Genomic DNA, 55819 nt, shown 5'->3' with positions numbered 1-55819 from the left:
TATGTCCGCGCACCTGCGCCTCTTCGGCCAGACGGAATGAGCTGTCGGCATTGATATCTACGGCCCCGATCGGGTCCATCTGAAAGGCGATTTTCATGGCGTGTCCCTCAGTTTCACGCCAGATACATGGCCCAGCCGGGCTGGGGGTTCAATGGGGATCAGGCTAAACCGAAGGCGTTTTCGATAATTTGAACGGCGCCCGAAGCATCCACCAAAGCTGCGTCAAACCGCACATCCGTCAATTGCCCATTTGGTTCTGTTTCCAGAAATTGGGCCGCAGATGCGCAGATGCGATCCATCTGGCGGCGATTGATCCGGGCGGCGGCCGCATCGAAACTGGTGCTTTTCTTCACCTCGACAAAGACGATCCCGTGAGCGTCGCGCGCAATAAGATCGATCTCGCCACCAGCACCGCGCCAGCGCCGGTTCAGGATGGAATAGCCGCGTTGTTCATAATTTGATGCAACCTGCTGCTCCGCCGCATGCCCGGCATGATAGGACACTGAACTTCGAACGGATCGTGCGGCCATGTCATCCCTTTCCCAATTTCAGAGCCTTTTGATAAATCGGGCGGCGCGGCAGCTTGTACATCTCTGATACCAGATCGGCCGCGTCGCGAACCGAATGGGTTTCCAAGGCTCGTTTCAACGCCTCTTCTACGTCGGATTCGTTAACAGTTTCCGAATGTCCGCGGTCCACGAGCAGAACAATTTCACCTTTGACTGTCTGCCCTTGCAGGTCGGCTGCCAGTTCTTCCAACGTCCCGCGGCGAACTTCTTCGAATTTCTTCGTCAGCTCGCGGCACATTGCGGCCTGACGGTCATTGCCCAGCACAGTTGCAAGATCCGACAAACACGCCACCACGCGTTTCGGAGATTCGTAAAACACCAATGTGCCCGGCACGTCCCGTAATGCCTCGATCCGCGACCGGCGCGCGCCGGATGCGTTCGGCAAGAAGCCCGCAAAAAAGAACGCATCTGTCGGCAGCCCGGCCAGCGTCAGCGCCATCAGCGCTGCGGATGGTCCCGGTGCGCAGGTCACCGTATGACCGGCCTCGGCAGCCTGCTTCCCCAAATCGTATCCCGGATCGGCAATCAGCGGCATTCCGGCCTCAGATGCATAAGCGACAGACTTCCCGTCCTGCAATGCATCAAGGATTTTCCCGCGCGCGCCTGCGCCGCTGTGATCGTGATAGGCTAGGATTCGCCGCCCATCCAGCGGTACGCCGTGAATCTCCATCAACCGGCGCAAGCTGCGCGTGTCTTCGGCGGCAATGACATCAGCCGAGGCCAGCACATCCAGCGCTCTGAGCGTGATGTCGCGCGCCGCACCGATCGGAGTGGCAACAAAATACAGGCCCGCGCTCAATCTTACTTTTTGAAAATTCAAAGCTGGACCCTCACAGCGTGACGTTTATTATCGCGGCATAACAGATTGGTGGTACCCCAAGCCGCCGGGACAGGGAGTTTTCATTTAGATGTTTACCGTTTGCAAGCCCGTTCGCAAGCTGGCGAAATCCGCCGCGATCCTGGCAACCGCCACTTTCCTCGCTGCATGTGAGCCCGGCGGCCTTGGCGGAGGCCCGTCAATCAACACGTCGAAACCCGTTCCGGTCGCACTTTTGGTTCCGGCGGGATCGGGAAATTCCGGCGACGCCCAACTGGCGCGGAGCCTTGAGAACGCGGCGCGTTTGGCCATGGCCGATCTGCAGAATGTTAAGATTGATCTGCGCGTTTATGACACGCGGGGCAGCTCGAACACGGCCGCGACAGTCGCGCAACAGGCCGTCGCAGATGGGGCGAAGATCATCATTGGCCCGGTTTACGCACAGGCGGCAAACTCGGCGGGTCTCGCCGTGCTGAACAACAAGGTCAACGTGCTGTCCTTCTCGAACAATACCAGCATTGCAGGCGGCAACGTCTTTGTTCTGGGCCCGACCTTTCAGAACACGGCCAACCGTTTGGTCAACTTTGCCGGATCGCAAGGCAAAACCAGCATGGTCATCGTCCACAGCAACGATGCAGCCGGGCAGCTTGGTCAATCGGCGATTGCAACTGCGCTTGCCAGCAGCCGTGTAGCGAACGCGGGTACGGTTGGCTATGACCGGTCTCAGCAAGGCGTCATCAACTCTGTTACAACGATCAAGGCAACCGTGGATGCTGCTGGCGCAGATTCGGTGTTTCTGACGGCAACGACGGCAGGTGCACTGCCGCTGTATTCGCAGCTGTTGCCAGAAGCTGGTGTGTCGTCGGCCACCACCCAGTTCGTTGGCCTGACACGCTGGGACATCCCGTCTCAGACGCTGGATCTGCCTGGTGTTCAAGGGGGCTGGTTCGCCCTGCCCGACCCGGCAAAGGCGCAGGCTTACCGCCAGCGGTATAACAGCACCTATGGCGAGGCTCCGCACCCGATCAGCGGTCTGGCCTATGACGGCATTGCAGCAATTGCGGCTTTGGTCAGCCAAGGCAAATCCGACGCGTTGACCACATCAGCCCTGACCCAGAACGCCGGATTCCAGGGCGTTGGCGGCATCTTCCGCCTACGGTCCGACGGTACGAACGAACGCGGTCTGGCCGTTGCCACGATCCAGAACAAACAGGTAGTAGTGATTGACTCCGCCCCTCAAAGCTTCTCTGGCGCCGGTTTCTGATCAGCCGGTGCTGACACTAACTCCCAAGGGTGAGCTGATCTGCGCGGCCGATGAAATTTTCGACAGTACCGCCATCCTGGCGCAACTGTCGGAAGCCTTTGAAAATATTCAGGACAACGCCGCGCGGCGGAATGAAACCGTGCGCATCCTGCGCGATGCCCAAAAGGCTGGGCGCAAGACCATTGCAGATGCCTTCGCTAAACGCCCCTTTGACGCCAGACCTTTGACCCGGTCCTACACCTATCTGACCGACGCGTTGGTCTGCACAGCGATGCAAGTGGCCAGCACCTATCTACATCCGCTGGCAACCCCGACGCAGGGCGAAAAGATTGCGGTTCTTGCTGTTGGTGGATATGGCCGCGGCGAAATGGCCCCGGCTTCGGACGTCGATCTGCTTTTTTTGACGCCCTACAAGATCACCGCCTGGGCCGAGAGCGTCATCGAATCCATGCTCTACATTCTTTGGGATCTGCGTCTGAAGGTTGGCCATTCATCCCGAACGATCAAGGATTGTCTGCGACTGGGCACCGAGGATTTCACCATCCGTACCGCGATGCTCGAGCAACGCTATCTGGCTGGGGACGCAGCCCTTGCCGAAGAACTTGACAACCGCCTGAAAACCGAGCTGTTCAAGGGCAGCGAGCGTCAATTCATCGAGGCTAAGCTGCAGGAACGTGACGAGCGCCACCACAAGCAGGGCGAGCGTTACATGGTCGAGCCCAACGTAAAAGAGGGCAAGGGTGGGCTGCGCGATCTTCAATCACTCTACTGGATTGCAAAGTACATCTATGGCGTTCAGGACGTGGCTGAACTGGTCCCTCTGGGCCTGTTTGAACCCGAGGAATTCAGCACCTTTGTAGAGGCCGAAGAGTTTCTGTGGGCTGTACGCTCTCATCTGCATCTGCTGACCGGTCGTGCGACGGAACAACTGACCTTCGACCTGCAGGTCGAGGTTGCCGACCGTATGGGTTATGAAGACAGGGCCGGGCGACGGGCTGTTGAAGTGTTCATGCAACGCTATTTCCGCGAGGCAACGCGCGTCGGAGAACTGACCCGGATCTTCCTGACCAAACTCGAAGCGTCACACGTGAAAGGCGCCGCCCTACTGGAACGCATCTTTAGGCGTCGACCACGTGTCAAAGCAGGATACAAGGTCGTTCACGGTCGCTTGGATGTAGCGGACGCCAAGAAGTTTCTGTCCGACAAGCTGAACCTTCTGCGTCTGTTCGAGGAAGGTCTTCGCACTGGCATGCTGATCCACCCGGATGCGATGCGGCTGGTGACAGCCAACCTGAACCTCATCGACGACGACATGCGCCAAAACAAAGAGGCGCAGCGCATTTTTCTGGACCTGATGCTGAAGCACGGCAACCCAGAACGCGCCCTGCGCCGCATGAACGAATTGGGAGTATTGTCGGCATTCCTGCCAGAGTTTGAGCACATCGTGGCGATGATGCAGTTCAACATGTATCACAGCTATACAGTGGACGAGCACACGATCCAGACCATCGTCAACCTGGCCCAGATTGAACGCGGTGAACTGGTTGAATCGCTGCCGCTGGCCTCATCGATCCTGAAACGCGGGGTTAACCGCAAGGTTCTCTATGTGGCCTTGCTGCTGCACGATATCGCCAAGGGGCGACCCGAGGACCATTCCATTCTGGGTGCTCAGATCGCACGCAAGGTTGCTCCACGCTTGGGTCTGAACAAATCGGACTCGGAAACCGTGGAATGGCTGGTGCGATATCACCTGTTGATGTCGGACATGGCACAGAAACGCGACATCTCGGACCCGCGCACTGTGCGCGATTTTGCCAAGGCGGTGAAGACGGTCAAACGGTTGGATCTGCTAACGGTTCTGACCGTGTGTGACATTCGCGGCGTTGGGCCGAACACCTGGAACAACTGGAAGGCCACCCTGCTGCGCGCCTTGCACGCTGAAACCAAACGGGCGCTTGAAACCGGTATGGAAGACCTGAATCGGGCCAACCGTGGCGCAGAAGCCAAAAAGGCGCTGCGTTCGGCGCTTGACGATTGGTCGAAGACTGACCTGAAGGCCGAAACAGGACGACACTATGCGCCCTATTGGCAGGGCCTGAACCTGTCTACACATATTGAGTTCGCGAAAATGCTACGCGCTCTGGAACACAGCGGCGACCCCGGCGCGATGGAAATTCACCTGCACCCGGATGACGATCGCGACGCCACCCGAGCGTGCTTTGCGATGGCAGACCATCCGGGGATTTTCGCCCGCATCGCCGGGGCGCTTGCGTTGGTTGGGGCCAACGTGGTCGACGCCCGTAGCTATACCACCAAGGACGGGTACGTCACCGATGCGTTCTGGATTCAGGATGCCGAGGGCCACCCTTTTGAGGCCAGCCGATTACCGCGACTGACACAGATGATCCAAAAGACGCTCAAGGGCGAAGTCGTGGCGCGTGACGCTCTGAAATCGCGCGACAAGATCAAGAAACGCGAACGCGCCTTCAATGTGCCGACCCATATCATCTTCGATAATGACGGGTCCGAGATCTACACCATCATCGAGGTTGATACCCGCGACCGCCCGGGCCTGTTGTATGACCTGACAAGAACGCTGGCTGCGGCCAATGTCTATATCGCCAATGCCGTGATCGCGACCTATGGTGAACAGGTTGTCGATACTTTCTACGTCAAGGACATGTTCGGCCTGAAATACCATTCCGAAAGCAAGCAACGCGGTCTTGAGACTAAGCTGCGCAAAGCCATCACCGAAGGTGCGGAGCGCGCAATCTCATGAAACAGATCCGGTTGTTTTCAGGCCTGTTCACGGTCGGATTCTGGACGCTGGCCAGTCGGATTCTGGGATTTCTGCGAGAGATTTTGCTGACCGCCTATATCGGGCCCGGTCCGGTGATGGACGCCTTTGTCGCCGCTTTCCGCCTGCCCAACATGTTTCGCCGTTTCTTTGCCGAAGGTGCCTTCAACGCCGCCTTTGTACCAATGTTCTCGAAACGGTTGGAGGGCGAAGAAGACGCCGAAGGATTTGCACAGGATGCCTTCAACCTGCTGGCGGCGGCTGTTTTGGCACTGGTTGGATTGGCGATGGTATTCATGCCTGGATTTGTTTGGCTGACCGCCGAAGGGTTCTATGGCGATGAACGCTTCGACATGGCCGTCGACTACGGTTACGTCGTTTTTCCCTATATCCTGTTCATGTCGCTGGCCGCGCTGTTTTCCGGCGTTCTGAATGCCACCGGTCGGTTTGCGGCTGCCGCTGCCGCGCCTGTCTTACTCAATATCTTTGCCTGTACTGCTTTGATCGCAGGCGCGCTGTCTGGCGGCGACGTAATCTGGTGGCTGATCACGGTCATTCCGCTGGCAGGAGTCGCGCAACTGGCGCTGGTTTGGGTGGCGACAGAACGTGCAGGTATTCGCATCCGTCCCGGCCTGCCCAAGCTCAGCCCGGAAATGCGACGCATGGTTCGCATTGCGGTGCCCGCCGCTTTGGCGATGGGCGTCACGCAGGTCAATCTGGTGGTTGGCCAGCTTGTTGCCTCTAAAACTGAAAAGGCCGTCAGTTGGCTGTTCGCAGCGGATCGGCTGTATCAATTGCCATTGGGCGTGGTCGGTATTGCGGTGGGGATCGTCCTGCTCCCGGATCTGTCCCGCCGCTTACGGGCCGGGGACAAGGACGGGGCGCGGAATGCCTATTCCCGCGCCGGAGAGTTCACACTGCTGCTGACCCTGCCGTCCACCGTTGCCTTTCTGATCATTCCAATACCTCTGGTGTCGGTCCTGTTCGAACGCGGCCAATTCAGCCCCGAGGACACTGTAGCCACTGCCTTGGCCGTAGCTATCTATGGCGTCGGCCTGCCCGCTTTCATGCTGCAAAAGCTGCTGCAGCCCTTGTTCTTCGCGCGCGAAGACACCCGCTCTCCGTTTCGCTATGCCGCAGTTGCGATGGTCATCAATGCCGGGCTGGCCTTTGGTCTTTACCCGTTGGTGGGGTGGATCGCACCGGCGATCGCGGCTTCGGCTGCCGGTTGGGCGATGGTTGCCTTGTTGGCGATTGGAGCGGGCCGTTTCGGCGATGAAGCACGGTTTGACGACCGGTTCAAACGACGTGCCTGGCGCGTCGTCGCGGCATCGCTGGGTATGGGCGCTGTGCTTTTCGCCGCCCTTCACATTTTTGGCTGGACCTTCCAGGTACCCGGATGGCGTTATCTGGCGCTGCTTGTCCTGATCATAGTTGCAGCAGCCACCTATTTCTTCCTCGGCCACCTCTTCAAAGCGTTCGAGCTGTCCGAGTTCAGAAAAGCGTTGCGCCGATCCTGATCAGTCGCGGCGAATACGTCCCACGATCCGCGCCCATCCGCCCGGTGCCAGGAAAAACGATAGGCCAAATCCAGTGGCAAACCCGCCCAGATCGGCAACCCAATCGGACGTGCCGCCAAACAAAAGTCCGAACACCAGCTGGATGCCCATCAAAACCGCGATCAGGCTGAAGGCCCGGGATTGGTTTTCGCCGACCAGTGACAACTTGCGCCACAGCAGCCATGTGAACGCGCCGATCAGACCGTAGACCGGCGGGAACCCTCCGACCAGCGGATAGGCGGGATTCAGCAACAAACCATAGGCCAACGCGCCACCGATACCGGATAAAACGAAAATGATCAGCATCTGAAAACCGCCGAAAACTTCGGCCACCATTTTGCCCATGGCCAGAACGAAGACGCTGACAAAAACCGCCTGGGTAAAACTGCCCGACACGAACGGATAGGTCACGAAACGGATCACATGTTCTAACGGCCAACGGCCATTCTCGATCATCCAGTGAAAGATATCCGGGGAAAAGGTGTAACTCTGCAGGGCATCCAACCGCCAACCTACCGCTGATGGCCCACCCACAAGACCACGTGCACCCAGCGTAAACGCCAATTCGATCCCCATGATGAACAGGACCAACGCCACCACGACGGGCGGCAGAGGGTTCACGGCGGGTGTATAATGCTCACTGCTCATTGGGCTGGCCTTTCGCGGCTGTTGACGTCCCTTGACCTCATGGGTAAGCGACGGGGGCTGATTTTTCCAGACGGGAGTTCCCTTCGATGACCGAAACCAAGTTCACGCCGCGCGTGTTTTCCGGCATCCAGCCTTCGGGAAACCTGCACCTTGGCAACTATCTGGGTGCACTAAAGCGTTTTGTGGATATGCAAGGCGAAGATTTCGAGACGATCTATTGCATGGTCGACCTGCACGCGATCACCGTCTGGCAAGACCCGGCCCGTCTGCGCGAAAAGACCCGTGAGGTATGCGCCGGTTTTATTGCTGCCGGTCTGGACCCTGAAAAGTCCATCCTGTTCAACCAGAGCCAGGTGGCCGAGCACACGCAGCTGGCTTGGATCTTCAATTGTATCGCCCGCATGGGTTGGATGCAGCGGATGACGCAGTTCAAGGATAAGGCGGGCAAGAACGCTCAGAACGCCTCGCTGGGTTTGTTTGCTTATCCGGCGCTGATGGCAGCGGATATCCTGACCTACCACGCGACACATGTGCCGGTGGGCGAGGACCAGAAACAGCATCTGGAGCTGACTCGCGACATCGCGATCAAGTTCAACCATGACTATGGCGTGGATTTCTTTCCGGTGACCGAGCCGGTAATCGGTGGACCCGCGCCGCGCGTGATGAACCTGCGGGACGGCTCGCGGAAGATGTCGTCTTCGGACCCGTCCGATATGACCCGGATCAACATGACGGACGATGCCGACGAGATCGCCAAGAAGATCCGCAAGGCCAAGACAGACCCGGATGCCCTGCCTTCAGAAACCGATGGTCTGTCCGAACGCCCTGAGGCCCGCAATCTGGTCAACATCTACGCCGCGTTCAGCGATCAAACGGCGGAACAGGTTCTGGCCGAAGTCGGCGGAAAGCAATTCGGTGAGTTCAAACCGATGCTGGCCGAGTTGGCGGTTGCCAAACTGGCTCCGATCTCAACCGAGATGGCCCGTCTTATGGGTGAAGAGGCCGAGATTGACCGGATTCTCGCACGCGGCGCGGAAAAGGCGCGGGCGATAGCGGCCCCGATCCTGCAACAGACCTACGACATCGTGGGTATGGTTGGCGCAAAACAAGGCTGATTGCGCTGGACCTTCCAGTGACGCCTTCCTAGGTTGCCCCAAGGGCAAAGGAGGGCGTCATGGCAGTCGGCAAAAATATCCGCACCTATTTTGATGGTCAGTGGCATAACGGGGACGCTCCGATTATGCGCGCGGCAGATCATGGTGCATGGCTAGGGTCTTCGGTCTTTGATGGCGCACGTTTCTTCGAGGGGCTGACCCCGGATTTGGTGGCCCATTGCGAACGGGTCAACCGCTCAGCCGAGGCGCTTTTGCTGACACCAACCGTGACGACCGAACAGATGGTCGAAATCGTCCGCGATGGGCTGGATGGCTATGCCAAAGGTTCCGCCGTCTATATTCGGCCGATGTATTGGGGCATCGACGGTGACGCCACGGCCATTGTGCCTCAGCAGGACAGCACCGGATTTGCGATTTGTCTGGAAGAGATACCAATGGCACCGGAAACAGCTTCGGTCACGCTCACCACCACGCGGTTTCGCCGCCCGGTTCTGGAATCAGCTGTTGTAAACGCCAAAGCCGGATGCCTGTATCCAAACAACGCCCGAATGCTCAAAGAGGCCAAGTCCAAGGGGTTCTCGAACGCGCTGGTAGCGGATGCCTTAGGTCATGTGGCTGAAACCGCCACCGCAAACATCTTCATGGTCCGGGACGGCGAGGTATTCACCCCCACGCCCAATGGAACTTTTCTGGCTGGCATCACCCGAGCGCGACATATCAAAAACCTGCGCGCTGACGGCGTGATGGTCCACGAATCTGTCCTCAGCTTTGAAGATTTTCACAAGGCGGACGAGGTGTTTATGACCGGTAACATGAACAAACTAACGCCGGTCACCGCATTAGAAGACACCCAATATCAGGTCGGACCGATTGCACGCCGCGCGCGCGAGCTTTATTGGGACTGGGCTGCAAGCACTCGGTAGTCACACGCCGTGTTGCCAGCCCGCATTTGGTCGGGCATGATCCCCCTAAATACACGAGGACACCCATGCGTAAGTTTCTAGTCATTCTGGATGACAGCCGCGAATGCCTTAACGCGATGCGTTTCGCTGCAATGCGTGCAGCCCATACCGGTGGAGGGGTAACGATCCTGTCCGTCATCCCACCCGATGAGTTCAATCACTGGATCGGTGTCGCCGAAACCATGCGCGAAGAGGCACGCGAACGCATCCATGCGCATTACGAAGTTTTCGCCAAATGGATGCGCGACAAACAAGGGATCGACCCCGAACTGTCCATTCGTGAAGGCGAACCTGTCGCTCAGATCATCGAACATGTCCAGTCAGACCCGGACATCGGCGTTCTGGTTCTGGGTGCTGGCATCGAAAAGAAAGGGCCTGGCCCCCTGGTGACGCAGCTGACCAAAAACTCGGGCAGCTTGCCGATTCCGATCACAATTGTGCCCGGCGACCTTAGCAAGGAAAAGCTGGAAGCCATCACCTGAGGCCACCCAATGCAACGCCGCATCCAGTTCTGGTTCGAATTCGCATCGACCTACTCCTACCTCAGCGCCATGCGAATCGAACAGGCTGCGGCACAGCATGACGTCGTCGTAGAATGGCATCCCTTTCTTCTGGGGCCCATTTTCGCGGCGCAGGGCTGGGACAATTCCCCGTTTAACATCTACCCGGCCAAGGGACGTTATATGTGGCGCGATATGGAGCGTTTGACGGCGCAACGCGGCCATTCCTTCCGGCAGCCGGACCCGTTTCCGCAAAACGGCCTGAAGGCTGCGCGTCTCACGCTGGCTATTGAAGATCAGTCCCACAGGGCGCGTTTCGTTCGGGCGGTCTATACAGCGGAATTTGCACAAGGTCAGAACGTGTCGGACGATGCGGTTCTGGTTGATTGCCTGAAATCCGCCGGTTTGCCTGACGACCTTTTGGACAGAACCCAAGACCCCGAGATCAAGTCAGATCTGATCGAGCAGACCAAAACCGCTCAGGCCAAGGGGTTGTTTGGCGCGCCGAGTTTTCTGGTCGGTGACGAACTATACTGGGGTGATGATCGGTTGGATGAAGCGATCCGGTTGGCAGCCAACATTTAGAATCGTTCCAAATCTTGACTTATCCGGCCCGGGCCCGCATATCAGAAGCAACTGAAACGGAGCCGTGACATGTTCATCCAGACCGAATCCACGCCGAACCCTGCAACCTTGAAGTTTCTGCCCGGCCAGACCGTGCTGGAAGCGGGCACTGCGGATTTCCCATCGGCTGAAGCCGGTGAAAAATCACCTTTGGCAAAACGGATTTTTGCGGTTAGCGGAGTAACGGGTGTATTCCTCGGCAATGACTTTGTGACCGTCACCAAGTCTGATGACGTCCAATGGGATCACATCAAGCCTGCGATTCTGGGTGCGGTGATGGAGCATTATCAATCCGGCCAACCGGTCATCGGAGCTGGTGAAACAGCCGCATCGGGACATGCTGAGCACACTGGCGAAGATGCCGAAGTCGTAAATCAAATCAAAGACTTGCTTGATAGCCGTGTCCGTCCGGCGGTTGCACAGGATGGCGGCGACATCACGTTCCACGGGTTTGACAGGGGCGTTGTCTACCTGCACATGCAGGGTGCTTGCGCGGGCTGCCCGTCTTCGACCCTGACGTTGAAGATGGGTATCGAAAACCTGCTTCGCCACTACATCCCCGAAGTGACTGAGGTTCGCCCTGTTGCCGTCTGACCTCATTATTTTGGCGTTTGATACATCGGCCGCGCATTGCGCGGCCGCTTTGTTGTGCGGCGACCGGATCGTGACTTCGCGCATCGAAGCCATGTCGCGCGGTCAAGCCGAACGCCTGATGCCGTTGCTTGAAGAGGTTCTGGCAGATGCCGGATATGGGTGGAAAGACCTGTCCGCGATCGGTGTCGGCGTTGGACCCGGAAACTTTACCGGCATCCGAATCTCGGTTTCTGCGGCGCGCGGCCTAGCCCTGGGGCTTGGCGTTCCAGCGGTAGGCGTATCCGGGTTCGACGCTTTAGCCGAAATGCCCACGGGCGCTCTGCCTGCGATCCGCGCCCCGCGTGATCAGGTTTACGTGGCGTTGCCGGGCCAAGGTCCCATGCTTATGCTTCAAATTGAGGCAGAATCACTTGGCCCCCTGATCCTGAATGACGACGCCGATGCACAAGTTCGCGCTATTGCCCGGATCGCCGGGCAAAAGTGGAAGACCAACACCGCGCAGCCGGCTCCACTCTATGTTCGGCCTGCGGATGCGGCACCTTCCAAGGACACACCCCCGGTTTTACTGGACTGATGAGCCCCGAGGATCTTGCCAGAACACACGCGGCGGCATTTACCCAGTCACGGTCGTGGGCTGCGGTCGAATTTGCAGATCTTCTGAACAATCGGTTCATCCATGCCGTTGGAAATAATCAATCTTTCGCGCTGTTCCGGGTGATCGGCGATGAGGCGGAATTGCTGACGATCGCCACGCATCCGGACGTTCAGCGACAGGGCTTAGCCCGAACTTGCATGCATGAATGGCACACGAAAGCAAAGGCTTTGGGCGCGACGCGCGCTGTTCTGGACGTCGCTGCAGATAACTGGCCGGCCATCGCGCTGTATGAACACAGCGGTTATCGCGCCTGTGGTTTGCGCAAGGGGTATTACCTGCGCGAAAACAATCAGAAAATTGATGCTATCGTGATGGAATCCGCTCTGGATTGACCGCCTAAGATATATTTTTTCGACCAAATGGTCAAAAATCTGTTGACCACGGTGGTTGCAAACGTCCTTAATTCCCGCCATCACAACAGTTATGCTCGCTCACAGTGGGTGAACGGGGCTAACTTCGCCCCGACCGATAATAACAAACGGGAGTATAAAATGACCCTGATGAAATCCTTGATGGGTGCCACCGCCGCAGTCGCACTTACGGCTGGCGCTGCGTTGGCAGATCCTGCCTTGATCTTTGATCTTGGTGGCAAGTTTGACAAATCCTTCAACGAAGCCGCCCATAATGGCGCGTCGCGTTGGGCCGAAGAAACCGGCGGCACCTATAACGAGATCGAGATCCAGTCCGAAGCACAGCGCGAGCAAGCTCTGCGCCGTTTCGCTGAATCCGGCTCGAACCCGATCATCACGATGGGTTTTGGCATGGCTGATCCGCTGTCCGCCGTGGCCGCCGATTACCCGGACACCAAATTTGTTGCGATTGACGTCAACTGGCTGGACATCCCCAACATCCGCCAAATCGGTTTTGCCGAACATGAAGGGTCATATCTGGTTGGCATGATGGCCGCGATGGCATCGGAATCCGGCACCGTCGGCTTTATCGGTGGCATGGATATCCCGCTGATCCGCCACTTTGGCTGCGGTTATGCGCAAGGTGCCAAGGCTGTAAACCCTGACATCAATGTTGTTGCCAACATGACCGGTACCACCCCGGCAGCATGGAACGACCCGGTGAAGGGTTCGGAACTGACCAAAGCACAAATCAGCCAGGGCGCTGATGTGATCTATGCGGCCGCTGGCGGCACCGGTGTTGGCGTTCTGCAGACCGCGGCAGACGAAGGCATCCTGTCGATCGGCGTGGACAGCAACCAGAACCACCTGCACCCGGGTAAGGTTCTGACCTCAATGCTGAAACGCGTTGATGTTGCCGTTTACGATGCGATGTCAGCGGGCGAAGGCCTGGAAACCGGCGTGTTCCAGATGGGTCTGGCCGAAGAAGGCGTTGGCGTCGCCATGGATGACAACAACGCACCTCTGGTCTCGGACGAGATGAAAGGCGCAGTCGACAAAGCGCGTCAGGACATCATCGACGGTAACGTCTCTGTTGTCAGCTATTACGAGAACGACAGCTGCCCGGCACTGCAGTTCTGATATCGCGCAAGGCGGGGGTACAACCTCCGCCTTGCCCCCGACTCTGCCGCGTATGACTCCGCGGCCCTTTCGGCAATTGAGGACAAGACATGACCGTCCCCGCCATTGAGCTCAAAGGGATATCCAAAGCCTTTGGGCCGGTTCAGGCCAATAAAGACATTTCTATCAGCGTCGCCCCCGGTACGATCCATGGGATCATTGGTGAAAACGGTGCGGGCAAATCCACGCTGATGAGCATCCTCTACGGCTTTTACAAAGCCGATAAAGGTGAAATCTGGATTAACGGCAACAAGACCGACATCCCTGACAGTCAGGCGGCCATTGCCGCCGGGATCGGGATGGTGTTCCAGCATTTCAAACTGGTTGAGAATTTCACCGTTCTGGAAAACATCGTTCTCGGTGCCGAGGACGGCGGGCTGCTGGCCCCGTCCTTGTCCAAAGCGCGCAAAGAACTGAAAGCGCTGGAAGAGGAATACGAGCTGTTCGTAGATCCCGACAAGCGCATCGACGAGATTGGCGTCGGAATGCAGCAAAGGGTCGAGATCCTGAAAGCCCTGTATCGCAAGGCCGAGATTTTGATCCTGGACGAACCCACCGGGGTTCTGACCCCGTCCGAGGCTGACCAGCTGTTCCGCATCCTTGACCGCCTGCGGGCCGAAGGGAAGACAATCATCGTAATCACGCACAAATTGCGTGAAATCATGGAAAACACCGATACGGTTTCGGTCATGCGGCGCGGTCAGATGACGGCGACGGTGAAAACAGCCGACACCAGCCCCGAGGAACTGGCGGAGCTGATGGTGGGCCGCAAGGTGCTGCTGCAGGTCGACAAAGTACCTGCGCAACCCGGTAAGCCCGTTTTGGAAATTGAAAAGCTCAGCGTTTTCGATTCGACCGGGGTCGAACGGGTCAAGGGTATCGACCTGACCGTTCGGGCCGGTGAAATCGTCGGTATCGCTGGCGTGGCCGGAAATGGCCAATCGGAGCTTCTGGAAGTTCTGGGCGGCATGCGCCCGGGTCAGGGTTCGATCAAATTGAACGGCAGCCCGCTGGCGCTTAGCGGTCCGGGATCGGACGGCCAGGCCCGTCGCGCCCAACATATTGCGCATGTTCCCGAAGACCGCCAGCGCGAAGGTCTTGTGATGGACTTCCATGCTTGGGAAAACGTGGCCTTTGGCTATCACCGTGATCCTGCCTATCAGAGCGGGATTTTCATGAACAATGCCGCCCTGCGCGCCGATACCGAGCGCAAGATCGAGAAATTCGACGTCCGGCCACCTGATGCATGGCTTCCGGCCAAGAGCTTCTCGGGCGGGAACCAACAAAAGATTGTTGTCGCGCGCGAAATTGAACGGAATCCGGATCTTCTATTGGTGGGGCAACCTACCCGCGGCGTCGACATCGGCGCGATCGAATTCATTCACAAGCAGATCGTCGCGCTGCGCGATCAGGGTAAGGCAATCTTGCTGGTCTCGGTTGAGTTGGAAGAAATCTTCTCGCTATCGGATCGCATCGCTGTGATGTTTGACGGACATGTCATGGGCGAACGACTGCCCCATGAAACAGATGAAAAAGAACTTGGCCTGTTGATGGCCGGTGTTGCGGGAGAGGCCGCGTAACATGGAAAAGATGCCCAAATGGGCCGATGTGGTGCTGATCCCGCTGATCAGTCTGATATTGGCCGCAATCTTGTCCGCCTTGGTCATTCTGGCCATCGGTGAAAACCCGATCGAAGCGGTGAAACTGATGGTAACCGGCGCGCTCGGGTCGACCTACGGTTGGGGGTATACGCTGTATTATGCCACCAACTTTATGTTCACAGGGTTGGCTGTGGCTGTCGCCTTCCACGCCCGACTGTTCAACATCGGGGGCGAAGGTCAGGCTATGCTGGGCGGGCTTGGCGTTGCCATGGTATGCCTTTACATCCCATGGCCGCATTGGAGCATTGCGCTGTTGGCGGCTTGCGCAGGTTCGATGCTGTTTGGCGCGGCATGGGCCGCCATTCCGGCCTATCTACAAGCCAAGCGTGGCAGTCACATCGTGATCACAACGATCATGTTTAACTTTATTGCGGCAGCATTCCTGAACTACGTGTTGGTCAATCTTATGCGACCACCGGGCGCGCAAGACCCCTCGTCTGCGCGTTTCCCCGAGGCCGTTCACCTGCCCACATTTCAGTCGATGTTCTCAACCGCCGAAAACGTGGTGTTCAAAGGGACCCCTGTTAATATCACCTTCTTCATCGCGGTATTGGCCTGTTTTGTCGTCTGGGCACTGATCTGGCGGACAAGGTTGGGCTATGAAATCCGGTCCTACGGCAAGACCGAAACCGGCGCTGTCTATGCAGGCATTTCGCCGGTGCGGATCACGATCATTGCGATGCTGATTTCGGGCGCGTTGGCGGGGCTGATGGCCATCAACAACGTGATGGGTGAGGCCGAACGCCTGGTTTTAAACGCAACCGAGGGCGCGGGATTCATCGGCATCGCTGTTGCTCTGATGGGCCGGTCGCACCCGTTTGGTGTATTCCTTGCGGCGATCCTGTTCGGGTTTCTCTATCAGGGCGGTGCAGAATTGGCTTTCTGGACATCGATCCCACGCGAACTGATCGTTGTCATTCAGGCACTGGTGATCCTATTCACCGGAGCATTGGACAACATGGTCCGGATGCCGCTTGAAAAGCTGTTCCTGAGCCTGCGGAAGGGAGCGCAGTGATGGAGTTCTTCATTACCTTCATCCAGGTCCTGGACTCGACCATCCGTCTGGCCACACCGCTATTGCTGGCCTGTCTGGCCGGCCTCTATTCCGAGCGTGCAGGCATTTTCGACATCGGTCTTGAAGGCAAGATGCTAATGGCCGCCTTCTTCTCGGCAGCCGTCGCGGCCGTGACCGGATCGGTCTGGTTGGGGCTCCTGGCGGGGATCGCCTCTTCTCTTGTTCTTTCCGGGCTTCACGGTTTGGCCTCGATCACCTTCCGGGGCAACCAGTTGATATCCGGGGTCGCAATCAACTTCCTTGCGGCAGGTATGACGGTCCTTGTCGCGCAAAGCTGGTTCGAACAGGGCGGGCGCACGCCCTCGCTGTTTGGTGGCGGTCGTTTCACACCCATCAATTTCCCCTTTGCCGAATCACTGAGCGTGGTGCCGATCATCGGGCCGATCTATTCTGAACTGCTCTCGGGCCATTCGATCCTAGTTTATGTCGCGTTCCTGATGGTGCCTGCAACGTGGTGGATTCTGTATCGCACACGGTTCGGCTTGCGCCTGCGCGCTGTGGGTGAAAACCCCGCTGCCGTCGACACGGCCGGTGTTTCGGTCGTTGGCCTGCGCTATGCCGCTGTTGCCATCTGTGGCGTGCTGTGTGGCATCGCCGGGGCTTATCTGGCCACTGCGTTGCAGGCCGGGTTCGTTAAGGACATGACTGCAGGCCGTGGGTTCATCGCGCTGGCAGCTCTGATCTTTGCGAAATGGCGCCCCTGGCATGCAATGGGCGCTTGCCTGTTGTTCGGTTTGTTGCAGGCCATCGCGCTGCGGTTCCAGAACATCGATCTGGGCGGCGTGGTCATCCCTGTGCAGGCGATGGACGCCCTGCCTTACGTGCTTACCGTCGTTATTCTGGCCGGGTTTGTCGGTAAAGCGGTTCCGCCGCGCGCCGGTGGCGAACCCTATGTGAAAGAGCGCTGATAAGTCCAGTTTCGGACTCAGTTCAGTCCTGTTCGCTGCAGAGCGGCATGCGGAGTTGATTTTGCATGCCGCAACCGTTCTAAAGGGGTATGCATGTGTCGCCAATCATACCCCACGACTCGGAATCCACCCGGACCGTGTATTTGGGAACGCATGAACGCCTCAGCACTGAGGAAAACCAGACATTTAGCCGTATCAGGCTGCTGGCATGACGCCCAGCGAACCGACATCCGCCATGTGGCCACGGGGCACTGCCGCCGCGCGTCGCATTAAACCTACACCACTTTGCCTTGAGGCGACCCCGGTCACTCTCTGTGACCCGCCTACCCTCATCCAGTAGCTCGATATGCAAATTTACCTTCCTATCGCCGAAGTTTCTGTCAACGCCTTCCTTCTATTGGGGCTTGGGGGGATGGTCGGCATTCTTTCGGGCATGTTCGGTGTCGGCGGCGGTTTCCTGATGACGCCCCTGCTGTTCTTCATCGGCATTCCGCCAGCCGTTGCGGTTGCAACCGAAGCCAACCAGATTGTTGCCTCTTCATTCTCTGGGGTTCTGGCGCATTTTCGACGAAAAACAGTCGACCTAAGAATGGGGACCGTCCTATTGATAGGCGGCTTAATAGGTGCTGCACTTGGGGTGGTGATCTTCAACTACCTCAAAAGCCTCGGGCAGGTCGATCTGCTTGTGACGTTGTGCTACGTCGTGTTCCTTGGCGTCGTGGGCGGTTTGATGTTCATCGAAAGCCTGAACGCGCTCCGTAAATCCAAGAAAGGCGTGTCTGCACCCCCCAAGCGTCGGCAGCGCGGCTGGGTGCATGCGATGCCGTTCAAAATGCGGTTCCGAACTTCGGGCCTGTATATCTCGGTCATTCCGCCTGCGCTGGTTGGCCTGTTCGTTGGCGTTCTGTCGGCCATTATGGGTGTTGGCGGCGGGTTCATCATGGTGCCCGCGATGATCTACCTGTTGGGAATGCCCACCAAGGTCGTGGTCGGGACATCCCTGTTCCAGATCATCTTTGTCACCGCCTTTACGACCATGCTGCATGCCACCACCAACTTTACAGTTGATGTCGTTCTTGCCGTATTGCTTCTGGTTGGCGGCGTCATCGGCGCGCAGATCGGAACTGTGATTGGCGCACGTATGCCAGCCGAGCAGTTGCGGGTGTTGCTGGCAGCGCTAGTTCTTGCGGTTTGCGGAAAGCTGGCCTTGGATCTGCTGATTGAACCATCCGAGCTGTTCTCGCTTGGCACCGGCGGAGGGCACTGATCATGCTGAAACGCTTGCTTGTTGCATTGGCCCTTTGCGCCAGCCCAGCTCTGGCCGTTGAGGAAGAGGTCGTTCTGGGCCTCAGCCAGGATCGCGTGGCCATCACCGCCAATTTCGACGGATCTGAGATTCTGGTCTTTGGCGCGGTCAAACGCGAGGCTCCCATTCCGTCAGGACCACCGCTGGAAGTGATTGTGGCAGTGTCCGGCCCATCCAGTCCTGTCACCGTTCGGCGTAAAGAGCGCAAGCTTGGAATCTGGGTCAATACTGACAGTGTCCTCGTAGACGAAGCCCCCAGTTTTTATGCGGTTGCGACCAGCGCGCCCTTGAATGAGATTCTGTCGGATATCGAAGACCTTCGGTACAGCGTGTCAATCGAACGTGCCATCCGGTCTGTTGGTGCTGCGATGAACATCCGCGGCGCGCAGGAATTCGCGGACGCTGTTATTCGTATTCGCGAGCACGAAAGTCTGTATTCCATTCGCGAAGACACCGTGGCCGTTGATGAACAAACCCTGTTCCGTACCTCGATCGAAATGCCTGCGGATCTGACCGAAGGCGATTATGTGGCACGCATCTTCTTAACCCGTGGCGGTTCGGTCGTTTCGCAATTTGAGACCACCATCGACGTGCGCAAAGTGGGTTTGGAGCGGTTCTTGTACAACATGTCCCGCCAGCAACCGGTCTGGTACGGCTTGATGTCATTGGTGATCGCGATTGCGGCGGGTTGGGGTGCGTCAACCGCGTTCCGCCTATTGCGCGAGTAACTGACCGTTACCCACGTCCGATGTAGGGCATCGTCGTGGCCATCACCGTCATGAACTGAACGTTTGCCTCAAGCGGCAGGTTTGCCATGTGCAAGACGGACCGCGCTGCATCTTCGACGGCCATTGTTGGGTCGGGCTGCTGCCCGTCTGCAATGGCCGCATCGACCAGGCCCTGCACCATCTGTGTTCGCGCATTGCCGATATCGATCTGCCCACAAGCGATATTGAAGCCCCTCCCGTCCAAAGACAGACTGCGGGTCAGGCCCGTTATGGCGTGTTTTGTCGCCGAATAATGCACCGAGTTAGGGCGCGGCACATGGGCGGCAATTGAGCCGTTATTGATGATGCGCCCGCCTTGCGGCGATTGGTGGCGCATGATCCGAAACGCCTCACGGGCACACAGGAACATGCCGTTCAGGTTGACGGCGACGCTTTGGTACCAATCGTCCAACGCGATCTCGTCAATCGTTCCCCCCGGCGCGAAAATTCCCGCGTTGTTGAACAGAACATCCAAATGGCCCGCCTTACCCTGAAACTCTCTAAAGGCGGCCTCGACCGCTTGTGCATCGGTGACATCCGCGACCAGTGGAATTGCGTTTGCGTGCTCTGCAGCCATTTGGTTCAGCCTGTCAGCACTGCGCGCCAATAGACCAACCGTCCATCCTTGGGCCAGAAACAATTCAGCAGTGGCGCGCCCTATGCCAGAACTTGCGCCGGTCACAATAATGGAAGTCATGTCTCTTCTGCCTCCAATGTCAGCGAGGCCGCCGGGACAGCGCGCAGGTCGTCCACACGCAGCGGATAGGTCGGCTTGGCAAGCCGGTTGCGCACGACCCAGATCAGCCTTTCCTGCGCGCGTGTGATAGCCACATAGGCCAATCGTTTCCATAGCGGCTGTCCAGCTTCAGTACGGCCCATACGGGCAGCGGCATAGATATCCGGAGCAAACACTTGAACAGTGTTCCACTGCGACCCTTGCGCCTTGTGAATGGTGACCGCTGCGCCATGAAGAAAGGTGGCGCCCATGCGGGCGGCAAAAGGAATAAACGGCTCTTCCTCGTCCGGTTTTTCAATCTTGACGATGGATGCGGCGCTGACCTGAGGGTCTTCGGCACCCATCACGTGCAACCTGGAAAAGCCCGGTTTGCGGCCGGGGCCCAGATAGATGACCTGAGCGCCCTTGATCAGGCCACGCGCCTCAAGATCCAGCCGTTTCTTGCGATGTTTAAGGGGCAGTTCAATACCGTCGCAGATTAGCGGTTCACCTTCCAACAATTCGGTATCCGGCGCGCCGTGAACATTCCGAAAAGCCTGAATTAGCCGAATGCGGGTTGCATTGCGCCAGACCAGAACGGGACTGCGGGCCATCAGATCGACCTCGACCCGCTGCCCCCAAACCACACGGTCGTCCTGACGGGCGGTCTGCTCGACCATGCGCTCAAAATCTTCGAACCCAATCTGAGGGTCCGACAGCGCATGGGCAAGGTCCAATATCGGGTTATCCGCATCCTGCCGATGAACTCGGTGAAGGATTTGTTTGCGCGGTTCCGGCAATGCCTCGAACACCATGCTGCCCGACTGATTGACCGGCGCCAACTGTGCCGGGTCACCAAACAGCAGAAGTGTTGGGAAGATTTCTTGCAAGTCTTCGAATTGCCGGTCATCCAGCATCGAGGCTTCGTCCACAAACCCGATGTCCAACGGCTCGTCCCGGCGTTTCCAGCCGGTTATAAAATCGGAGCCCCGTAACCCTGCCGCGGCCAACGCTCCGGGAATGGATTTGTTGTTCTGGTAAAACGCCGCTGCGCGATCCAGCGCCTCGTCGGTCAGGCCTTCGATTTCGGGGCGTTCGTCATTGCCTGCCAGCCATTCGGCGATGCGCTCGTATTCCGGGTCGTAGACAGGCGTATAAAGGATACGGTGGATCGTGGTGGCTGGCACCCCACGCAGACGCAATACGCTGGCCGCTTTGTTCGTCGGGGCCAAGATCGCCAGACTGCGTTTTTCACGGGCTTTGCGGCTCTCGAAATCGCCGGACACGATCTGAACGCCTGTGTCCGCAATGGCCTTGTAAAGCTCGGCCAGCAGCAGGGTTTTTCCGGACCCCGCCTTGCCAATCACGGCCATCACACCGGACTTACCCGATCCCGGAAGCTTCAGCAGCGCGTCATCGTCAAGGTCAACACCTGCCGATTTCAGCATCTCAGAGATGCTGTCATACGCGGCGGCCTGGTCGTCAGAGTAGGTCACAGAGGGCAAAGACATGGCGCGACCCTACAAGCCCGCGCCAGCTATCGCCAGATGTGGAATTCGGTTTTCATCCTGTCACGCTGACAATGCAAACGGGTGTTGCCTGCCAACGCCGAAAGCCGTTTAGAACCACAGCCGCGACAATTCACGCGGGATGCCTGCGCGCTTGGCCACGCGATGGCAGTCGTCCGCCGAGTAAGGCCACATCCCGACCGAGATTTGATCACACCCCTTACCTTCCGTGCCCAGCACGATCGGGGATGATCCGATCAGGCGATAGATGCGAATCATGCGCGCATCGAAAACGCCCGCGATATGGGTCAAACCAAACCCCTCCATCATTTCGCCTCCGCTAAGCATGATAGCCCCGGCTGTGTGCGGTCTTGCCTTGCGGGACAGGCAAAAGCGCGTCACCTCCCAAATCAGGGGGCTGCTGATTGGTTTGTCGCCCGTCAGGTGTCCAAACACCTCGTTCACCATTACCGAACCGGTCGTCGGCAAAACACGCATGGACCCACCATGGCTGCCATCCGGTTCTTCCCAAATAACATAGATCGGGTTCAGATCATCGTACTGATCCCGCTCTTCCCCCTTGTCGTTGACATGAACATCCCAGCCCAGCCGGGTTTTGAATTGATCGGCGCGGACCCGAAACATCCCCTCCGCCAGTTTTGGATACTTGTGCAATTCGTCAGCATAGACATAACGCAACATGACTCTTTTCCCCTTGTCGTCCCGTGCAAGAACGAAGGGGGTACAAAGTCGTGGTTAATTTCCGGTTTTTAGTGCGCGCGCGCCTTAAACGACTATTAACCCTCGGCTCAAGGCCGTTGCGATAGCATGAGTTGTGTTTTGCGCACCCAACTTGGCGCGTGCGCTTTCGATATAGACCCTCAGCGTATGTTCCGAGATCGACAAGGAATGAGCGACCTGTGCCCTGCTATAACCCAGGGCGAGCAAGGTCGTGGCGTCCACTTCACGCGGCGACAATCCGCGTGAAGATTCGGGCTGACGGTCACTTTCGAACTCCAGCGCCTTTCGGTTGAAGTAATGCGCGATCAGGATCAGTTCACGCCCATGCGTTTTGATGAACCTCTGCCAGGTGTCATCGTCACAGGTATGATTGACGGTAAACAAAGCGAATTGGCCATTCGGTCCGCGGATCGGAATGGAAAAACCTTGATTGCCAACGCCGTGCTCTAATGCATCCTTCAAAAACGTCTTGGCAACCTTGCCCGACCAATCCAGCGTCTTCCAGTCCACCGGATGAAACCGTTGGAAACAGCCCAGTATGACCGGATCGATTCTGTGGTAGTTACGCTCGCGGTATCTTTCGGCCCAGACGTCGGGATAGGTGGTATAGCCGTATTGATCACCAGCCCCGTCGACCCAATGGTAAATCAGGTTTTCAATCTGCAGCCTGTCCCGCAGGCGAATGGCGACTTCGCTTAGTTCGTCAAGCGAGCTGGTGTTTTCCAAGTCCTCCAGAACCTGGCTCATATCGAGTTTTGTTGCCATCCGCTGGTGCCCGAACCTCATTCTTTCTGGACGAGATTTCGGCTGCGGCGATCAGCTTGGTGTCATCCAACTGCTCGGCAAGCGCGGTCAAACCGTTTTCAACAGCAAAGGCGCTGAGGTCCGACAGTACGTCCAGTATCCACTCATTTTGCGCCATCAGCGTCTCTCCGAAACGGTTAACGAAGGGTTAACACAACCATAGCATGAGAAAGTTTTTTTAGCCTATTCACTGATTTCTACTCCCCAAAAACAGCGGGGTATTTTCGTTTAAGTCTTTGAAAAGGCTGATACCACCGCCCAAAAAGAAACACCCGCGAGCCGGAAAACCGATTCGCGGGTATTTTGGATTTTGTATGAGACGAACTTAGTCGCGCGCGGACAGAACCTCTTCCAAGGTGCGCATTCCGGTCTGTGGAGCCTGAACCAGCACTGACATGTTGCCCGGCTTATGCTCGTTGCGCATCATTTTCATATGCGCCTCAGGCAGATCGGCCCAGGTGAACACTTCGGACATGCACGGATCCAATCGACGCTCGACCATCAGCTGGTTTGCTGCGGCCGCCTGTTTCAGGTGAGCAAAGTGCGAACCCTGCAGACGCTTCTGGTGCATCCACATGTAGCGCACGTCAAAGGTCAGGTTATAGCCGGTTGTACCGGCACAGATTACAACCATACCGCCTTTTTTAACGACGAAGGTCGAAACCGGGAAGGTGCTTTCGCCGGGGTGCTCGAACACCATGTCGACGTTGTTGCCTTTACCGGTGATGTCCCAAATGGCTTTGCCGAACTTGCGGGCCTCTTTGAACCACTCGGCATATTCGGGTGTGTTGACCGTCGGCAGCTGACCCCAGCAGTTGAAGTCTTTGCGGTTCAGAACGCCCTTGGCACCCAGACCCATCACAAAGTCGCGCTTGCTTTCGTCCGAGATCACACCGATGGCATTTGCACCTGCGGTGTTGATCAGCTGGATCGCGTAAGAGCCCAGACCACCCGATGCGCCCCAAACCAGAACGTTCTGACCCGGCTTCAAATCGTGCGGTTCATGGCCGAACAGCATCCGATAAGCGGTCGCCAGTGTCAGCGTGTAGCAGGCGCTTTCTTCCCAAGTCAGGTGCTTGGGACGCGGCATCAACTGTTGAGCCTGAACATTGGTGAACTGCGCGAACGAGCCGTCTGGAGTTTCATAGCCCCAAATTCGCTGGCTATCCGAATACATCGGGTCGCCACCATTACAGTGTTCGTCGTCGCCGTCATCCTGATTGCAGTGGATGACAACTTCATCACCAACTTTCCAACGGGTGACTTTTGAACCAACTGCCCAAACGATGCCAGACGCATCCGAACCGGCAATGTGGTAAGGTGCCTTATGGCCGTCAAAAGGCGAGATCGGCTTGCCCAGCGAGGCCCAGACGCCGTTGTAGTTGACGCCTGCAGCCATGACCAGAACCAGCACTTCGTGACTGTCCAGCACGGGGACGTCTACGACTTCCTGAATCATCGCGGTGTCCGGGTCGCCGTGGCGCTCCTTGCGGATCGCCCATGCATACATTTTCTTGGGCACAAAACCCATCGGAGGGATTTCACCCATCTCATAGAGGTCTTTTTCCGGTGCCTCGTACGACGCGATGCCGCTGTCGGTGTCCAGAGCCATGTTGGCCTCCTTCAGTTCTAAACCTTTGCCGCGATGCAGAATCGCGTGCATTAACCGATGGAATATTGGCCTTTAGGAAATAATGCAACCGAAATCGGTGCCGTTTTGTAATTTTATGACCCAGCGGATGCAGAAATTTCCTTCGCATCTGCAGCATTTCCCTCGTCTGGTCCCATCGGAACCGAGGCTGCATAATATTTCAGAAGATCAACCCTTTGACCGGACAGGCATATTTTCCCGTCACTGCGCCTGAGAATTCGCCGTTCGACCAACTGATCAATCGCGGCTTCAACCGATGTCTGGTTCTCTTGGTCCGTCATTCCATTGCGACGCATGAGCTCGACAATCACCTGAACGGCATCGGCCTCCGACATCTCTTTATGCTTTTGCATTAGCCAACACGCGGCGGGTACAGGGACCAGCGGGATGGCAGCGCGGAGTCGCGTCATCAGGTCACGCGCCAAATCGGTCATCAGATCGCGCTGATGATCTGCCAGAAACGCCCGCAAGGAAACGGGCTGACCATATCGGACCGAGGCTAGGCCAAATCGTTTGTAGCGCCCGATCACCCGCCGCCAGAGTTGTTTGAGGATCCATCTGGTAATTACGCCGATCCGCGCGCGAAACCGTCGTTCATTGCCTAATGCGGCACGCGTCAGAACAGTATCTTCGAGCACACGATCATAGTTCAGCGCCACGGGGACGAATACAACATCGCGGCCCTCTTCCGAGGTCCCGTCAATAATATATTTGAGCAAACCCAGCTTTGGACGACCCAGGGCACCAGTCAGACTTAGCCCACCTTCGGGGAACATGGCTTGCGTCACTCCTGCCGCGGTTGCGTGGCGCACATAACAGGACAACACCTGACGATAGAGATCATTGCCGGACTTTCGCCGGATAAAATAAGCCCCCATCGCACGAATCAGACGGCTAAGGGGCCAGACACGGGCCCATTCACCCACCGCATAAGAAAGGGCCGAATGTTGCGCTGCGAGGTAGGTAACGAGCACATAGTCCATATTGCTGCGATGATTCATGACGAAAACCACCGTGGCGTCGGGGTCGATGTTTTCGACAGCGTCTTCGTCCTGATAGCTAAGCTGCACATGATAAAACGCATTGCTCAGCAAACGAGCCAGACGGATCGCAATGCTGAAATAGGCAACTGCGGAAAACGAAGGAACGATCTCACGCGCGTATCGCTGCGCTTGCTCGAACGCCACGGCATCGGGAACACCCGTTTCGCGTGCGTGATCCTGAACGGCCTGACCAACCTGCGGGTCATAGATCAGGCGCTGAATCATATCGTGACGGTGTGCCAGCTTGAACGGCTGGATCGGCCGCTTCAGGCGCGTGTTCAATCGTTTCACAGCTCGTTCAAGGCGACGCCTAAAAAACCATCGCACCGATGGGAACAGAAAATGTGATGCCAAAGTGACCACGGCAAACACCAGGATCAGCAAAAAAAGCCAAAGCGGAAGTTCCACGGTCTGAGTCATGCGCGCACCCTGCCACCAAACGCGGCGACCTACAATCTGAAGAACCTGATATGCCGCGACGCAGCGAATTGACATATCCCAAAAATTGCGCTTTAGAAGCCAAGAACGTAATTTTCTTGCCCAGCCGAAACACGAGGTCCAGCTATGACGCAGACGCAGAAAGATCGCCCCTGGCTCATCCGAACCTATGCCGGTCATTCCACCGCCAAAGCGTCGAATGCGTTGTATCGCGGGAACCTGGCAAAAGGCCAGACGGGGCTTTCAGTGGCCTTTGATCTGCCCACGCAGACCGGCTATGACAGCGATCATACACTTGCGCGCGGCGAAGTGGGCAAGGTTGGCGTACCCGTCGGCCACCTGGGCGATATGCGGGTTCTGTTCGACCAGATTCCGTTGGAACAGATGAACACCTCGATGACGATCAATGCGACAGCGCCTTGGCTGCTTGCGCTTTACATCGCTGTGGCCGAGGAACAAGGCGCAGATATCTCTAAACTGCAGGGCACAGTTCAGAACGATCTGATCAAGGAATACCTGAGCCGCGGCACCTATGTCTGCCCGCCCAAACCCTCGCTCAAGATGATCGCAGACGTGGCCGAGTACTGTTATACCAACGTGCCGAAATGGAACCCGATGAACGTGTGTTCCTATCACCTGCAAGAAGCTGGCGCGACACCGGAGCAAGAGCTGTCTTATGCGCTGGCCACCGCCATCGCCGTTCTGGACGAACTGCGCCCTCGTGTCCCCGCCGAGGATTTCCCAGCGCTTTGTGGGCGGATTTCGTTTTTTGTGAACGCAGGTATCCGCTTTGTCACCGAAATGTGCAAAATGCGCGCTTTCGTCGATCTTTGGGACGAAATCCTGCGCGACCGCTACGGCGTAGAGAACCCGAAATTCCGCCGATTCCGGTATGGCGTTCAGGTCAACTCGCTCGGCCTGACCGAACAGCAGCCCGAAAACAACGTCTACCGCATCCTGATCGAGATGCTGGCCGTGACTCTTTCAAAAAAAGCCCGCGCCCGCGCAGTTCAGCTGCCTGCTTGGAACGAGGCACTGGGCCTGCCCCGCCCGTGGGATCAGCAGTGGTCCATGCGGATGCAACAGATTCTGGCCTATGAGACCGACCTTCTGGAATATGGTGACCTGTTCGATGGCAACCCCGCCGTGGACGCGAAGGTTGAAGAATTGAAAGAGGGCGCACGCGCTGAACTGGCCAATCTGGATTCAATGGGCGGAGCAGTAGCGTCAATCGAATACATGAAGTCACGGCTTGTTGATTCAAACGCTGAACGCCTGAACCGCATTGAACGGAACGAAACTGTCGTTGTCGGTGTGAACAAGTGGATCGAAGGCGAACCCTCGCCCCTGCAGACCGAAGATGGCGGCATCATGGTCGTTGACCCTGCTGTCGAACAAGAACAAATCGCGCGCCTAAATGAATGGCGGCAAGATCGCGATGACACAGCTGTCGCGGCGGCTCTGGCCGCGCTACGCGAAGCGGCGCAAACCGGCACCAACGTCATGGAGCCCTCAATCGCAGCTGCCAAGGCTGGTGTAACCACCGGTGAGTGGGCCGAAGAAATGCGCAAAGTCTACGGTACCTATCGTGGGCCCACGGGCGTTTCGGGCTCGGTCTCGAACAAGACAGAGGGCTTGGAAGATCTACGGGCCGCAGTGGATGCGGTCAGCGACAAGCTTGGCCGTCGCCTGAAATTCCTGGTCGGAAAACCGGGCCTGGACGGTCATTCGAACGGTGCGGAACAGATCGCATTCCGCGCACGTGATTGCGGTATGGAAATCAGTTACGAAGGTATCCGCCTGACGCCAGAGGAAATCGTAACCGCGGCTGCGGATGACGACGCGCATGTGATCGGCCTGTCTATTCTGTCCGGCAGCCACATTCCGCTTGTGCAGGACGTCATGAACCGGCTGCGTGAGGCCGGGCTGGACCATATTCCGGTGATTGTTGGCGGCATCATCCCCGATGACGATGCCGCAAAGCTCACTGCGATGGGTGTCGCAAAGATCTATACACCCAAAAATTTTGAGCTGAATGCAATCATGGGCGATATCGTCACCCTGGTAGATCCGCAAACCCTCGCGGCCGAGTAATACCGCTCAATTTCGTGGGCCTTTTTCTATCCCTGAAAAATGGGATAGAAAATACTTTCATTTGGAATTACGGTGTGACATTGGAAACACTAGTAATAACTAATTCCTGAGAGAGAGCTCGTGGCGGAAAAAAATCTTGAAAATATGTCTCGAAAACAACTGCTTGAACTTCGCGATCAGGTAGAAAGAGCACTAATAGATGCGGAAAAGCGTGAACGAAAAGAGGCGCTAAAAGCCGCGGAAAAAGCCGCTGCAGAATTCGGGTTCTCGTTGTCAGAATTGGCAAAAGATCATCCCGCCTCCGGAAAAGTAGCGAAAGCAAAATATAAAAACCCTGCAGATCCAAAGCAAACATGGTCCGGTCGCGGCCGAAAACCGCAATGGCTTCATGACGCATTGAAATCCGGGGCAGATATCTCGGATCTGGAAATCTAATATCTGATTGGAACTGATCCCAAAATGACCATTCATATTGGAGCCGAAAAAGGCGACATCGCAGAAACGGTTCTTTTGCCCGGCGATCCTTATCGCGCAAAATGGGCGTCCGAAACGTTTTTGGACGATGTGAAACAAGTCAATGACGTTCGCGGCATGCTGGGCTTTACCGGAAACTGGAAAGGCAATCCTGTCACCATTCAGGGCAGCGGTATGGGAATGCCGTCCTTGTCGATTTACGTCAATGAACTAATCCGGGACTATGGGACTAAAACGCTGATCCGCATCGGCTCTTGCGGGGGAATGCAGGACAGCGTGAACGTCCGCGATGTGATCCTTGCGATGACATCGACCACCCTTAGCACCCCGTCACGCGGCATCATGAAAGAGCTGAATTTCGCACCCTGCGCCGATTGGGGGCTGCTTCAGGCGGCGGCTCAGGCGGCAGCGGCCAAAGGCACGCCAACCCATGTTGGTGGCATCTACTCGTCGGACGTTTTCTATGACGAACGCCCAGATCTAAACGAACAGATGGTGCGGCACGGTATTCTCGGGGTCGAGATGGAAGCTGCTGAGTTGTACATTCTGGCCGCGCGCCACAAATGCCGGGCATTGGCTGTTCTAACCGTTTCCGACCACTTGCTGACCGGCGAAGCTTTGCCCTCAGATGATCGCGAAAGCAGTTTTGGCGATATGGTTGAAATCGCACTACAGGCGGCATTTCCGGCGGCGTAAATGCAAACATGCAGGGTCGGAAGCCGTCCTGCTTATGCCGCTATTGACCCTTCAGGCATTGAGTTGGCGCGTCGCCTCCCTGCTGCTGCGCGCCACAGAATGCACACACCCAAACACCTTCTTCGCGGTGCTGCCGCCAGCGGCAGTCCCGGCTCAAGGATGAGGTGCGCCAGCGCCACAGGAAATAGGCAATTACTCCGCCTGCCAGAATAAGAAGCAAAATGGGCATGCCAATGCATGGCCCATTTTTCCCACTGGTGGCAAGCCCACAGTTGTCAGTTCAGGCGGCGTTAGCGTATTCGAACAAATCTGGGATGCGGTCATTTACGGGTTTCACAGGTTCTTGAGTGTAATATGACAACGCTTGTTCCAGCGTTTTTAGAGCCTCTGATTTTGTTTTCTGTTTTTCTTCCATCGGAGAGATCCTATTCTAACTCAGTAACTCCTCCCTGATTGAAAAATAGACAGACGCGCCGACAGATTCACCGCATCTTTTTGCAGTTTCGGTATGCCCAGAACGCAACTAAGGCTGGCATTTGCATCTGCCAGCCCTGGGCTTGCTGCCGGTTACGCCGCCATGCAGGCATTCGCTTTGGCGGCCTGAGCCTCGCTTACGCCATCACCTGGAACAAATACTTCAGCCTGCTAGCCACCCTGCAGTTCGTATTGCGTCGTAAACGAACCACTAATCCCCGCCTGCCCGGCGCATTCCACTTGCTTGATTACAATATCCGCCCGATTGCTGCTCGATCCGCCACAGGCCGAAAGAGCCGTGATCGCGGCGACGGACAAAACCTTAGTAAGTGTTTGAGTCATTGATGTTCTCTGAATCCTCAATACACGCAGAACACGAAAAATACCCGGGAAGTTACCATCCCGGGTTTCATAATTTCTTTCGGCTGCGTTCAAACTGCGCGGTCGACCATCATCTTTTTGATTTCGGCAATCGCCTTGGCCGGGTTCAGACCCTTCGGGCAGGTCTTGGCGCAATTCATGATCGTGTGGCAGCGATACAGCTTGAACGGGTCTTCCAACTCATCCAAACGTTCACCGGTGGCTTCGTCACGGCTGTCGATGATCCAGCGATACGCATGCAAAAGCGCAGCGGGGCCAAGGTAGCGATCCCCGTTCCACCAATAGCTGGGGCACGAGGTCGAGCAGCTGGCGCACATCACGCATTCATACAACCCATCCAGTTTCTTGCGATCTTCGATGGATTGCTTCCACTCTTTCGCAGGACGGTTGGTCTTGGTTTCCAGCCACGGCATGATGCTTGCATGCTGCGCGTAGAAATGCGTCAGGTCAGGGATCAGGTCCTTGACGACCGGCATATGCGGCAGCGGATAAATCTTAACGTCACCCTTGATTTCATCCATGCCGTAGATACAGGCCAGCGTGTTGATCCCGTCGATATTCATCGCGCAGGAACCGCAGATACCTTCGCGGCAGGACCGGCGGAAGGTCAGCGTCGGGTCGACTTCATTCTTGATCTTGATCAGCGCGTCCAGAACCATCGGGCCGCAGCTGTCCATATCGACAAAATAGGTGTCTACACGTGGATTTTGACCGTCATCCGGATTCCAGCGATAGATCTGAAACTTACGAACATTGGCCGCGCCTTCAGGCTTTGGCCAAGTTTTACCTGTAGTAATCCGAGAGTTCTTTGGCAGGGTGAGTTGTACCATTTCCGACCTCGCTAAAATCCTGCGTATAGATATACTCGGCAGGCCGGAAAGCCAACCTTTTAACCTTGAAAACACCCAAGAAAATTGGGCAAGTTCACCACAAAATTCCTGCGGCGCACAAGGATTGTGCCGCTGAAGAAACGAGTTGAGTTCAGGACAGCGAATGTCGATAAACGTCGTTAACATACCCTACGGCAACAAAAACCCTTATCAGAGCATGATGTACTCAGCCTGTATGCCGGAATTCAGCCTAACCCCCTCTCGTGGCGCTCCGCTTACAAATTTTGCGCGGGCGGATTTTCAACCCGATCAAGGCATCATTCACATCCATTGGGATGATCGCCTGTTTCCCGAGCCAGAAATGGGAGAACAGGCACCAGTTTTTGATTCAGCACGTGAGGGCTTGAGGCAGTATCAGGCAAACGGCGGACGTGTTATTTGGACCATTCACAATCAATTCGCGCACACCAAAGGAATTGAAACTGAGTATTTTCGTCAAACTCGTCGAGAATTGACGCAGATTGCCGATGTGATTCACGTTCATACACGCCACGCCCGTCAGCATATGATTGATGAATACAGCGCTGACCCAGAAAAACTGCGGCTGATTCCACACCCCAGTTATCTTGGGGTCTACGAACCTGCGGACCGGACGCTGAATCGCCCCTTTGCCCAGCGCGTTCAAACGCGCTTTCTGGTTTTCGGTGCCATGCGTGGGAACCGCGAACTGGATCGTTTGCAACTAGCAGCCAAGAAACTCGCCAGCCGTGGGTATGAATTTCAACTTTCAGTTGTCGGGCGGGTTTTCAGGTCAGGGCAAAGGCTTGCACGTCAATTGGATGCCAACCCCAATGTATCAGTCGTGGCCGAGAGGGTTCCAGACGATGAAGTGCCGGTATTTTTTTCTCATGCGCATGCCTACTTGTTGCCTTCGACAACAACGTTCACGTCCGGTACCGCGATGTTGGCACAATCGTTTGGTCTGCCAATCATTGGTCCGGACATTGACCCTCACAAGCAAACCACTCCAGAGGTATGCCATGACCTTCTTTACCCGGCCCAGCACCCACGGGGTTTGATCCGCATGATGAGGACTGTAATGCAAATGTCGGATGAAGAGCTGAAAGAAAAACGCACAGCATGTTTCGAATTTGCCTCAGAGCGCAATCCAAAGCGGATATCGAGTGAATTGAAACATGCCTTGCTGGAATTGTATTCGAATTGACAGTTAACACGATCAGTTGAGGAGTTGCTATGGCATCCGCCAATCCATTTGATTTTATCAAAACGCTGAAAAAACTTGGTCTGACGATCTCCCCTCTCAACTCTGACGGCGCTAAAATTGCCGATAGACCTGCAAGAATGTTAAAACGCCTCAGACGTGCCGGGTACACGATAGAACGCACCGAGATGGATAATCGACTTTTGGCCGGTTATGGTTTCTCTCCCAAAACTGTCATCGATGTTGGCGTAGATGCTGGCACGCCGCCACTCTATGAAGCTTTCAAGACTTCCAAGTTTTTGCTGATTGATCCGGTTGCAGAAAGCGAAGAGAAAGTAGAACGTTGGCGCGACGTAATAGATTTCGATTTCTTCTGTTTCGCCGCTGGCGGCATTGAAGGAAGCGTTACACTCAACGTTCCTTCTACCGAGGCGCGCGCGCGGCACAGCCGAGCTTCAGTTATGGACTATACTGACAACTACGCCTCTTTGTTTGCCGCAATCGAACAGCGCGCAGTACCTGCTCGCACGCTGGATTCGGTTGCCGCCGGTTACCCCGGACCATTTGGCATCAAGATCGACACGGAAGGTTATGAACTCGAAGTTGTCCGAGGCGCTACGGAGACATTGAAACAGACCGAGTTTGTGATCGCTGAAACCTCGGTTAAACCACGCTACGAAAACGGCTACCGCTTTTCTGATTTTGTGGCATGCATGGCTGAGCAGGGTTTCGAAATCCTAGACTTCATCCGTCCCATTCGCCCTGACGCTGCAGATTGCGACGTATTGTTCGCGCGACTTGATAGCGGTCGGTTTGATGTCTAACGCGAACAGACAAGTTCTATAGTGGCATTGCATCACCCGTATTCTTGGGTGATGCACACTTGGAAAGGCTTAATCAGAACGTTCGCGCTTTGGGCGCGATTTTCTTAAGGCTGATGCCGCCTTCGTCTTCGGTTGTCAGCGGATCCACAATGACCGGACGATAGCTGAGATCAACATTGTTGCCATCGACACGCGACACCGTATGAACGCGCCAGTTCCCATCATCACGCTCGGTGAAATCTTCATGCGCGTGTGCGCCGCGGGATTCCTTACGCGCCTCGGCGCCGACAATCGTGGCCAACGCGCTTGGCATCAGGTTGGTCAACTCCAGCGTCTCCATCAGATCGCTGTTCCAGACCAGCGAACGGTCGCTGACTTTCAGGTCGTCCATCTTAGCTGCGATCGCCGTCATCTTGTCGACGCCCTCGGCCATGGTTTTTGCTGTCCGGAAGACCGCTGCGTCTTCCTGCATGGTCTTCTGCATCTCAAGACGCAGATCGGCGGTCGCGATTGCACCACTGGCATTACGTACCGCGTCAAAGCGGTCGAACGCCTTATCGACGGACGCCTGATTCAGCACCGGGTTTGGTGCCTCGGCATCCACAACCTTGCCCGCTTTGATTGCAGCAGCGCGACCAAACACCACGAGGTCGATCAGTGAGTTCGAGCCCAAACGGTTCGCCCCATGGACCGAGGCACAGCCCGCTTCTCCCACAGCCATCAATCCGGGGACAACGCCCGTCGGGTTGTCAGCGGTTGGGTTCAGAACCTCACCCCAATAGTTGGTCGGAATGCCGCCCATGTTGTAGTGCACGGTCGGCAGAACCGGGATCGGTTCCTTGGTGACGTCTACGCCCGCAAAAACGCGCGCCGATTCCGAAATCCCTGGCAGACGTTCGGCCAGCGCCTCGGCCGGCAGGTGGCTGAGGTTGAGGTGAATGTGGTCGCCACCGTCACCATGGCCACGGCCTTCGCGGATCTCCATTGTCATCGAACGCGAGACGTAATCGCGAGGCGCGAGGTCCTTGTACTGGGGCGCATAACGCTCCATGAACCGTTCGCCTTCGGAGTTGGTTAGGTAACCGCCCTCACCACGCGCGCCTTCGGTGATCAGACAGCCAGAGCCATAGATGCCGGTCGGATGGAACTGTACGAATTCCATATCCTGCAGGGCCAGACCCGCGCGGGCCACCATGCCGCCACCATCACCGGTGCAGGTATGGGCCGATGTTGCGCTGAAATAGGCGCGGCCATAGCCACCTGTCGCCAGCACGACCATCTTGGCGTTGAAGACATGCATCGTACCGTCGTCCAGCTTCCAGCAGACGACGCCCTGACATTGCCCGTCTTCAGACATGATCAGGTCTATGGCGAAATACTCGATATAAAACTCGGCGTTGTTCTTTAGCGACTGACCGTACAGCGTGTGCAGGATCGCGTGGCCGGTCCGGTCCGCTGCGGCGCAGGTCCGCTGCACGGCCGGGCCTTCGCCAAATTCGGTGGTGTGACCACCGAACGGGCGTTGATAGATCTTGCCTTCCTCAGTCCGGCTGAACGGCACGCCGTAGTGTTCCAGCTCATACACGGCCTTAGGCGCTTCACGGGCGAGATATTCCATCGCGTCGGTGTCACCCAGCCAGTCCGAGCCTTTGACGGTGTCGTACATGTGCCACTGCCAGTGGTCCGGGCCCATGTTGGACAGAGATGCGGCGATACCGCCCTGCGCGGCAACCGTGTGCGAGCGTGTCGGAAACACCTTCGTCACACATGCCGTGCGCAGACCTTGTTCTGCCATGCCCAGTGTGGCGCGAAGACCAGCGCCGCCAGCGCCGACAACAACCACGTCATATTCGTGTGTTTCGTATTCGTATGCAGCTGTCATTTGATTATTTCCTTACCGCGCGTTTCACAGAGCTAGCTTGATCAGGGCAAACAGCCCTGCAGCTATCAATGTGTAGCCAAACGCCGCGACGGCCATGAGGCTCAGCTTTTCTGCAACACCGTGAACATAGTCTTCGATCGCAACCTGCGTTTCACGTACCAGATGGATGATGACAACGACCATCATCAGGCCAGTCACAATCGCCGGGAATGGGCGGCTGTAATAGGCTAGAACCTCTTCGTAGGATCTGCCCAACCCGTTTGCGAAGACGAAAACGAAAAGCGGCACCAAAAGGACCAGAGCGGCCGAGCTGACCATCATCTGCCAGTGATGATGTGTGCCTTCGCCGCCAGCACCGGTACCCTGCGCGCGTTTGCGGTCAGTGAGGTAATTCATGGCCAATCTCCTTAAACCGCAATTGCCGTGATGAAGGCGAGGATGGTGGCCAACACCAGCATGCCGATCCCCATCTTTTCGGAGATACCGACATCTACGCAATACCCCAGATCCCAGATCACGTGACGCAGACGACCCAGCATGTGATAGAAGATCGCCCAGGTCGCAGCGAACATCACCAGATCACCCAGCCAGCTTCTCATCAGACTGTCGATGAAATTGAACGACGCCTCGGATGTTGCGGCGGCCAGGAACCACCACACAACGAAGAATGCGATCGCAAGTGACGCAATACCCGTGATGCGCACAAGGATCGATGTCATCGAAGTCAGTTGGGGGCGGTAGATCGTGAGGTGAGGTGAAAGAGGGCGGTTGCCCCGATTTACATCGGCCATGTTGGCTCCTTTACGGTTGGCTTCCGAAGGTTTTACTGTTTTTTGCGGTTCTGTCACGTGCTGCAGATGCAAAAAAGTTCACAATTGACGCAAAATGACGGATATTTGCATTATGTGATCACACAAAATAAACTCGTGATCACAAAATGTTTTCCATCCATCACGATGTTAGCGCCTGCAGATTCGATTCTGTTGTGCGGCTATTTCAAATCAGCTGTTTGTTGGGTCACTTCGCGCAGCAGCTTCTTACGAATCCGCTCGGGGTAATCAGCAAACCCTGAGGCTGAGACGACAAACGCCCCCTCGCCCACGATCACATTTTCAAAGAAATACGCGGTCAAATCCGGTTCACTTTCTTCGATTGCAATCGCGTTCACCGTAACACCGCGAGTCCGAAGAATTCTGTGGACGTCCGATGGTTCAACCCCCTCGTTCGATACCCCATCGCCGGAGATATCGATCAGGTGGCGTTTGCAATCTGACACCGTATCGAAATAGGACATGGTCGATTCCAGCGCCTCGCCAATTGCGGTGGAAAAGTTGCGCCAGACCCTTGGATCGTTGGCCACTTTTATAGCAAACTGATCAATTGCCTCGAAACTGTCGATATGTGTCCACGGGACGGTGACCATCTGACGAGAGGACCCTGTCCATTGCACCAGCATCACGCGGGCTTTCCCGCGCACCAGCGCCTCGGACACAATTGGATCGCGCAACCCCGCAGCAAGGCCATCCATCTGAATTCGATACTCGGTCGAATCCACCGAACCCGAGACATCTACGGCCAGGGCCAATGCCAGATCGCAGGCATAAGCGGGTGGCGTCAGACAGGCGCAGGCAGCTATTGTGCGAAGCAAGGTCATGACCACAGCCTAACACGATTGGCGCTGGCTGCGATCAAATGAATGTCACTACTTGTGTCAGATGGGCATCAGGGCCCAGTAATCCAGATCAAGCAGGACATTGGGTAGATACCGACCGTCTTCGTTTTTCAACTCAAACGGCGCGCCGCCCTTGGTGGCGACCAGCCGCAGGCGCACCGCACCAACACCCGGAATGGCGGTTTCCGCCTTATCCAGAACTTCGGACCAGGCCTTGATCGTGTCGCCCGCAAAGCAGGGATTGGCATGTGCGCCACCGTTCAGGCCGACGATCATCTGTGCGTTAGCCAACCCGTTGAACGACAGGGTCCGCGCCATGGAAATCACGTGACCGCCATAGATCAGCCGCCCTTCGGGACGGAAGGTCAGATCGAAATGCACCTTGGCGGTGTTCTGCCACAGGCGAGTGGCCAGCATATGCTCGGCCTCTTCGACCGTGACGCCATCGACGTGGTCAATTTTCTCGCCAATCTCATAATCGCCCCAGCGATGCACTTCGCCTGCCTGAGCAAAATCGTACTGAGTAAAATCAAGGCCCTCGGGCGCGATCAGATCCTTCACGTCCAGCGACTTTTTCAGTTCAGGCACCACAGCCTCGGGCGCGGGCGCATCCATATCCGATTTCCGAACCATGACCCAACGCACATATTCGATGACGACTTCATCGCGTTGGTTCAGGCCACGCGTGCGAACCCAGACAACGCCGGTCTTGCCATTCGAGTTCTGTTTGAGACCGATCACCTCGGATTCCGAGCGCAAGGTATCGCCGGGATAGACCGGCTTAAGCCAGCGCCCTTCGGCATAGCCCAGATTAGCCACGGCATTCAGCGAAATATCCGGGACAGTTTTGCCAAACACGACATGAAACGCCGCCAGGTCATCGATGGGACTTTGCGGCAGACCACAATTCCGGGCGAACTCGTCCGAGGAATACAGCGCATGCCGCGCCGGATAGAGCGCATGGTACAGCGCCCGCTCACCATCGGTCACCGTGCGTGGCACGGCATGGTGCAACACCTGACCGATGGAATAGTCCTCAAAAAAGCGGCCCGGATTGGTTTTTGCCATTATTGCTGTCCCAGTTTCATGCCAGGTGAATAATCGGCCTCGACCTCTTTGGTCACGGCTTGCGCGCAACGCATCATGCGGCTGTTTTCGTCATAGGCATAGGACGGGTCGCCATACAGCTCCCACCCTTTTGCCAATGCGTCTGTTACTTTGTGGCAGAAGGCCGAGGTGTCTTCTTCGGTCAACAAACGGTATAGTTTTGCCATGATGTCAAATCCTTACGAGGGGAACGGCGACGGGCCGACCAGCCCGTGAACGTAGCCGATGACACCCAGCAGCACGATCGAGGCCACAAAGAACATCGCGTCTTTGCCATAGGTTCCGGGTTCACAGGGCGTCCAGTCAGGTTCAGACTTGTTGATTACGATCACCTCAACCACAGCCCAGGCCAACAATCCGCCAAACAGGATGATCGAGGCCAGATCCCCATTCACCAGCAAATGCGCAAAAGCCCACAGCTTGAATCCGCCAAGCATCGGATGGCGGAGCTTGTTCAGAAGACGGCCCTTGGTTCCGGCCGGGCTCAACATGAAGATCGCGATCAACACCAGCAGGTTGTTGATGTGAATCATGAAGGCAGGCGGGGCCCATACATAGATGAAATCGGTCATGCGATAGCCGAAGATCATCAGCAGGATCGATGCCACCAAGGCCAGCGCGACCGCGGCCTTGCCGGCGTCGCCCATCGCAGCGCGACGCTCTGGCATCACACGTTTGAATAGATGCGCGGCCCACCAAAGTGCCACACCGAGAATGAGAAGAACAAAGCCCATGCTGGCTTACCCCGCTTGCAAAGCTGTAATTGCCTCCGCTTTTGCCAGAATTTCGCGGGCAGTTACAACGTGCAGATTTTCAACGATCTTGCCGTCGACCACGGCAACGCCCTGCCCTTGTGCCTCAATCTCTTCGAAAGCGGCAATTTGGCGACGGGCCAGATCGATCTCGGTCTCAGAGGGCGCATAGGCCGCATTGGTGACATCGATCTGTGCGGGATGGATCAGGGTTTTGCCGTCAAAACCCATGTCGCGGCCTTGCGCACATTCGGCGGCCAGACCTTCGGCGTCCTTGAATGCGTTGTAGACACCATCGACAACGATCAGCCCCTCGGCCTTGGCGGCTAGCAGACACAGGCCCAGCGAAGTCATCAAGGGCAGGCGATCCGGGCGGAAGCGGGTCTGCAACTCCTTCGCCAAATCATTTGTACCCATGACGAACCCCGCCATCAGCGGATGGGCGGCGATCTCGGCCGCGTTGAGAATGCCGCGCGGTGTTTCCATCATCGCCCAGATTGGCAGGTCACCGGTAATCGCGGCCAAAGCGTCCACGTCCGCAGCTGAATTCACCTTGGGCAGCAGGACCACATCGGCATCCATCTCGCGCACGGCTTCGGCGTCAGCACGGCCCCATTCGGTATCCAGACCGTTAATGCGCACGATCTTGACCCGTTCCCCATAGCCGCCCGCGGCCAGAGCCGCCTTAAGCGTTTCGCGTGCATTGCACTTCTCATCGGTAGAAACCGCGTCTTCAAGATCAAAAATGATCGCGTCCACTGGCAAAGTGCGAGCCTTGTCCAGCGCCCGGTCTTTCGAACCGGGGATATAAAGAACAGAGCGATAGGGGCGCTGGCGCGGGTCCATTGGCTTCTCCCGAAGAAATAAAGTTGCGCGGAATGGGGCATTTTTTGTCGGAAAGTTCAAGCGCAAAATCGCCGCATCGCAGCATTCGCGACGCAACGTGCGTTCCTTTAACCGGATTTCGGTCCAACGGCGGCACCCTGACCGGCAAAGGAAATCGAAAAGGGTCAAAGATGCACAAGACACTGCTGAAGATGACGATGGGCCTCGGAATCATGGTTCTGGCTGCACAAAAGGCCCACGCCCGCAACTGCGCACCACGTGACGAGGTGATAAAACGGCTGACCGAAACTTACGGCGAAACGCGCCAGGGGATCGGCATCGCGCGTCAAGGCGCGGTGATGGAGCTCTATGCGTCGGACCAAAGCGGCGGCTGGACGAACACCGCGACATTACCGGATGGAATGACCTGCTTTGTTGCCTCGGGTCAGGCTTATGAAATGATCGCCGAAGCCCTGCCGCCTAACGTCTGATCAGGTCAAAGCGTCCCAGATCAACTTACTGCCTGTGAGCGTCAGCAGAACGTAAGCAATGCCAAAAAACATGCGCTCAGACAGCATGAAATGTGCCCGCACACCCAGCCACGCCCCAAGAATCGCGAAGGGGGTCAGCAACAGGTCGGCCCAAGCGGTGTGCCATGTGAAAAGGCCGAGATAGGCGTAAGGCACAAATTTCGTGATGTTGATGACCCAGAAGGCCAATACAGTGCTGGCCTGAAACTCGGTCTTCGACAGGCGTTGCGACAACAGGTAAACGGCGGCTGGCGGGCCGCCCGCATGGCTGACAAAGCTGGTGAAGCCAGCAACCAGCCCAGCGAACAGCCCGGCGGGGGCAGGCAGTCTGTTAGTAAAGCCGCGCACCCAGCCTTTGGATTGACTGACGTGCCAAACGACAAAACCAATGGAAATCCCACCGATCAGTAGGCGCAGCAGATTATCATCGGTTGCGCGATAAAGCCATGCGCCCAACGCCACGCCGGGCACGGCCCCAAGGATCAACAGGCGCGAATCCGGCCAGCTCCAGCGTTTCCAATAGGGCCCAAGAGTTGCAACATCGATCACCATCAAGATCGGCAGCATGAGGGCCAGTGCCTGCCCCGGCTCCAATATCAACGCCAGAATCGATGAGGACGCAAAGGCCACGCCTGAGCCAAAGCCACCCTTCGAAATACCCGCAAATATCACAGCCGGGATCGCTACAACAAAAAACATCAGGTTCAATTCGAACATGCAGCGCCCCGGTTTCGGCCTGTATCCTTGGCCGTTTAGCGCAATCAACCCAAGCAGTGCAAACGGTATGCGGTTGCATGCCGCGCCGCTGAACACTTGCGCGAAAGCCATTTAGCGACTAGCACAGCCGCGATTTCAATTCCGACCGGAGATTTTCCAAATGGCCAGACCCAAGATTGCGCTTATCGGCGCTGGGAACATCGGCGGCACGCTTGCGCACCTCGCAGCTGTCAAAGAACTGGGTGACGTAGTCCTGTTCGACATCGCAGACGGGCTGCCGCAGGGCAAGGCGCTCGACATCGCTGAATCAGGCCCTTCGGAAGGGTTCGACGCAGCCATGTCCGGCACCAGCGACTATGCGGACATCGCAGGCGCAGACGTCTGCATCGTCACCGCTGGGGTCGCCCGCAAACCCGGCATGAGCCGCGATGACCTGCTGGGCATTAACCTGAAAGTCATGAAGTCGGTTGGCGAAGGCATTGCAGCCCACGCGCCCGACGCGTTCGTGATCTGCATCACCAACCCACTGGACGCGATGGTCTGGGCTCTGCGTGAATTCTCGGGCCTGCCGCACAACAAAGTCTGTGGCATGGCTGGCGTTCTGGACTCGGCACGTTTCGCACACTTCCTGTCGGAAGAGTTCAACGTCTCGATGCGCGATGTCACCGCGTTTGTTCTGGGCGGCCACGGCGACACAATGGTGCCGTCGGTGCGTTATTCGACCGTAGCAGGCATCCCCCTGCCCGATCTGGTCGAGATGGGCTGGACCTCGCAGGACAAGCTGGACGCCATCGTTCAGCGCACCCGTGATGGCGGTGCCGAAATCGTTGGCCTGCTGAAAACTGGCTCAGCTTACTACGCGCCTGCAACTTCGGCGATCGAAATGGCCGAAGCCTATCTGAAAGACCAGAAACGCGTTCTGCCGTGCGCTGCATATTGCAGCGGTGAGCTGGGCGTAGACGGTCTTTATGTGGGCGTACCCACCGTGATTGGTGCCGGTGGTGTCGAACGGATCGTCGACATCAAGCTGAACGAAGACGAACAAGCCGGGTTCGACAATTCGGTCAACGCCGTCAAAGGCCTGATCGAAGCGTGCAAGGGCATCGACGGCTCGCTGGCCTGATCCCTCTGCAGCGGTAATTCAGAACCCGGCTCACCATTGGTGAGCCGGGTTTTTCTTTGGACGATTACGGCGCCATTGAATCGACATGTCACCGGCACAGCTGCCATGTAGACGTTTGAATCCACCGTCTCGGCAAACCGGCTGGGTTTAGCGCTAGCTGAATTCTCTCTTTATTCTAAAGGCCGTCACCGACGACGAATCAAAGGGGTGACCTTCATTGCCTTTTGTGATCACACCTAAAAAAACCGTGATCACAAATAATGAAAATCTTCGTGAAAAACTGCTTCCCTGTCAAAAAACCCTTTAAACTTGCCCCCTAGCCCCCCCTATAACGGTGTAACGCAGTCAGACAGGACAGTTTCGATGAACATTCACGAATATCAGGCCAAAGCGCTTCTTCGCAGCTATGGCGCTCCGGTCTCCGAAGGTCGCGCGGTACTGCGCGCTGAGGAAGCCAAATCCGCAGCCGGTGAACTGGATGGCCCGCTCTGGGTTGTCAAAGCACAGATCCACGCGGGTGGTCGCGGCAAGGGCTCCTTCAAAGAGGCTGACGCCGGTGAAAAAGGCGGTGTTCGTCTGACCAAGTCGGTGGAAGAAGCATCCGAGGAAGCCAAGAAGATGCTGGGCCGTACGCTGGTCACGCATCAAACCGGCCCCGCGGGCAAGCAAGTCAACCGCATCTACATCGAAGCCGGTTCCGGCATCGAACGTGAACTGTACCTTGCCCTGCTGGTGGATCGCCAGACCAGCCGCATCTCGTTCGTCTGCTCCACAGAAGGTGGCATGGACATTGAAGAGGTTGCTGCTGCAACGCCCGAGAAAATCCTGTCCTTCTCGGTCGATCCGGCAACAGGCTATCAGCCCTATCATGGCCGCCGCATCGCCTTTTCGCTGGGGCTGGAGGGCACGCAGGTCAAACAGTGCGTCAAACTGATGAGCCAGCTGTACGCCGCCTTCGTCGAGAAGGACATGGAGATGCTGGAAATCAACCCGCTGATCGTGTCCGACAAGGGCGACCTCAAGGTGCTGGACGCCAAGGTCGGCTTTGACGGTAACGCGGTTTACCGCCACCCCGATATCGCCGAGCTGCGCGACACAACCGAGGAAGACCCCAAGGAATTGGAAGCCTCTAAGTACGACCTGAACTACATCGCACTGGATGGTGAGATCGGCTGCATGGTCAACGGTGCCGGCCTGGCGATGGCGACCATGGACATCATCAAGCTGTATGGGGCTGAGCCTGCCAACTTCCTCGACGTGGGCGGTGGCGCCACCAAAGAGAAAGTGACCGAGGCGTTCAAGATCATCACCTCTGACCCGCAGGTCAAAGGCATCCTGGTCAACATCTTCGGCGGCATCATGCGCTGTGACGTCATCGCCGAGGGCGTTGTCGCTGCGGTGAAAGAGGTCGGCCTCAAGGTTCCGCTGGTCGTGCGTCTGGAAGGCACGAACGTTGAGAAGGGCAAAGAGATCATCAACACCTCTGGCCTGGACGTGATCGCAGCGGACAACCTGAAAGACGGTGCCGAGAAGATCGTGAAGGCCGTCAAAGGCTAATCCCAATTCCGTGGGGTGGGATTTGCCCACCTTTCCGACGAATTCAGGCAGGCTCAGGCCCGCTTAAAACAGGAGAATGCCAAATGGCAGTCCTCATCGACGAAAATACCAAAGTGATCTGTCAGGGCTTTACTGGCTCGCAGGGCACATTCCACAGCGAACAGGCCATCGCGTATGGCACCAAGATGGTCGGCGGCGTGACCCCCGGCAAAGGCGGGATGACCCATCTTGACCTGCCCGTGTTCAACTCGGTCCACGAGGCCAAGCATGTGACCGAAGCCAATGCCAGCGTGATCTATGTGCCGCCGCCGTTTGCAGCGGACTCGATCCTCGAAGCGATTGATGCCGAGATGGAAGTGATCGTCTGCATCACCGAAGGCATCCCGGTTCTGGACATGATGAAGGTGAAGCGGGCGCTAGAAGGCTCGAACTCGCGCCTGATCGGGCCGAACTGCCCTGGTGTGATCACGCCCGACGCCTGCAAGATCGGCATCATGCCCGGCCATATTCACAAACGCGGGAGCGTGGGTGTCGTTTCCCGCTCGGGTACGCTTACTTATGAAGCTGTGAAACAGACAACAGACGTAGGCTTGGGTCAGTCCACCTGTGTGGGCATCGGCGGTGACCCGATCAAAGGGACTGAGCATATCGACGTGCTGGAATGGTTTCTGGCGGATGACGAAACCCACTCAATCATCATGATCGGTGAGATCGGTGGCTCGGCCGAGGAAGAAGCCGCGCAGTTCTTGGCGGATGAGGCCAAGAAGGGCCGTTCTAAACCGACTGCTGGTTTTATCGCGGGTCGCACGGCTCCTCCGGGCCGCCGTATGGGCCACGCGGGCGCGATTGTCGCCGGCGGCAAAGGCGGTGCCGAGGACAAGATCGAAGCCATGCGCAGTGCCGGTATCGTCGTGGCCGAAAGCCCGGCGCAGCTGGGTGAGGCTGTGCTGGAAGCGATTGGGTAAGCAGTGATTGCCCATGGCGCATATGTGCTCAGGTCAACGCCCGAACGCGGGTGGGTGCGAAGCGCCCGCCCATTGGAGCGGTCGGGCGCTGCCTGGCAGTGTCGCTGGGCAGGATGGCCTTGATGGGACCTAAACAAGCCATATCGTTTGGTTTTCGAAAAGCGCTCGTCTTCTCGGGCAGGGCTCCCCGCGCCGAGTTTTGGTGGTTCGCGCCAGTGGCCACTATGCTGCCCGTAGCTGTAGCAATGAACCTTGAATGGAGCGTTTCCTTGAGCTGGGGAATTGGGCAGTTGCTTTTGGTGATGGTGGCCTTTCTCCCTTTGCTCTCTGCTATGAGCCGACGGCTACAGGATACTGGCGAAGAGGGTCACCAGGCCGTGTATCCTTTCCTATTGATTATCCTCGTCTGGCTCGGATATCAGGTCTTCTTGGGGTTTAGTTTGCTGATAGGTGGGCCGATTTTGTGGCTGATCTTAGCATACCTGACCCTAGGGCCAGTTTTTCTGGCGGCACTCGTAGCGAGTGTGATGGTAACAGCAAACATCGTAGGAATGATGCTTGTTGCGTCTGAGCCCAAGAGTAATCGATTTGGCGTGCCATGTGGAGATGTGCCCGCATGACCTTCTCTGACGCCATCCGCACCTGTTTCGCCAAGTTCTTCACCTTCTCGGGTCGCGCCTCGCGGCCCGAATACTGGTTCTTTTTCCTGTTCATCGTGATCTGGAGCTTTATCGCCGGGGTCATCGATTGGCAGTTCTTCGCACAGGTTGCCACGACGCAGACCGATGAAATCAAACAAGTCACTGCAACGTCCAACCAGCCGGTGCAAAGCATCGTAGGCTTGATCGTGTTCATCCCGCATCTGGCCGTCGCGTGGCGACGGATGCATGACACCGGGCGCAGCGGGTTTTTCGCCTTGCTTCCGATCCTGTTGATTGTCGGCGCGTTTGCGGTGCTGATTTTCGGCATCGGACTCGCATCTCATTTCCAGCATGGTGGCAGTCTGGACATCCTGTTCACCCGCGCCACGCTGCTAATCGTCATTCCGACACTGCTTGTTTTGTTTGTGTCGCCCCTCCTGGTTCTGTGGTGGCTGACCCGCCCCAGCCAGCCAGGCACCAACCAATACGGTCCCAACCCAACAGAGGTAGCCCAATGACCGAACACACGCCCAACTCTGCCTTTCATGCCTCAAGCTTTATGCAGGGGCATAATGCTGAATATCTGGAGCAGCTTTATGCCCAGTACGCCAAGGACCCGAACGCAGTAGATGCGGCCTGGGTCGAGTTTTTCGGGGCAATGGGCGACGCCACGCCGGACGTCCAGCGCGAGGCCGAAGGGCCGTCCTGGGCGCGGACCGACTGGCCTCCGATGCCGACGGATGATCTGACTGGTGCATTGACGGGTGAATGGGCCGAAATCGACGCCAAGGCCGCGGGCGATAAGATCAAGGACAAGGCCGTGGCCAAGGGTGTTCAGGTCAGCGAAGACCAGATCAAACGCGCGGTGCTGGACAGTCTGCGGGCGTTGATGTTGATCCGGGCTTATCGTATCCGGGGCCATCTGGCTGCTAATCTGGACCCGTTGGGCATGCGGGCCGCCAGCACCCACCCGGAATTGGACCCCAGAACGTATGGCTTTACCGAAGCCGACATGGACCGTCCGATCTTTATCGACAACGTGCTGGGTTTGCAGATGGCCAGCATGCGCCAGATTGTCGAGATCGTAAAACGGACCTATTGCGGCACGTTCGCGCTGCAGTACATGCATATCTCAAATCCGGAAGAAGCCGCTTGGCTGAAAGAACGGATCGAAGGATATGGCAAGGAAATCCAGTTCACCAAGGAAGGCCGCAAGGCGATTCTGAACAAAATGGTCGAGGCCGAAGGCTTCGAGAAGTTCCTGCACGTTAAATACATGGGCACCAAGCGCTTCGGTCTGGACGGCGGCGAAGCCTTGATCCCCGCGATGGAGCAGATCATCAAGCGCGGCGGTGCTCTGGGTGTCAGCGACATCGTCATCGGCATGCCTCACCGGGGTCGCCTGAACATTCTGGCCAACGTGATGCGCAAGCCCTATCGCGCCATCTTCAACGAGTTCCAGGGCGGCAGCTTCAAACCCGAAGATGTGGATGGTTCCGGCGATGTGAAATACCACCTCGGCGCGTCCAGCGACCGTGAATTCAATGGCAACAGTGTCCATCTGTCGCTGACTGCAAACCCCTCACACCTTGAGGCTGTGAACCCGGTTGTTCTGGGCAAGGTTCGCGCCAAACAGGATCAGTTGGGTGACGAAGACCGGACCAAGGTGATGGGCATCCTGCTGCACGGCGATGCGGCCTTTGCGGGTCAAGGTGTTGTCGCCGAAGGCTTTGGCCTGTCCGGCCTTAAGGGTCATAAGACCGGCGGCACGATGCATATCGTGGTGAACAACCAGATTGGCTTTACCACCGCGCCGCATTTCAGCCGCTCCAGCCCCTACCCCACCGATATAGCCCTAATGGTTGAGGCACCGATTTTCCACGTGAATGGCGACGATCCCGAGGCGGTAACGCATGCCGCCAAGGTTGCGACCGAATTCCGGCAGAAGTTCCACAAGGACGTGGTCATCGACATCTTCTGCTATCGCCGGTTCGGACATAACGAGGGCGATGAGCCCATGTTCACCAACCCGATCATGTACAAGAAGATCAAGACGCATAAGACCACGCTGTCGCTGTACACCGAGCGTCTCGTGAAAGACGGCCTTATCCCCGAAGGCGAAATCGAGGATATGAAGGCCGCCTTCCAGGCGCATCTGAATGATGAGTTCGAGGCGGGCAAAGACTATAAGCCCAACAAGGCTGACTGGCTGGACGGGCGCTGGTCGCATCTGGACAAGAACAAAGATGAATATGTCCGCGGCGACACGGCAATTAAACCGGAAACGCTGGCGCAGATTGGCAACGCGCTGAGCCACACACCAGCAGATATCGCAGTGCACCGTACCGTCTCGCGTCTTCTGGATCAAAAGAAACAGATGTTCGACAGCGGCAAAGGGTTTGACTGGGCGACTGGTGAGGCTCTGGCCTTTGGCTCGCTGCTGACCGAAGGCTATCCGGTGCGCCTTTCAGGGCAGGATGCGACGCGCGGGACGTTCAGTCAGCGTCACTCGGGTTTCATACATCAGGAAACTGAAGAACGGTACTATCCGCTGAACAACATTCGTGAGGGCCAGTCGAAATACGATGTAATCGACTCGATGCTCAGCGAATATGCGGTGCTGGGCTTTGAATATGGATTCTCACTGGCGGAACCAAATGCACTGACCCTGTGGGAAGCGCAGTTTGGTGATTTCGCCAACGGCGCACAGATCATGTTCGACCAGTTCATCAGCTCGGGCGAAAGCAAATGGCTGCGCATGTCTGGTCTGGTTTGCCTGTTGCCACACGGCTTCGAAGGTCAGGGGCCTGAACACTCGTCAGCGCGTCTGGAACGGTTCCTGCAGATGTGTGGCCAGGACAATTGGATCGTGGCCAACTGCACGACCCCTGCGAACTATTTCCACATCCTGCGCCGTCAGCTGCACCGGACCTTCCGCAAGCCGCTGATCCTGGTGACGCCCAAATCGTTACTGCGCCACAAGCTGGCAGTCAGCACAGCAGAAGAGTTCACCACCGGTTCAAGCTTCCACCGCGTGCTGTGGGACGATGCACAACACGGAAACTCGGACACCAAGCTGGTCAAGGACGACAAGGTCAAACGCGTGGTGATGTGTTCCGGCAAGGTCTACTACGATCTGCTCGAAGAACGCGACGAGCGCGGCATCGACGACGTCTATCTGATGCGGATTGAGCAGTTCTATCCCTTCCCGGCGCATTCGCTGATCAACGAGCTTGAGCGCTTTAAGGGTGCCGAAATGATCTGGTGCCAGGAAGAACCCAAGAACCAGGGTGCCTGGACTTTTATCGAACCGAATATCGAATGGGTTCTGACCCGCATCGGCGCCAAGCACACTCGGCCACGTTATGTCGGCCGCTCCACATCGGCTTCTCCCGCGACGGGTCTGGCCAGCCAACACAAAGCCCAACAAGCAGCGCTAGTCGACGAAGCGCTGAGCATTGAAGGAAAATAATCGATGTCCATTGAAGTTCGAGTTCCCACGCTTGGCGAGTCGGTTACCGAAGCCACGGTTGCGACATGGTTCAAAAAACCCGGCGACGCCGTCGCGGTTGATGAAATGTTGTGTGAGTTGGAGACTGACAAGGTCACCGTCGAAGTCCCCTCTCCTGTCGCTGGCGTGATGGGCGAAATCGTCGCCGCCGAAGGTGAAACCGTTGGCGTTGATGCGTTGCTGGCCACCATCGTTGCAGGTGAAGGCGCAGCTCCTGCCCCGGCAGCCGCGCCGGCCCCGGCGGCTGCGGCAACTCCGGCGGCGTCTGGCGGCAGTGTTGACGTCATGGTGCCGACCTTGGGTGAATCCGTGACCGAAGCGACCGTTTCGACATGGTTCAAACAGGTCGGCGACAGCGTCGCGCAGGACGAGATGCTGTGTGAGTTGGAAACCGACAAGGTCTCGGTCGAGGTTCCGGCCCCGGCTGCGGGTGTTCTGGCAGAAATTGTTGCCCCCGAAGGCGCGACAGTCGAGGCGTCGGCGAAACTGGCGGTGATTTCGGGCGCAGCGGCAGGGTCCGCCGCCGCTCCAGCACCTGCGGCGGCAGCCCCCGCAGCAGCAGCAAGCATCGGCAAGGACATCGCCAACGCGCCATCCGCCGAAAAGGCTATGGCAGAGGCCGGTTTTTCCGCGGACCAGGTCACCGGCACCGGTCGTGATGGTCGGATCATGAAAGAGGATGTTGCCCGCGCAGCGACAGCGGCTGCAGCCCCGGCACCTGCGGCGGCCGCCCCAGCGCAAGCGCAAGCGCCTCGGGCACCGGTTGCAGCACAGGATGCCGCCCGCGAAGAGCGCGTGCGCATGACCCGCCTGCGCCAAACCATCGCCAAGCGTTTGAAGGATGCACAGAACACCGCGGCAATCCTGACCACCTTCAACGAGGTGGACATGACCGAGGTGATGGGCCTGCGCAATGAATACAAAGAGCTGTTCCTAAAAAAGCACGGCGTGAAACTGGGCTTTATGTCCTTCTTCACCAAGGCGTGCTGCCACGCGCTGAAAGAGGTTCCGGAAGTCAACGCCGAGATCGATGGCACGGACATCGTCTACAAGAACTTCGTGCACATGGGCGTGGCCGCCGGTACGCCGCAGGGTCTGGTCGTTCCTGTCATCCGCGACGCCGACAGCATGTCCTTCGCGGATATCGAGAAGGCCATCGCCGAAAAGGGCAAGCGCGCCCGCGACGGCAAACTGAGCATGGCCGAAATGCAGGGCGGCACCTTCACCATCTCGAATGGAGGTGTCTATGGCTCGCTAATGTCGTCACCGATCCTGAACCCGCCACAGTCGGGTATCCTTGGCATGCACAAGATCCAGGACCGTCCGATGGTCATCAATGGTGAGATCAAGATCCGCCCGATGATGTATCTGGCACTGTCCTATGACCACCGGATTGTTGACGGCAAGGGCGCGGTGACGTTCCTTGTACGTGTGAAAGAGGCGCTGGAAGATCCGCGCCGCCTGCTAATGGATCTGTAATCATGGCAACACATGTACTCTGGCAAGCTGACGTGGCCGACTTTGATGTCTGGCTGAAGGTGTTTGAAGAAGACAAACCGATGAGAGAGGCCGCGGGCATCCGCGACCTCCATATCTGGAAAGACCCTGATCGAAAGGACCACGCGGTCGCGTTGTTCGAGATCACCGATCTCGACCGGGCCCAGAGCTTCATCGAATCCGAAGAGTTGGCCATGCACCACGAACGTGGTGGCGTGGCACATGTCCAGACCAAGGTTCTGGACCCTGTCTGAAAGCATGAGGCTGCGCCTCTCCATTGGGGGCGCCGCACGAACGGGTAACGCGATGACTTTCGACTGCTCAAAGGGAACCACTGGATGACCACGGAACTAACCGTCCTGACCCTTGCCGCATTACTTTGGGTCGCGCAATTCGTGGTCTATCTGGCTGCAGGACACGGAAAGATTGACCTTGGCCTTGCGATTGGCCCGCGGGATATCCCCTTTGACAAACCGGGGATTTCGGGGCGTCTACATCGTGCACTCAGCAATCACACTGAGGGTTTGGTTCTGTTCGCAATTGCGGCGCTTGTTGTGACGGTTTCGGGCCAGTCGAACGGGCTCACTGCGGCCTGTAGCTGGATCTACCTGATCGCCCGTTTCCTCTATGTCCCCGCCTACGCATTGGGCTGGACGCCTTGGCGAACCGTGATTTGGATCGTTGGCTTGTTGGCCAACACCGTAATGTTGCTGGCGGCTGTCTTTTGATTCAGTCGCTGGCGTGGATAAAGTAATGGGGAAACGCCCTGGCGCGCATACAAATGTCGCCATCCCCGTAAACGATAAGGACCTGACACATGGCAAATTATGACGTTATCGTAATCGGATCAGGCCCCGGCGGCTATGTTTGCGCCATCCGTTGCGCTCAGCTGGGCCTGAAGACTGCCTGCGTCGAAGGGCGTGAAACTCTGGGCGGAACGTGCTTGAACGTGGGCTGTATCCCCTCGAAGGCGCTGCTGCATGCCAGCCATCAGCTTCATGAAGCCGAGCATAACTTTGCCAAGATGGGCCTAAAGGGCAAAAGCCCCTCAGTGGATTGGAAACAGATGCAGGGCTACAAGCAGGAAACGATCGACGGCAATACCAAGGGTATCGAGTTCTTGTTCAAGAAAAACAAGATCGACTGGTTGAAAGGCTGGGGCTCGATACCTGCCGCGGGTCAGGTCAAAGTGGGCGACGAGGTTCACACCGCCAAGAACATCATCATCGCATCCGGGTCCGAACCGTCCTCGCTGCCCGGCGTCGATGTTGACGAAAAGGTTGTGGTGACTTCGACCGGCGCTCTGTCGCTGAACAAGGTGCCAAAGAAGTTGGTGGTGATTGGTGCAGGTGTGATCGGGCTGGAACTGGGCTCGGTCTATCAGCGCCTGGGCGCTGAGGTGACAGTGGTCGAATTCCTCGACGCGATCACTCCCGGCATGGACCCTGAGGTGCAGAAGACATTCCAGCGGATCCTGAAGAAACAAGGCCTGAAATTTGTCATGGGCGCTGCGGTTCAAAAGACCGAAGCCACCAAGACCAAGGCCAAAGTGACCTACAAGCTGCGCAAGGATGACAGCGAACATGTGATCGAGGCTGATACAGTACTGGTCGCCACTGGACGCAAACCGTACTCGGATGGTTTGGGTCTGGAAGCTTTGGGCGTTGAAATGACACCGCGTGGTCAGATCAAGGTGGGGGCCGATTGGCAGACCAACGTGCCGGGCATTTACGCCATCGGTGACGTGACCGAAGGCCCCATGCTGGCACACAAAGCCGAAGATGAAGGTATGGCCGCAGCCGAGCAGGTTGCGGGCAAGCATGGGCACGTAAACTACGGCGTCATCCCGGGTGTGATCTACACATGGCCCGAGGTTGCCAATGTGGGAGAAACCGAAGAGACGCTGAAAGAACAGGGCCGCGCCTATAAGGTCGGTAAGTTCATGTTCATTGGCAACGGCCGCGCCAAGGCGAACTTGATGACCGATGGGTTTGTCAAAATCCTGGCCGACAAGGAAACCGACCGCATTCTGGGGTGTCACATCATCGGCCCGGGCGCTGGCGATTTGATTCATGAAGTCTGCGTAGCGATGGAATTCGGCGCCTCGGCCGAGGATCTGGCCCTGACCTGCCACGCCCACCCAACTTATTCGGAAGCCGTGCGTGAGGCAGCCTTGGCCTGCGGTGACGGACCAATCCACAGCTGAGACAACAACCCTGGCATCCTTCAATTTGCCGGGGTTAACCATGCATCCAGATAGATTTCCAACCTGTCTGAAAAACTCTCTGCTTCATGCAGAGCGCAGAACTTCAGCGACATTGACTGAATAGCAAAAGCCTGAACCCCCTCGGCCAGCAGGTCGGGGGAAATGTCCTTGCGCACCTTCGCGGTTTCCAACCAACCAGCGACCAGTCGGACATAGCGTTCGAAGCAGCGCGCTATGGGCCCGATCTCGGTGATTGCCGTAGCGCCTGAGTACCGAATGATCAGATCAAACACATAGCGCTCGGACGTCATGAAGGCGTGGATCGGTTGCAGGGCATCGGCGATTTCGGGGGCCGTGCGTGGGACAGGACCTTGTTCGACCTGATCGAAACAGGCAACCAGCCTCTCACCAATCAGCATTTCCATTAGCGCGTCTTTGTCCCGAAAATGCGAAAAAAAGGTTCCCTTTGCTACCCCGGCTGCCTGAACCACGTCTTCCACCCGCAAAGCCTGATAGCCGTTTCTTTCGATAACGTCCTCTGCGGCCTCGATTAATCGGGCGCGCGTTTTGAGGGTTCTCTTTTGAACTGTCTTTTGCATATGCTCTGTTCGCATGTTTTTTGACCGTGGTCAAATTTTGTAATTGACCGTGGTCATTTTTTTCAATTATAAACTGACCACGGTCATTTTTGGAGATTCGCGATGCACCCTAAGAAAATCCTGATCCTCGACGGACACCCAGGCGAAACCAGCCTGTCCCGAACATTTGCAGAAACCTATGCCGACGCGGCCAAACAACAGGGGCACGACGTTCGCATGATTCACCTAAGCGACCTGCAATTTGACCATGACTTCGGTCAGGGAAACTATGAGGACTTCAAACCGTTGGAACCCGCATTGGAACAAGTGCTGCAGGATTTTGAATGGAGCGAACACCTTGTCCTGACGGCGCCGATGTGGTGGGGCGGCTTGCCGGCCAAGCTGAAAGGTTTGATTGACCGGGCATTCATTCCCGGACGCACCTTCGACACGCGGAATACTACAAGGATCGGCTTTCCAGCACCTATGCTGACAGGGCGCACGGCGCGGGTCATCCTTACCTCTGACACGCCGGGTTGGTTCATGCGTTTCATCTACAGGCAAGCACTGATCCGCCAGATCCGCGATCAGATTCTGGGATTTGTCGGTTTCAAACCGACCCGGTTCACTTACTTTTCGGGCGCCAGCTATCCCAAACCCGGCAGCGTGGACCGCTGGATATCAAAGGTAGCCCGGATTGGTGCCGCGGCAGCCTGATCCCGCGCCTACCACATCGTCTTCGCGGCGCGCGCACCCCATTCCCGATCATATTGCGTGCCGCCTTCCTCGCCGTCCGACGCCTCGGCGAGGATTTCACCGACGGTCGGCACATGCGCGGTCTCGTCGCCACTGACCCAGGTACGGGCCCGCATCAAGGCGCGGGCGCATTGGGTGTAAATCTCAGTGATTTCGATAACGATTACTGTTGCTGGTCTTTTGCCCTGCTTTTCGAACCGCGCGCGCAAATCTTCATCAGCCGTCACATGCGCCGTTCCATTCAACCGCACGACACTGTTGGACCCCGGCACCATGAACATCAACGACACTCGCGGGTCGCGGACGATATTGCGCAGACTGTCCAGCCGGTTATTTCCGCGCCAGTCGGGCATCGCCAGTGTGTGTGGATTTAGTTCCAGTACAACCGGGCCGTCGTCACCTCGCGGGCTGCCATCGACACCCTCGGGCCCAACGGTGCTGAGGATGCACAGGCGCGACGCCATGATCCATTTGCGATAAAGCGGTGTGAACTGTCTGGCCACTTTGCGCAGTGAAGGCGCGCCCGGTGTGCCGTAGAGCGCCTCAAGCGTTTCGATGTTCTTAATGAGCTCCATCCGGTTCAAACCCCACTTCTCGCATCAATGCATTGGATCGTGTTTCGATCACGTCTTCCAGCCGCCCAAGAAACTGATCCCGCCCTACACCCGGTTCGATCGGGTCAAGAAAGTCGACGATTGCAAGACCAGGTTTGCGCATAACCCCGGTACGCGGCCAGAAAACACCGGCATTCGTCGCAACCGGCACACAAGGAAAGCCCAGTCCTTCATACAGAACCGCTGTCCCGACCTTGTAGGGTTTCTTCGCCCCCGGTGCGACGCGCGTGCCCTGCGGGTAAATCACAAGCTGCCCGGGCTCAGAGAACTCTTTAGCCACGTCTTTGACCATCTTGGCGACGGCAGCACCCTTTCTGCCGCGATCAACCGGTATACACCCAAGGCGACGGGCATAGAGACCGATAACCGGGGTATACAGCAGTTCCCTTTTCATAATGAACTTGCCGTGCGGAATGGCGCTGAAGATCATGATGATGTCCAGAAAGGACTGGTGTTTGGCTCCGATCACGACCTCGTCCTCTGGAACGTTTCCGCGGACCTCACAACGGATGCCAACCATCCAGCTGGCCAACCAGATCGTCGATCGCGCGTAGGTTTTACATGCCTGCAAAGCCCCGCGTTTGGTAAACAGCGCGTAGGGCGCGAAAACGATACCAAGGATCAGCATCCACGCATAAATCACGATCATGAAGATCAAAGAGCGCACCCATTGGATCGCTGTAGCCATCACGAAAGCTCCTTCAATTTGCGCACGGCCGCTGTCCAGGTGGCCAAGAACGCCACCGCAGCCCCCAGCAGAGGTATCAGCGCAGGCAACAGCCAGCCAACCCCCTGAAAACCCAATCCAGTCAGAAACCCGCCTTCAACTGAGGCTTCGGGCAACAGCAGAACACCGGTCATGCCGAACAGCACGCCGACCAGCGCACCGAAGAAAGCGCGATATGTGAACCGCCGTACAAATGCGCTGGCGATAAAACGATCACGGGCACCGACCAGACGCAGGACTTCGATGATCTGCGCATTGGCCGCGAGTGAGGCATTGGCCGCCAGCGTGATCATCGCCGCGGTTGCACCGCCAATCAGCAGGATTGACACCCAGCCCAATCGCCGCAGCGAGTTTGCCGCCTCAACCAGCGGCTCGCGCCAGCGTGAATGGTCGTCCAGCACGGCGCCGGGCACTTCGGCACCAAGTCGCAAGCGCAAGCCAGCGGTATCTAGACCCGGTTCGCCCTCGATGATTTCTATCAGTTGCGGAATAGGCAGCGTATCAAGCGGCAAATCAGGACCAAACCACGGGGACAAAAGCGTGACCTGTTCCTCTGCGGTCAGGGCGCGTGCCGACGCAACGCCTGGGGTTTGGGCCAGCACGGTCAGCGCGGCCTCGGTCTGGGCGGAAAGCTGTTCGGCGGGCGCGTTAATACGCAAAGTGGCAGCCCCTGCCAGTTCCGATGCCCAACGGTCGGCCAGCCGGCCCGATGCCAGCGACAACGCAAGCGCGAAAACGGCCAAAAAGGCCATCGCGCCGGAAACGAACAGGGTCAGTTGCGCCGTGTAGCCGGATGGCGGAACAACCCGATCTGCGCGTTTGTCGCGCACCAGCATGCTGCGGATGGTGCCCTTGTTCATAGATCCGCCCCCGCCAATTGAATCTGGCGCTGCGATATCCGAAGGACACGGGCC

The 55819-nt window shown here is 57.1% G+C and carries 62 protein-coding genes (2 of these 62 cut by a window edge); 33 read left to right on the top strand and 29 right to left on the bottom strand.

Features of this window, described 5'->3' with window-relative positions:
- The 3 genes from gshB to rsmI all read right to left on the bottom strand — a co-directional run.
- A protein-coding gene (gene gshB, locus DHN12_RS14225) for a glutathione synthase (protein ID WP_108860794.1) crosses the window boundary here: on the bottom strand, window positions 1–97 show its 5' portion. Its footprint begins 836 nt before the window's first position; only the first 97 of its 933 coding nucleotides appear in the window; it begins with the start codon at window positions 95–97; its stop codon lies beyond the left edge, outside the window.
- Between the two features lie 61 nt (window positions 98–158).
- Entirely contained in the window at window positions 159–530 is a 372-nt protein-coding gene (locus tag DHN12_RS14220) for a YraN family protein (protein WP_108860793.1), read from the bottom strand.
- Window position 531: 1 nt separating this feature from the next.
- On the bottom strand, window positions 532–1389 hold the full coding sequence (gene rsmI / locus DHN12_RS14215; RefSeq protein WP_108860792.1) for a 16S rRNA (cytidine(1402)-2'-O)-methyltransferase: 858 nt from the start codon (window positions 1387–1389) through the stop codon (window positions 532–534).
- Between the two features lie 88 nt (window positions 1390–1477).
- Between rsmI and DHN12_RS14210 the strand changes: the two genes are divergently transcribed.
- From DHN12_RS14210 to murJ, 3 genes are read left to right on the top strand one after another with little or no spacing between them, the layout of a single operon-like run.
- Complete coding sequence (locus DHN12_RS14210) at window positions 1478–2650, top strand: penicillin-binding protein activator (RefSeq protein WP_108860791.1); 1173 nt, start codon at window positions 1478–1480, stop codon at window positions 2648–2650.
- On the top strand, window positions 2610–5429 hold the full coding sequence (locus tag DHN12_RS14205) for a [protein-PII] uridylyltransferase (protein WP_108860790.1): 2820 nt from the start codon (window positions 2610–2612) through the stop codon (window positions 5427–5429). Before DHN12_RS14210 ends, DHN12_RS14205 begins: the two co-directional genes overlap by 41 nt.
- The gene (gene murJ, locus DHN12_RS14200; protein WP_108860789.1) at window positions 5426–6967 is read left to right on the top strand and encodes a murein biosynthesis integral membrane protein MurJ; all 1542 of its coding nucleotides are present in this window, start codon (window positions 5426–5428) and stop codon (window positions 6965–6967) included. The genes DHN12_RS14205 and murJ overlap by 4 nt, the downstream gene beginning before the upstream one ends.
- On the opposite strand, the gene DHN12_RS14195 is transcribed toward murJ, so the two are convergent.
- Entirely contained in the window at window positions 6968–7654 is a 687-nt protein-coding gene (locus tag DHN12_RS14195; RefSeq protein ID WP_108860788.1) for a rhomboid family intramembrane serine protease, read from the bottom strand.
- Window positions 7655–7740: 86 nt separating this feature from the next.
- On the opposite strand from DHN12_RS14195, the gene trpS reads away from it, so the two are divergent.
- From trpS to DHN12_RS14130, 13 genes are all read left to right on the top strand, one after another.
- On the top strand, window positions 7741–8769 hold the full coding sequence (trpS, locus tag DHN12_RS14190; protein ID WP_108860787.1) for a tryptophan--tRNA ligase: 1029 nt from the start codon (window positions 7741–7743) through the stop codon (window positions 8767–8769).
- Window positions 8770–8828: 59 nt separating this feature from the next.
- Complete coding sequence (locus DHN12_RS14185; protein WP_108860786.1) at window positions 8829–9692, top strand: branched-chain amino acid aminotransferase; 864 nt, start codon at window positions 8829–8831, stop codon at window positions 9690–9692.
- 65 nt (window positions 9693–9757) lie between these two features.
- Entirely contained in the window at window positions 9758–10213 is a 456-nt protein-coding gene (locus tag DHN12_RS14180; RefSeq protein WP_108860785.1) for a universal stress protein, read from the top strand.
- 9 nt (window positions 10214–10222) lie between these two features.
- Entirely contained in the window at window positions 10223–10816 is a 594-nt protein-coding gene (locus tag DHN12_RS14175; protein ID WP_108860784.1) for a 2-hydroxychromene-2-carboxylate isomerase, read from the top strand.
- A gap of 69 nt (window positions 10817–10885) precedes the next feature.
- Window positions 10886–11449 (top strand): NifU family protein, encoded by a 564-nt coding sequence (locus tag DHN12_RS14170; protein ID WP_058273506.1) that lies wholly within the window; start codon window positions 10886–10888, stop codon window positions 11447–11449.
- The gene (gene tsaB, locus DHN12_RS14165; RefSeq protein ID WP_108860783.1) at window positions 11439–12023 is read left to right on the top strand and encodes a tRNA (adenosine(37)-N6)-threonylcarbamoyltransferase complex dimerization subunit type 1 TsaB; all 585 of its coding nucleotides are present in this window, start codon (window positions 11439–11441) and stop codon (window positions 12021–12023) included. The genes DHN12_RS14170 and tsaB overlap by 11 nt, the downstream gene beginning before the upstream one ends.
- Complete coding sequence (locus DHN12_RS14160; protein WP_108860782.1) at window positions 12023–12436, top strand: GNAT family N-acetyltransferase; 414 nt, start codon at window positions 12023–12025, stop codon at window positions 12434–12436. The genes tsaB and DHN12_RS14160 overlap by 1 nt, the downstream gene beginning before the upstream one ends.
- A gap of 159 nt (window positions 12437–12595) precedes the next feature.
- Window positions 12596–13594, top strand: a complete 999-nt coding sequence (locus tag DHN12_RS14155; protein ID WP_058273679.1) for a BMP family protein — start codon at window positions 12596–12598, stop codon at window positions 13592–13594.
- Window positions 13595–13683: 89 nt separating this feature from the next.
- Window positions 13684–15213 (top strand): ABC transporter ATP-binding protein, encoded by a 1530-nt coding sequence (locus DHN12_RS14150; RefSeq protein WP_108860781.1) that lies wholly within the window; start codon window positions 13684–13686, stop codon window positions 15211–15213.
- Between the two features lies 1 nt (window position 15214).
- The gene (locus DHN12_RS14145; RefSeq protein WP_108860780.1) at window positions 15215–16309 is read left to right on the top strand and encodes an ABC transporter permease; all 1095 of its coding nucleotides are present in this window, start codon (window positions 15215–15217) and stop codon (window positions 16307–16309) included.
- On the top strand, window positions 16309–17277 hold the full coding sequence (locus DHN12_RS14140) for an ABC transporter permease (protein WP_108860779.1): 969 nt from the start codon (window positions 16309–16311) through the stop codon (window positions 17275–17277). The genes DHN12_RS14145 and DHN12_RS14140 overlap by 1 nt, the downstream gene beginning before the upstream one ends.
- Before the next feature lie 346 nt (window positions 17278–17623).
- Complete coding sequence (locus DHN12_RS14135) at window positions 17624–18544, top strand: sulfite exporter TauE/SafE family protein (RefSeq protein ID WP_108860778.1); 921 nt, start codon at window positions 17624–17626, stop codon at window positions 18542–18544.
- Between the two features lie 2 nt (window positions 18545–18546).
- Entirely contained in the window at window positions 18547–19311 is a 765-nt protein-coding gene (locus DHN12_RS14130) for a TIGR02186 family protein (protein WP_108860777.1), read from the top strand.
- Between the two features lie 7 nt (window positions 19312–19318).
- Here the strand turns inward: DHN12_RS14130 and DHN12_RS14125 are convergent, their stop codons facing one another.
- The 7 genes from DHN12_RS14125 to DHN12_RS14100 all read right to left on the bottom strand — a co-directional run bounded on the left by DHN12_RS14125 (window position 19319) and on the right by DHN12_RS14100 (window position 26232).
- Window positions 19319–20047, bottom strand: coding sequence for an SDR family oxidoreductase (locus tag DHN12_RS14125; protein WP_108860776.1), 729 nt, complete (start codon window positions 20045–20047; stop codon window positions 19319–19321).
- Entirely contained in the window at window positions 20044–21576 is a 1533-nt protein-coding gene (locus DHN12_RS14120; protein WP_108860775.1) for an ATP-dependent RecD-like DNA helicase, read from the bottom strand. Before DHN12_RS14120 ends, DHN12_RS14125 begins: the two co-directional genes overlap by 4 nt.
- 108 nt (window positions 21577–21684) lie before the next feature.
- Window positions 21685–22275, bottom strand: coding sequence for an acyl-homoserine-lactone synthase (locus DHN12_RS14115; RefSeq protein ID WP_108860774.1), 591 nt, complete (start codon window positions 22273–22275; stop codon window positions 21685–21687).
- Window positions 22276–22359: 84 nt separating this feature from the next.
- Window positions 22360–23079: an autoinducer binding domain-containing protein gene (locus DHN12_RS14110; protein WP_108860773.1), complete on the bottom strand. Its 720-nt coding sequence runs from the start codon at window positions 23077–23079 to the stop codon at window positions 22360–22362.
- Window positions 23018–23236, bottom strand: a complete 219-nt coding sequence (locus DHN12_RS24450) for a hypothetical protein (protein ID WP_058278773.1) — start codon at window positions 23234–23236, stop codon at window positions 23018–23020. Before DHN12_RS24450 ends, DHN12_RS14110 begins: the two co-directional genes overlap by 62 nt.
- A 207-nt stretch (window positions 23237–23443) precedes the next feature.
- On the bottom strand, window positions 23444–24730 hold the full coding sequence (gene ccrA, locus DHN12_RS14105; protein ID WP_108860869.1) for a crotonyl-CoA carboxylase/reductase: 1287 nt from the start codon (window positions 24728–24730) through the stop codon (window positions 23444–23446).
- Between the two features lie 113 nt (window positions 24731–24843).
- A complete protein-coding gene (locus DHN12_RS14100) occupies window positions 24844–26232 on the bottom strand; it encodes a 1-acyl-sn-glycerol-3-phosphate acyltransferase (RefSeq protein WP_108860870.1) in 1389 nt (462 codons plus the stop codon).
- A 144-nt stretch (window positions 26233–26376) separates the two neighbouring features.
- On the opposite strand from DHN12_RS14100, the gene DHN12_RS14095 reads away from it, so the two are divergent.
- The 3 genes from DHN12_RS14095 (at window position 26377) to deoD (ending at window position 29514) form a co-directional block, all read left to right on the top strand.
- Entirely contained in the window at window positions 26377–28344 is a 1968-nt protein-coding gene (locus DHN12_RS14095; protein ID WP_108860772.1) for a protein meaA, read from the top strand.
- 144 nt (window positions 28345–28488) lie between these two features.
- Complete coding sequence (locus DHN12_RS14090) at window positions 28489–28779, top strand: H-NS family nucleoid-associated regulatory protein (protein WP_108860868.1); 291 nt, start codon at window positions 28489–28491, stop codon at window positions 28777–28779.
- A gap of 24 nt (window positions 28780–28803) precedes the next feature.
- Window positions 28804–29514, top strand: coding sequence for a purine-nucleoside phosphorylase (deoD, locus tag DHN12_RS14085; protein ID WP_108860771.1), 711 nt, complete (start codon window positions 28804–28806; stop codon window positions 29512–29514).
- Window positions 29515–29554: 40 nt separating this feature from the next.
- Here the strand turns inward: deoD and DHN12_RS14080 are convergent, their stop codons facing one another.
- The 4 genes from DHN12_RS14080 to DHN12_RS14075 form a co-directional block, all read right to left on the bottom strand.
- Complete coding sequence (locus DHN12_RS14080; protein ID WP_108860770.1) at window positions 29555–29743, bottom strand: hypothetical protein; 189 nt, start codon at window positions 29741–29743, stop codon at window positions 29555–29557.
- Between the two features lie 51 nt (window positions 29744–29794).
- The gene (locus DHN12_RS25075; protein WP_255415465.1) at window positions 29795–29929 is read right to left on the bottom strand and encodes a hypothetical protein; all 135 of its coding nucleotides are present in this window, start codon (window positions 29927–29929) and stop codon (window positions 29795–29797) included.
- A 230-nt stretch (window positions 29930–30159) separates the two neighbouring features.
- On the bottom strand, window positions 30160–30330 hold the full coding sequence (locus DHN12_RS24445; RefSeq protein ID WP_159090035.1) for a hypothetical protein: 171 nt from the start codon (window positions 30328–30330) through the stop codon (window positions 30160–30162).
- A gap of 89 nt (window positions 30331–30419) precedes the next feature.
- The gene (locus DHN12_RS14075; protein ID WP_108860769.1) at window positions 30420–31199 is read right to left on the bottom strand and encodes a succinate dehydrogenase iron-sulfur subunit; all 780 of its coding nucleotides are present in this window, start codon (window positions 31197–31199) and stop codon (window positions 30420–30422) included.
- A 163-nt stretch (window positions 31200–31362) separates the two neighbouring features.
- Between DHN12_RS14075 and DHN12_RS14070 the strand changes: the two genes are divergently transcribed.
- Complete coding sequence (locus DHN12_RS14070) at window positions 31363–32424, top strand: glycosyltransferase family 4 protein (RefSeq protein ID WP_108860768.1); 1062 nt, start codon at window positions 31363–31365, stop codon at window positions 32422–32424.
- A gap of 29 nt (window positions 32425–32453) precedes the next feature.
- Window positions 32454–33245: an FkbM family methyltransferase gene (locus tag DHN12_RS14065; protein ID WP_108860767.1), complete on the top strand. Its 792-nt coding sequence runs from the start codon at window positions 32454–32456 to the stop codon at window positions 33243–33245.
- Between the two features lie 73 nt (window positions 33246–33318).
- On the opposite strand, the gene sdhA is transcribed toward DHN12_RS14065, so the two are convergent.
- From sdhA to DHN12_RS14025, 8 genes are all read right to left on the bottom strand, one after another.
- Window positions 33319–35127 carry a succinate dehydrogenase flavoprotein subunit gene (sdhA, locus tag DHN12_RS14060; RefSeq protein WP_108860766.1) on the bottom strand — a complete coding sequence of 603 codons (1809 nt, stop codon included), beginning with the start codon at window positions 35125–35127 and terminating at the stop codon, window positions 33319–33321.
- 24 nt (window positions 35128–35151) lie between these two features.
- Window positions 35152–35523: a succinate dehydrogenase, hydrophobic membrane anchor protein gene (gene sdhD / locus DHN12_RS14055; protein ID WP_108860765.1), complete on the bottom strand. Its 372-nt coding sequence runs from the start codon at window positions 35521–35523 to the stop codon at window positions 35152–35154.
- Window positions 35524–35534: 11 nt separating this feature from the next.
- A complete protein-coding gene (sdhC, locus tag DHN12_RS14050) occupies window positions 35535–35918 on the bottom strand; it encodes a succinate dehydrogenase, cytochrome b556 subunit (RefSeq protein ID WP_108860867.1) in 384 nt (127 codons plus the stop codon).
- Window positions 35919–36118: 200 nt separating this feature from the next.
- Window positions 36119–36781 (bottom strand): DUF1194 domain-containing protein, encoded by a 663-nt coding sequence (locus DHN12_RS14045; RefSeq protein ID WP_108860764.1) that lies wholly within the window; start codon window positions 36779–36781, stop codon window positions 36119–36121.
- 57 nt (window positions 36782–36838) lie between these two features.
- Window positions 36839–37867 carry a MaoC family dehydratase gene (locus DHN12_RS14040; protein WP_108860763.1) on the bottom strand — a complete coding sequence of 343 codons (1029 nt, stop codon included), beginning with the start codon at window positions 37865–37867 and terminating at the stop codon, window positions 36839–36841.
- Window positions 37867–38073 carry a DUF1737 domain-containing protein gene (locus DHN12_RS14035; protein WP_108860762.1) on the bottom strand — a complete coding sequence of 69 codons (207 nt, stop codon included), beginning with the start codon at window positions 38071–38073 and terminating at the stop codon, window positions 37867–37869. Before DHN12_RS14035 ends, DHN12_RS14040 begins: the two co-directional genes overlap by 1 nt.
- 12 nt (window positions 38074–38085) lie before the next feature.
- Window positions 38086–38640: an NnrU family protein gene (locus DHN12_RS14030; protein ID WP_108860761.1), complete on the bottom strand. Its 555-nt coding sequence runs from the start codon at window positions 38638–38640 to the stop codon at window positions 38086–38088.
- A 6-nt stretch (window positions 38641–38646) separates the two neighbouring features.
- Window positions 38647–39504 carry a CoA ester lyase gene (locus DHN12_RS14025; protein WP_108860760.1) on the bottom strand — a complete coding sequence of 286 codons (858 nt, stop codon included), beginning with the start codon at window positions 39502–39504 and terminating at the stop codon, window positions 38647–38649.
- A 170-nt stretch (window positions 39505–39674) separates the two neighbouring features.
- Between DHN12_RS14025 and DHN12_RS14020 the strand changes: the two genes are divergently transcribed.
- Complete coding sequence (locus DHN12_RS14020) at window positions 39675–39974, top strand: hypothetical protein (RefSeq protein WP_108860866.1); 300 nt, start codon at window positions 39675–39677, stop codon at window positions 39972–39974.
- On the opposite strand, the gene DHN12_RS14015 is transcribed toward DHN12_RS14020, so the two are convergent.
- Window positions 39975–40730, bottom strand: a complete 756-nt coding sequence (locus DHN12_RS14015) for a sulfite exporter TauE/SafE family protein (RefSeq protein ID WP_108860865.1) — start codon at window positions 40728–40730, stop codon at window positions 39975–39977.
- 160 nt (window positions 40731–40890) lie between these two features.
- On the opposite strand from DHN12_RS14015, the gene mdh reads away from it, so the two are divergent.
- From mdh to lpdA, 10 genes are all read left to right on the top strand, one after another.
- Complete coding sequence (gene mdh / locus DHN12_RS14010) at window positions 40891–41853, top strand: malate dehydrogenase (RefSeq protein ID WP_108860759.1); 963 nt, start codon at window positions 40891–40893, stop codon at window positions 41851–41853.
- Window positions 41854–42216: 363 nt separating this feature from the next.
- A complete protein-coding gene (gene sucC / locus DHN12_RS14005; RefSeq protein WP_108860758.1) occupies window positions 42217–43410 on the top strand; it encodes an ADP-forming succinate--CoA ligase subunit beta in 1194 nt (397 codons plus the stop codon).
- An 83-nt stretch (window positions 43411–43493) separates the two neighbouring features.
- Window positions 43494–44375, top strand: coding sequence for a succinate--CoA ligase subunit alpha (gene sucD, locus DHN12_RS14000; protein ID WP_108860757.1), 882 nt, complete (start codon window positions 43494–43496; stop codon window positions 44373–44375).
- 122 nt (window positions 44376–44497) lie between these two features.
- Window positions 44498–44995, top strand: a complete 498-nt coding sequence (locus DHN12_RS13995; protein ID WP_159090034.1) for a DUF805 domain-containing protein — start codon at window positions 44498–44500, stop codon at window positions 44993–44995.
- Complete coding sequence (locus tag DHN12_RS13990) at window positions 44992–45534, top strand: DUF805 domain-containing protein (RefSeq protein ID WP_108860755.1); 543 nt, start codon at window positions 44992–44994, stop codon at window positions 45532–45534. Before DHN12_RS13995 ends, DHN12_RS13990 begins: the two co-directional genes overlap by 4 nt.
- Window positions 45531–48488 carry a 2-oxoglutarate dehydrogenase E1 component gene (locus tag DHN12_RS13985; protein ID WP_108860754.1) on the top strand — a complete coding sequence of 986 codons (2958 nt, stop codon included), beginning with the start codon at window positions 45531–45533 and terminating at the stop codon, window positions 48486–48488. Before DHN12_RS13990 ends, DHN12_RS13985 begins: the two co-directional genes overlap by 4 nt.
- A gap of 3 nt (window positions 48489–48491) precedes the next feature.
- Window positions 48492–50006: a 2-oxoglutarate dehydrogenase complex dihydrolipoyllysine-residue succinyltransferase gene (gene odhB / locus DHN12_RS13980; protein ID WP_108860753.1), complete on the top strand. Its 1515-nt coding sequence runs from the start codon at window positions 48492–48494 to the stop codon at window positions 50004–50006.
- 2 nt (window positions 50007–50008) lie between these two features.
- Window positions 50009–50278, top strand: a complete 270-nt coding sequence (locus DHN12_RS13975; RefSeq protein ID WP_108860752.1) for a hypothetical protein — start codon at window positions 50009–50011, stop codon at window positions 50276–50278.
- Between the two features lie 84 nt (window positions 50279–50362).
- A complete protein-coding gene (locus DHN12_RS13970; protein ID WP_108860751.1) occupies window positions 50363–50752 on the top strand; it encodes an MAPEG family protein in 390 nt (129 codons plus the stop codon).
- Between the two features lie 89 nt (window positions 50753–50841).
- Window positions 50842–52230 (top strand): dihydrolipoyl dehydrogenase, encoded by a 1389-nt coding sequence (gene lpdA, locus DHN12_RS13965; RefSeq protein WP_108860750.1) that lies wholly within the window; start codon window positions 50842–50844, stop codon window positions 52228–52230.
- 20 nt (window positions 52231–52250) lie between these two features.
- On the opposite strand, the gene DHN12_RS13960 is transcribed toward lpdA, so the two are convergent.
- Window positions 52251–52829: a TetR/AcrR family transcriptional regulator gene (locus DHN12_RS13960; protein ID WP_108860749.1), complete on the bottom strand. Its 579-nt coding sequence runs from the start codon at window positions 52827–52829 to the stop codon at window positions 52251–52253.
- A 102-nt stretch (window positions 52830–52931) separates the two neighbouring features.
- Between DHN12_RS13960 and DHN12_RS13955 the strand changes: the two genes are divergently transcribed.
- Window positions 52932–53525 (top strand): NAD(P)H-dependent oxidoreductase, encoded by a 594-nt coding sequence (locus DHN12_RS13955; RefSeq protein ID WP_108860748.1) that lies wholly within the window; start codon window positions 52932–52934, stop codon window positions 53523–53525.
- 8 nt (window positions 53526–53533) lie between these two features.
- On the opposite strand, the gene DHN12_RS13950 is transcribed toward DHN12_RS13955, so the two are convergent.
- The 4 genes in view from DHN12_RS13950 to DHN12_RS13935 are tightly spaced (each overlapping or abutting the next) and all read right to left on the bottom strand, a layout consistent with a single transcriptional unit that may run on beyond the window.
- The gene (locus DHN12_RS13950) at window positions 53534–54139 is read right to left on the bottom strand and encodes a pyridoxamine 5'-phosphate oxidase family protein (protein WP_108860747.1); all 606 of its coding nucleotides are present in this window, start codon (window positions 54137–54139) and stop codon (window positions 53534–53536) included.
- Window positions 54126–54866 (bottom strand): 1-acyl-sn-glycerol-3-phosphate acyltransferase, encoded by a 741-nt coding sequence (locus DHN12_RS13945; protein WP_108860746.1) that lies wholly within the window; start codon window positions 54864–54866, stop codon window positions 54126–54128. The genes DHN12_RS13950 and DHN12_RS13945 overlap by 14 nt, the downstream gene beginning before the upstream one ends.
- Complete coding sequence (locus DHN12_RS13940) at window positions 54866–55765, bottom strand: ABC transporter permease (RefSeq protein ID WP_108860745.1); 900 nt, start codon at window positions 55763–55765, stop codon at window positions 54866–54868. The genes DHN12_RS13945 and DHN12_RS13940 overlap by 1 nt, the downstream gene beginning before the upstream one ends.
- A protein-coding gene (locus DHN12_RS13935; protein WP_058273548.1) for a cell division ATP-binding protein FtsE crosses the window boundary here: on the bottom strand, window positions 55762–55819 show its end. 620 nt of this gene lie beyond the right edge of the window; 58 of the gene's 678 nt are visible here — the last part of the coding sequence; its start codon lies beyond the right edge, outside the window — the gene reads right to left on this strand; it ends in the stop codon at window positions 55762–55764. Before DHN12_RS13935 ends, DHN12_RS13940 begins: the two co-directional genes overlap by 4 nt.

The organism is Ruegeria sp. Alg231-54, assembly GCF_900143525.1.
Taxonomy (GTDB): domain Bacteria; phylum Pseudomonadota; class Alphaproteobacteria; order Rhodobacterales; family Rhodobacteraceae; genus Ruegeria.
The sequence above is the reverse complement of the archived record's forward strand: the minus strand, read 5'-3'. Positions and strand labels throughout refer to the sequence as shown.

Coding starts and splice junctions, on each gene's coding strand:
- DHN12_RS14220 (WP_108860793.1), bottom strand. CDS start 530: ATGGCCGCACGATCCGTTCGAAGTTCAGTGTCCTATCATGCCGGGCAT.
- DHN12_RS14210 (WP_108860791.1), top strand. CDS start 1,478: ATGTTTACCGTTTGCAAGCCCGTTCGCAAGCTGGCGAAATCCGCCGCG.
- murJ (WP_108860789.1), top strand. CDS start 5,426: ATGAAACAGATCCGGTTGTTTTCAGGCCTGTTCACGGTCGGATTCTGG.
- DHN12_RS14195 (WP_108860788.1), bottom strand. CDS start 7,654: ATGAGCAGTGAGCATTATACACCCGCCGTGAACCCTCTGCCGCCCGTC.
- trpS (WP_108860787.1), top strand. CDS start 7,741: ATGACCGAAACCAAGTTCACGCCGCGCGTGTTTTCCGGCATCCAGCCT.
- DHN12_RS14185 (WP_108860786.1), top strand. CDS start 8,829: ATGGCAGTCGGCAAAAATATCCGCACCTATTTTGATGGTCAGTGGCAT.
- DHN12_RS14180 (WP_108860785.1), top strand. CDS start 9,758: ATGCGTAAGTTTCTAGTCATTCTGGATGACAGCCGCGAATGCCTTAAC.
- DHN12_RS14175 (WP_108860784.1), top strand. CDS start 10,223: ATGCAACGCCGCATCCAGTTCTGGTTCGAATTCGCATCGACCTACTCC.
- DHN12_RS14170 (WP_058273506.1), top strand. CDS start 10,886: ATGTTCATCCAGACCGAATCCACGCCGAACCCTGCAACCTTGAAGTTT.
- DHN12_RS14160 (WP_108860782.1), top strand. CDS start 12,023: ATGAGCCCCGAGGATCTTGCCAGAACACACGCGGCGGCATTTACCCAG.
- DHN12_RS14155 (WP_058273679.1), top strand. CDS start 12,596: ATGACCCTGATGAAATCCTTGATGGGTGCCACCGCCGCAGTCGCACTT.
- DHN12_RS14150 (WP_108860781.1), top strand. CDS start 13,684: ATGACCGTCCCCGCCATTGAGCTCAAAGGGATATCCAAAGCCTTTGGG.
- DHN12_RS14145 (WP_108860780.1), top strand. CDS start 15,215: ATGGAAAAGATGCCCAAATGGGCCGATGTGGTGCTGATCCCGCTGATC.
- DHN12_RS14140 (WP_108860779.1), top strand. CDS start 16,309: ATGGAGTTCTTCATTACCTTCATCCAGGTCCTGGACTCGACCATCCGT.
- DHN12_RS14135 (WP_108860778.1), top strand. CDS start 17,624: ATGCAAATTTACCTTCCTATCGCCGAAGTTTCTGTCAACGCCTTCCTT.
- DHN12_RS14130 (WP_108860777.1), top strand. CDS start 18,547: ATGCTGAAACGCTTGCTTGTTGCATTGGCCCTTTGCGCCAGCCCAGCT.
- DHN12_RS14125 (WP_108860776.1), bottom strand. CDS start 20,047: ATGACTTCCATTATTGTGACCGGCGCAAGTTCTGGCATAGGGCGCGCC.
- DHN12_RS14120 (WP_108860775.1), bottom strand. CDS start 21,576: ATGTCTTTGCCCTCTGTGACCTACTCTGACGACCAGGCCGCCGCGTAT.
- DHN12_RS14115 (WP_108860774.1), bottom strand. CDS start 22,275: ATGTTGCGTTATGTCTATGCTGACGAATTGCACAAGTATCCAAAACTG.
- DHN12_RS14110 (WP_108860773.1), bottom strand. CDS start 23,079: ATGGCAACAAAACTCGATATGAGCCAGGTTCTGGAGGACTTGGAAAAC.
- DHN12_RS24450 (WP_058278773.1), bottom strand. CDS start 23,236: ATGGCGCAAAATGAGTGGATACTGGACGTACTGTCGGACCTCAGCGCC.
- ccrA (WP_108860869.1), bottom strand. CDS start 24,730: ATGGCTCTGGACACCGACAGCGGCATCGCGTCGTACGAGGCACCGGAA.
- DHN12_RS14100 (WP_108860870.1), bottom strand. CDS start 26,232: ATGACTCAGACCGTGGAACTTCCGCTTTGGCTTTTTTTGCTGATCCTG.
- DHN12_RS14095 (WP_108860772.1), top strand. CDS start 26,377: ATGACGCAGACGCAGAAAGATCGCCCCTGGCTCATCCGAACCTATGCC.
- DHN12_RS14090 (WP_108860868.1), top strand. CDS start 28,489: ATGTCTCGAAAACAACTGCTTGAACTTCGCGATCAGGTAGAAAGAGCA.
- deoD (WP_108860771.1), top strand. CDS start 28,804: ATGACCATTCATATTGGAGCCGAAAAAGGCGACATCGCAGAAACGGTT.
- DHN12_RS14080 (WP_108860770.1), bottom strand. CDS start 29,743: ATGCCCATTTTGCTTCTTATTCTGGCAGGCGGAGTAATTGCCTATTTC.
- DHN12_RS25075 (WP_255415465.1), bottom strand. CDS start 29,929: ATGGAAGAAAAACAGAAAACAAAATCAGAGGCTCTAAAAACGCTGGAA.
- DHN12_RS24445 (WP_159090035.1), bottom strand. CDS start 30,330: ATGACTCAAACACTTACTAAGGTTTTGTCCGTCGCCGCGATCACGGCT.
- DHN12_RS14075 (WP_108860769.1), bottom strand. CDS start 31,199: ATGGTACAACTCACCCTGCCAAAGAACTCTCGGATTACTACAGGTAAA.
- DHN12_RS14070 (WP_108860768.1), top strand. CDS start 31,363: ATGTCGATAAACGTCGTTAACATACCCTACGGCAACAAAAACCCTTAT.
- DHN12_RS14065 (WP_108860767.1), top strand. CDS start 32,454: ATGGCATCCGCCAATCCATTTGATTTTATCAAAACGCTGAAAAAACTT.
- sdhA (WP_108860766.1), bottom strand. CDS start 35,127: ATGACAGCTGCATACGAATACGAAACACACGAATATGACGTGGTTGTT.
- sdhD (WP_108860765.1), bottom strand. CDS start 35,523: ATGAATTACCTCACTGACCGCAAACGCGCGCAGGGTACCGGTGCTGGC.
- sdhC (WP_108860867.1), bottom strand. CDS start 35,918: ATGGCCGATGTAAATCGGGGCAACCGCCCTCTTTCACCTCACCTCACG.
- DHN12_RS14045 (WP_108860764.1), bottom strand. CDS start 36,781: ATGACCTTGCTTCGCACAATAGCTGCCTGCGCCTGTCTGACGCCACCC.
- DHN12_RS14040 (WP_108860763.1), bottom strand. CDS start 37,867: ATGGCAAAAACCAATCCGGGCCGCTTTTTTGAGGACTATTCCATCGGT.
- DHN12_RS14035 (WP_108860762.1), bottom strand. CDS start 38,073: ATGGCAAAACTATACCGTTTGTTGACCGAAGAAGACACCTCGGCCTTC.
- DHN12_RS14030 (WP_108860761.1), bottom strand. CDS start 38,640: ATGGGCTTTGTTCTTCTCATTCTCGGTGTGGCACTTTGGTGGGCCGCG.
- DHN12_RS14025 (WP_108860760.1), bottom strand. CDS start 39,504: ATGGACCCGCGCCAGCGCCCCTATCGCTCTGTTCTTTATATCCCCGGT.
- DHN12_RS14020 (WP_108860866.1), top strand. CDS start 39,675: ATGCACAAGACACTGCTGAAGATGACGATGGGCCTCGGAATCATGGTT.
- DHN12_RS14015 (WP_108860865.1), bottom strand. CDS start 40,730: ATGTTCGAATTGAACCTGATGTTTTTTGTTGTAGCGATCCCGGCTGTG.
- mdh (WP_108860759.1), top strand. CDS start 40,891: ATGGCCAGACCCAAGATTGCGCTTATCGGCGCTGGGAACATCGGCGGC.
- sucC (WP_108860758.1), top strand. CDS start 42,217: ATGAACATTCACGAATATCAGGCCAAAGCGCTTCTTCGCAGCTATGGC.
- sucD (WP_108860757.1), top strand. CDS start 43,494: ATGGCAGTCCTCATCGACGAAAATACCAAAGTGATCTGTCAGGGCTTT.
- DHN12_RS13995 (WP_159090034.1), top strand. CDS start 44,498: ATGGGACCTAAACAAGCCATATCGTTTGGTTTTCGAAAAGCGCTCGTC.
- DHN12_RS13990 (WP_108860755.1), top strand. CDS start 44,992: ATGACCTTCTCTGACGCCATCCGCACCTGTTTCGCCAAGTTCTTCACC.
- DHN12_RS13985 (WP_108860754.1), top strand. CDS start 45,531: ATGACCGAACACACGCCCAACTCTGCCTTTCATGCCTCAAGCTTTATG.
- odhB (WP_108860753.1), top strand. CDS start 48,492: ATGTCCATTGAAGTTCGAGTTCCCACGCTTGGCGAGTCGGTTACCGAA.
- DHN12_RS13975 (WP_108860752.1), top strand. CDS start 50,009: ATGGCAACACATGTACTCTGGCAAGCTGACGTGGCCGACTTTGATGTC.
- DHN12_RS13970 (WP_108860751.1), top strand. CDS start 50,363: ATGACCACGGAACTAACCGTCCTGACCCTTGCCGCATTACTTTGGGTC.
- lpdA (WP_108860750.1), top strand. CDS start 50,842: ATGGCAAATTATGACGTTATCGTAATCGGATCAGGCCCCGGCGGCTAT.
- DHN12_RS13960 (WP_108860749.1), bottom strand. CDS start 52,829: ATGCAAAAGACAGTTCAAAAGAGAACCCTCAAAACGCGCGCCCGATTA.
- DHN12_RS13955 (WP_108860748.1), top strand. CDS start 52,932: ATGCACCCTAAGAAAATCCTGATCCTCGACGGACACCCAGGCGAAACC.
- DHN12_RS13950 (WP_108860747.1), bottom strand. CDS start 54,139: ATGGAGCTCATTAAGAACATCGAAACGCTTGAGGCGCTCTACGGCACA.
- DHN12_RS13945 (WP_108860746.1), bottom strand. CDS start 54,866: ATGGCTACAGCGATCCAATGGGTGCGCTCTTTGATCTTCATGATCGTG.
- DHN12_RS13940 (WP_108860745.1), bottom strand. CDS start 55,765: ATGAACAAGGGCACCATCCGCAGCATGCTGGTGCGCGACAAACGCGCA.